Here is a 57,671-nt window from a genome sequence, read left to right as displayed (position 1 = left end):
GCTGAAAATCGCCGAAGCGTTTCCGGAAGGCCGGGGCGAGGCGCATGGACGCGCCGAGAGGGCATAGCCTGCAGGGATGCAGGCTGGTGCCCGACCCGAAAGCCTGAAGGAATAAGCTGAGGGCATCGCGAAGCGGCGATTTTCTTGCCGGGAGCCGGGATTGTTAAGGGGGCGGCGATAGCCCCCTTAACACGTTCACCGGTGACGCGTTGAACAGAGAAGCAGCGAACGCAAGGTGAACGGAATACCCATAGCCGCCGCATGTTCTCCTTACCTCTCTCCCTCAGTGAGAGGGACATAAAAAAACCCGCACAAGGCGGGTTTTTTATTAGCAGCTATCTTACTTCTTACGCGCGTACTTCAGGGAGTCCAGCGCAACGGCGAAGATAATGATCGCACCCTTGATAATGTACTGCCAGTACGGGTTGACGCCGATATAGGTCAGACCGTAGTTGATAACGGTGAAGATGATCACACCGGTGACCACACCCAGCACGGTACCCACACCACCACTAAACGACACGCCACCCACAACGCACGCGGCAATCGCATCCAGCTCATACATAAAGCCGAGGTTGTTGGTGGCAGAGCCGATACGGCCCGCTTCCAGCAAACCACCGAACGCATAGAACACGCCGGACAGGGCATAGATAACCAACAGGTTCAGCGCCACGTTAACACCAGAGACTTTCGCCGCTTCCGGGTTACCCCCGATAGCAAAGATGTTCTTACCGAAGCGGGTTTTGTTCCACAGCACCCAGACGAACGCCACGGCAATCAGCGCGTAGAAGGTGATGTAGGAGAGGCGGAAACTGCCCATCGCGATAAAGCCCTGCGTAAAGGTCGAGAATCCACTGTCGAAACCGGAAATCGGTGATGCGCCCACAAAGTCGTAGTACAGGGAGTTGATACCGTAAACGATGATCATTGTACCCAGGGTGGTGATAAACGGCGTTACGTTCAGGTACGCAATGATGATGCCGTTAATCAGACCGATGACCGCGCCAATAGCACAGACAATCAGGATCACCAGGAAAATGGGCATGGTTGCCATTTCCGGGAAGACCTTGTTGGCGTTTTCCATCGACTGCAGAAGCGTTGCCGCAACAACCGCCGCCAGACCAACCTGACGGCCAGCTGACAGGTCAGTACCCTGGGTGACAATAAGACCAGCCACGCCGAGGGCGATAATAATACGCACCGAAGACTGGGTCAGAATGTTACTTAAGTTCAGCAGACTTAAGAAAGTCGGATCCTGGAAAATAATAATGGCCAGTAAGACTAAAAGAACAACGTAAATACCGCCTTCTTTCAGATAAGTAAGAAAACTTTTCTTATTTAACGCACTCATGAGGAGCCCCTGATCTTAAAGGTGCAAAGACGCAAGACGCAAAATTTCGTTTTGCGTTGTCGTTTTGGTGTCAACAATTCCGGCAACGAGACCATTGCTCATAACCAGAATACGATCTGTGATCCCTAACAATTCCGGCATTTCGGAAGAAATAATAATAATCCCTTTATCTTTCTTAGCTAATTCAGCAATCAGCTGATAAATTTCAAATTTTGCACCAACGTCGATACCGCGGGTTGGTTCATCCAGCATCAGAATTTCTGGCTGGGTTAACAACCAGCGTCCAATAATAACCTTTTGCTGGTTACCACCGGAAAGCGAGCCAATTTGCGTGCGGTGTCCTGGGGTTTTTACGCGCATGGAGTCAATAACCCACTGGGTATCGCTCTTCATGCGGGAATTATCCAACAAACCGATTTTATTTTTATAATTATGAATATTTGAAATTAAGGAGTTAAAGTTAATATCCAGATAGGCGTAAATACCGGTCGAGCGACGCTCTTCGGTCACCAGCGCAAAACCGTGGTTAATGGCTTCGTTGGCGTTATGGTTATTAATCTTTTTACCGTGGAGAGTGATGGTGCCGCCAGATTTCTCGCGGATGCCAAACAGCGTTTCGACGATATCGGTACGCTTGGCCCCCACCAGACCGGCAATACCGAGGATCTCCCCTTTATGCAGATCGAAGGAGACATCGCGAATGGAAGGCTGACGCAGTGAAGTCAGGTTGCGCACTTCCAGAATCACTTCGCCCGGCTTGTTCTCTTTGTTCGGGAAGCGCTGGTTCAGGGAACGGCCAACCATCATGGCGATGATCTTATCCATGTCCAGCCCTTCCAGCGACTGGGTGGCGATCCACTGCCCGTCGCGAAGCACGGTGATTTCATCACACAGCTGGAAGATCTCTTCCATTTTGTGAGAGATATAAACGATGCCGCAACCGCGCTCTTTCAGTTTACGGATAATGGTGAACAGATGGTTCACCTCTTTCTCCGTTAATGAAGAGGTAGGCTCGTCCATAATCACGATTTTAGCGTTATAGGAGAAGGCCTTGGCGATTTCAATCATCTGCATTTGTGAAACAGACAACGTACCGACGCGCGCACGCGGATCGATATCAATATCCAGTTCATCAAAAATAGCTTTGGTGTCGCGATACATTTTGTCCTGATCGACAAATACGCCTTTGGTCGGATAACGACCCAGCCACATATTGTCCATAACAGAACGCTGAAGTACCAGGTTTAGTTCCTGGTGAACCATCGAAATACCGTTTTCCAGTGCCTCTTTGGCGGAATGGAAATCGATCTCTTTTCCCTGAAAAAGAATGCTGCCAGAATCTTTTTGATAGATCCCAAATAAGCATTTCAATAATGTTGATTTACCCGCACCGTTTTCACCCATTAAGGCGTGAATGGAGTGAGGCCGTACTTTTAAATTAACATTATCCAGTGCTTTAACACCGGGAAAAGACTTGTTGATACCGCTCATTTCCAACAAGTATTCACCGGACGACTGAGTCGTTGTGCTGACCATAATTATACCTTCTCGGCCTCGCGTCGCGTGATAAAAGGGCGCAGAAACTGCGCCCAGTGGAATGCTATAACTTATTTACCGGTGAACTGCGCCAGGTTTTCCTGATCTACACCAACATACGGTACACGAACAACTTTGTTGTCAATTTTCCAGTTAGTACCGTCAGCAGCGCCTTTACCTTCTGCCAGGTTTTTCGCCAGATCGAAGGTGGCTTTCGCCTGGTTGTTGGCATCGTTCAGCACGGTACCGGCCATTGCGCCAGATTTAACCAGTGCCAGCGCTTCTGGCAGGGCATCAACACCAAATACCGGGATAGAGGATTTGTTGTGTGCTTTCAGAGCTTCTACCGCACCCATTGCCATCGCGTCGTTGTTCGCGATAACCACTTCAATTTTGTTCGCGTTCGGGCCGGACAGCCATGCGTCCATCTTGTCTTTCGCCTGAGCGGTATCCCACATTGCGGTATCTAAAGCCAGCTGCTGGGTTTTCAGACCCTTGTCGTTCAGCTCTTTGATAACGTAGGTGGTACGTGCTTCAGCGTCCGGGTGGCCTGGCTCGCCTTTCAGCAGTACGAACTGTACCTGACCATCTTTGTTCAGATCCCAGTTCGGGTTAGCGGCCCAGTGTTTGGCAATCAGGTCGCCCTGAATAATGCCGGATTCTTTGGAGTCGGTACCGACGTAGAAGGCTTTGTCGTAGCTATCCAGCGCTTTGCGGGAAGGTTCTTTGTTGAAGAACACAATCGGCACGTTCTGGCCGCGTGCTTTTTCAATAACGGTGCCTGCTGCTGCCGGGTCAACCAGGTTGATTGCCAGAGCTTTTACGCCTTTCGCCAGCAGAACGTCGATCTGGTCGTTCTGTTTGGACTGGTCATTCTGGGAGTCGTTCATCAGCAGCTGTACGTCTGGTGCGCCAGTACCCTCTTTCTCGATTGCCTTACGCACAACGGACATGAAGTTGTCGTCATACTTATAGATAGTCACACCAATACGGCTATCTGCAGCGTGCGCGGCGGCACCGAAAAGCATGCTTGCCATAACAGCAGACAGAGTCAACACCTTCTTATTCATGATATCTCCGATTTTTATGCAGGGTAGTTCGTGTGAATAAGGCTCGGCGGGCACATGTTAAAGAAACGTTACTGCCGGCCGAAGTCCACTTATAAAATTTCTATCTTCCTTGGTCGGTAACGCTCCAGAATGCGTTTTTTTGGATGTTTAACGAACCTTAGCTATAGCCAAAGTGATTAATCACCGTTACATAGCGTTTCAGTTGCTAAAACGCTGACATCATAGACAGCGCATTGTTAAGTTACTGTGAATTTACTCACAAATTGAAAACGGTTACATCACGGCGAATTATTAGTTAGTGATCGGCACCACAGTTTGCCGAATGGCAACGGAGTGGCGGCGCACTAAAGTTGGCATGAAACAGTGTGTTGCATTCATATCCAGCTTCCCGGCGGCCCCCTGTAACGCCAGCTCCGTGGCCAGCCGGGCCATGGAGGCGATGGGGTAGCGGACTGTGGTCAGCTGCGGGTCCGTGTAACGGGCAATCGGGATATCATCAAAACCAATCAATGACAGATGCTGTGGCACCGCAATGCCATTGTCTTTCAGCGCCGTGAGTGCGCCCGCCGCCATACTGTCGTTGTAGGCAAAGACCGCGGTCAGCTGCAGGTTGCGCCCGAGCAGCTCCACCATGGCCGCTTCCCCACCCTGCATGTCCGGCGCACCGGTGCCGATCCAGCTGTCTGATCCGGTAATACCCTGTTCAAGCAACGCTTTCTGCCAGCCTTCCCGGCGCATATCATCGTCCTCAATGCGGTGGCTGGAGGCCAGATAGCCGATGCGCTGATGCCCGTTGTTCATCAGCATCCGCGTCGCCATCATCGCTCCGCTGACGTTATCGAGGCAGACGCAGCGGTGGGCGTAGCCGGGAACGATGCGGTTAATGAGCACCATGCCGGGGATCTGCTCCATCAGGGCAGAAAGCTCCTCGTCGCTCAGGGCTTTTGAATGCACGATCAGGGCGTTACAGCGCTGGCGAATCAACACCTCAATGGCGTTACGCTCTTTTTCCGCCTCGTGATAGCTGTTGCCGATCAGCACGTTTTTCTGGTGCTCCTGGGCCACCATATCGACGGCTTTTACCAGGGCACCGAAGAAGGCATCTGACACGTCCATCACCACCACGCCGATGGTATCGCTGACCTGGGTCGCCAGCGCCTGGGCGTTCGCATTAGGCCGGTAGCCCAGCGCCGTGACGGCTTTCATCACGCACTCCCGCGTCTCCGGACTGACCAGCGCGCTATTGTTGAGAACCCGGGAAACGGTGGCGACAGAAACGCCCGCCTGACGCGCGACGTCACGAATGGTGATCATATTCACCACCCTTATTTAGATTGCAGCGACTCACAGACACCCCCTGTGTTTAGCAAGGTGTCTATTCTGGCAGCGACAAGGCGAGGACTACGTGAAGAAGGTCACAAGGATGAAAACGGTTACATCCGTTTTGTTAATGATTGTGATCCAGATCGTTATCCGGATGTATGGCTTGATGAAACGCCTGACGCACGTATGGTCAATTGCCGCCATACCCATTCCAGCGGCCCCTGACGGAAATGGCGCATCCAGAGGACGGAGAAAAGAATATTAACCAGCCACACCGGCAGGACAATGCCCAGCAGCTGTAGCCGGTCGAACTTCATAAATAAGCCAAGCTGATAGAACAAAGTGGTACAGATTAGCGTCTGTAAAATATAGTTGCTGAGCGCCATGCGCCCCACGCAGGCCACCGCCGTCACCAGCCGGAAACGGCAGAGCTGTGGCCAGTAACCGTAGATGAGCGCGGCATAACCAATCGTCTGAAACGGCGCGCTCAGCTCGCGCGGCGCCTGCAACAGGAATGCACACCAGCGATAATCCCAGTGCAGATACCACTGGGCGATCACCGCCGGAAGATTAACCGCCAGCCCCACCAGCACCAGCCACATCCCGGTACGGCGATAGTGGCGCGGGCTGAACTCGCCCTTCAGCCAGCCGGTACGCATCAGCGCGGCGCCGATAAGCATCATCCCCGCCAGCTGCCAGCCATACTGTGCGCCGAGCGCCAGTAAACTGTTGCCAATCATATCCGCCCGGTTGCTGATGGCTTCCAGTCCGCCGCCCAATTTCCAGTACTGCTCATATTGCAGGTTCGCCGCATCCGGCACCCAGGAGCGGTTGGTGGAGCCGCCGGAGATAATCCCCAGCAGCAGCAATATAGCCACGCCGATTAGAAACAGCACCACGCCGGTATTGAAGAGATTTTTGACATCATGTGCGTCGCGGATGATGCGCCAGCAGATCAGCCCTACCAGCCCATAGGCCAGCAGAATATCGCCATCCCAGAATAGCAGCCCATGAAGAAATCCGAACAGCACCAGCAGAGAGAGCCGGGCCTGGATCCAGCGTTTACCGCGTTTCAGTAACAGCTGAAGACCTGCGCCAAACAGCAGCGCAAACAGGGTAAGAAATTTGACCTGGGCAAAGAGATCCAGCACCGCCCATGTCCAGGCGTCGCGAAGAGTGATATCGCCATACCAGGCGGGATTGAGGTAAGCGGCCTTCGGCAAACCGAAGGCGCTTATATTCAGAAGCAGAATACCCAGAATAGCGACGCCACGAACGAAATCCAGCGTGACATTTCTTTCCATGTACCCTGCCCTGACGATTAGCTAACGTGACGGACGGCGCGCAGGAACTCCTGGCGGGTATTCTGGCTCGATTTGAACAGGCCGCCCAGCGAGGTGGTGGTGGTGGCGCTGGTCGCATCACGAATGCCACGCGCTTTCACGCAGTAGTGTACCGCATCAATCGATACCGCCACGTTGTTGGTGCCAAGCAGCGTTTGCAGCGCGATGAGGATCTGCTGGGTTAAACGCTCCTGCACCTGCGGACGCTGGGCAAAGAACTGCACGATACGGTTGATTTTGGACAGGCCAATCACCGCATCTTTCGGGATATAGGCCACGGTCGCTTTACCGTCGATGGTCACAAAGTGATGTTCGCAGGTGCTGGTCAGGGTGATATCGCGCACCGTCACCATCTCATCGACCTTCATTTTGTTTTCAATGACGGTAATTTTCGGGAAATTAGCGTAATCAAGCCCGGAGAAAATCTCATCGACATACATTTTGGCGATGCGACGCGGCGTCTCCATCAGACTGTCATCACTCAAATCGAGATTGAGCAGCTGCATGATTTCGGTCATGTGCCCGGAAATAAGACTTTTACGTGTTTCGTTGTCCATCTCCTGAACCGGTGGGCGCAGCGGCGTTTCAAGGCCGTGTGCTACCAGCGCTTCATGGACGAGGGCAGCTTCTTTACTCATTGATGACATTCTTTTCTCCTGCAGGTGTGGCGCTCTTCTGCCCTCCGTGGGGCAAAATGTGCACTCATTGTGCGCGAGGCGGCGAGCATAATCCAGTATTCACCGCGATAATTATTCTAATTGTCGTTACCTTTCAACCTGACGCTGCCAGACCAGTCCGCCCGCAACAAACAATGCGATACCGGCAAGGCCCAGCGCAGGCTCAAGCTGATGGGTAAGCCAGCTCGACAGTGCCGAGGTCATCGGGCCAATTAGCTGCCCGATGGCATAGCCGGTCGTCAGTAACCCGGCCATGTAACGCGTATGATTCGGTGCCAGTTCACGCCCATAGAGCAACGAGAGCTGCATCGCACATAAAAATCCGCCGCCGACCAGCAGCGCACCGGTCACCAGACCGGCCATCCCCGGCATCAGCCAGGCGGCAATCACTCCCACCGCCTGCAACCAGAGCACGATCGCCAGCCGACGATGGGTCGACGCGACGTGGCGCAAGGCTATGCTGAGGGCAATACCCACCATCGAGGCGACACCAAAAACCGGCCAGACAAACTGGGCAAAGGCGCTGCCAGGAAAGCGCAGCGCCGCCATCTGCGACAGAAACGTCGCCGGGAGGATGTAGCCAAACCCGGCGAGGCTGTAGCTCCAGACCAGACGACGCAGATCGCGGGTTAACGTCAGCGGCTCCGGCGTCGTGCCCGGACGATGCAGCTGCCCGGCACGCGGCAGGTAGCGGGCCACCAGCGCGACGAGCACCAGCGCCAGCAGGCCGTAGATTTGCCAGGCAGCGCTGGCGGAGAGCGCCTGCGCCTGGATCCAGACCGCCAGCAGGCCGCTTAAGGCGATCCCCGCCCCCGGCCCGGCAAACACCGCGGCACTCAGGCCCGGCTTGCCAAAATGGGCCAGCCGTTCGTTGGTCCAGGCAGCAATCAGCACCATCGACCAGCCGCTCATGCAACCAATCACAAAGCGCAGCAGCCCGTGGATCACCGCATTATCCGCGACGGCGGAAAGCAGGGTGAGCGCCACTGCACCAACGATCCCCAGCCACAGACGGCCCTCGACAAACCGGTGCGCGCGCATGGCATCCCACGCTCCCGCCAGATAGCCGAGATAGTTCATCGCCGCCACCAGCCCGGCGCTGGTCAGGGTGAGCTCGCCCGCCGAAATCATCAGCGGCACCTGAGGAGTAAAGGCAAAGCGCCCTATTCCCATCGCCACCACCAGAACCACAAATCCGCTGAGCGCGATACGCAGCGCCATGACCACCCCGATTGTTAAAGTTTCGTAAATTCATGATGCAGGATATGAGGCGAATGCGGAAGTGAAAGTTGCTCACACGTTACTGAATAATCTGTATTATGGCTTTCAATCCCGATCTTACCTTCCTGAAGGAGCCCTGCATGGAACTGCTCGAAGAGCACCACTGTTTTGAAGGTCGACAGCAGCGCTGGCGTCACGACTCCACGGTGCTGAACTGCGCGATGACGTTCAGCATTTTTCTTCCTCCGGCAACCGACGGGGCGAAACCGCCGGTGCTTTACTGGCTCTCCGGCCTGACCTGCAATGATGAGAACTTCACCACCAAAGCGGGCGCCCAGCGCGTAGCGGCCGAACTGGGGATCGCCCTGGTGATGCCGGATACCAGCCCGCGCGGCGACGACGTGGCGGACGATGCCGGGTATGACCTGGGCAAAGGCGCCGGGTTCTACCTGAACGCCACCCAAGAGCCGTGGGCGCGTCATTACCGGATGTATGATTATCTGCGTGACGAGCTGCCGGCGCTGATCCAGGCGGAGTTTGCAGTATCCGATCGCTGTGCCATCAGCGGCCATTCGATGGGCGGTCACGGTGCGCTGGTGATGGCGCTGAAAAACCCCGGTAAATATGTCAGCGTCTCGGCGTTTGCGCCTATCGTCAATCCGACGCAGGTGCCGTGGGGGCAGAAAGCCTTTAGCCACTATCTGGGTGAAGATGCTGCAAACTGGCAGGCGTGGGACAGCTGCGCCCTGATGCTGAACAGCCAGCCGGAACAGGCGATCCCGACGCTTATCGATCAGGGCGATGCCGATCAGTTCCTGGCAAGCCAGCTACAACCGGCGGTGCTGGCGGAAGCCGCGCGTCAGAAGGCCTGGCCGCTGACGTTACGTATCCAGCCGGGGTACGATCACAGCTATTATTTCATTGCGTCGTTTATTGAAGATCATCTGCGCTTCCATGCGCAGCAGCTGTTGAAGTAAGTGCCAGCCTCATGCCCGGTGGCGCTTCGCTTACCGGGCCTACAAAACCCACATCAGCCCGTAGGCCGGGCAAGCGCAGCGCCGCCCGGCAAACAGACCGCACCGCTCCGGCGATCCCTCGATCAGAACTGGTAATCCACCGCCATAAAGTAACGGCGTCCTTCTTCGGTATAGGTGTAGTCGTCGCGGCTGAGATCTTTATCCAGCAGGTTCATGACGCCCGCACGCAGCTTAACGTTTTTGGTTGCCTGCCATGCACCACCGGTGTTCCACACCACATAGCCACCCGGCGTTGCCGCGCCATCGGTAATCGCGCGTTTCTCACCCGTGTAATTCCCCTGCACGTAGAAAGACCACGCCTGGGTCGCCTGCCAGTCCAGCGTACCGTTTGCGGTATGGAACGGCAGCTCGGAGAGCGGCTTGTTGCCGCCGTTGCTGATATCACGCCCGTCGTTATAGGTGTAATTCAGCGTCATTCGCCACTCTTCGGCAATCGGGAACTTAATCTCCGTCTCCAGGCCACGGATACGCGCCTTATTGACGTTGTAATAGCGGAACACCGGCTCGCCGTCGGCATTCAGCCCGACATAGTTAGGGTAGCTCTGCGCCTGGCCGACGTTGGCGGTACGGCTGATGCTGATCCGGTCATCAACGTCATTCTGGAAAGCGGTGATGCTCCCCTGAACGCCTTCTAACCAACCCTCTTCCCCGCTGTAGTACAGCCCCAGCTCAAAACTTTCACTGGTTTCTGGTTTCAGGTCCGGGCTACCGACGATTTCACATGCACCGCGGCAGGATCCGGTGGTCCAGTCCGGACTCAGCTGCAACAGTGACGGCGCCTTGAATGCCGTTGCCCAGCCGCCTTTCACCGTTAGAGTATCGGTGGCGTTATAAATCAGGTAAGCACGCGGGCTCCAGTGGTCGCCGTAGGTTTCATGGTCATCCATGCGCACGCCGGTGGTGAGCGCCAGCGGCTCAAAGATCCGCCATTCATCTTCCAGGAACAGCGCATACTGGCTGGCCGATGTATTACTGCTGTTGCCGCCGGTAAGGTTGACCGGATCTTTCAGCTTATCGTGACGCCACTCTCCGCCAAAGGTCACCAGCTGGTTAATCTCCCCCAACGGCAGGACATATTTACCGTCGATGGAGTTGCTTTCGGAGGTGATCGCGCTGCTGTTGCCCGGATTTTTGTTGTCCACCTTCTCGCCGTAGAATTTCAGCTCGCTGTTGCCCAGCCCCCAGCGGCCATTGTGGCTCAGGGAGTAGTTCTGGCGCTCCAGACGGTTTTTGTCCAGCGAGTCGGAATCCCGATCCTGACGGTCGAAACCATACCCGGCGGTGAAATCGTGGTTTTCGTTCGGGGTCCAGGCAAATTCCACGTTGGCATCGCGGCTGGTAAAGCCTTCGATACGCGGGGTTTCGCCCGTAGCGCTGGTGGAAGAGGACTGCGGATCGTCTTTATCACGCTGGGAGACGCTGCCGAAGGCTTTCAGGCCGAGGACGCCATCCACCAGCGGGCCGCTGGTATAGAACTGACCGCCGTAGGTGTCGCCGCGATCGCGATGTTCCTGAATAGTCGTGTCGGCGGTGAGGGTGCCGGTCCATTTCTGGCCGATCTTTTTGGTGATGATATTGACCACGCCGCCCAGAGCATCGGAGCCGTAGAGGGAGGACATCGGCCCGCGCACTACTTCGATGCGCTCGATGGCGTCCACCGGCACCCAGTTGAGATCGAAGTCGTTATGGCGGAACACGGCATTGCGCGAGTTGACGCGCTTGCCGTCGATGAGGATCAGCGTATAGCTGCTGTCCAGCCCGCGGATACTGACGCCCTTGCGGTTGTCCCCTTCGTTGGTTAACTGCACGCCCGGCACGTCCTGTAACACATCTTTCAGATTCTGCACCGGCTTACGCTGCAGATCCTGCTGGGTGATGACGCTGATGCTGGCGGGGGCATCTTTCAGGTTTTGCTCGTTGGCCGAGGCGGTAACGACCATCGTGTCGCCAGATTCCACCGCCGCAACCGGCAGGGCCAGGGAAAGAGCAGACGCGCACAGCCCTCCCCGAACGAAGGGATTCAACCTAAACATTCCATTTTTCCATGAGGTAAACACAGCAAAATCAAATATGTACTGCTCACATTGCATTGCATGCCGCCCGCTTCTTTGGGCGGGTCGGTCTGGTAATTCTTTGCAGGTGTGGCCGCAACCCCTCCCCTGACCAAGGCGAGAAAGTTGACTCCTTCATCCTTTTGATTACTTTGCTAATGATAAAGCAAACGATAACCATTATCAATTAAATTGTTAAAAGTTATGTCAAGAGAGCATACTGTGGAGAAATAAAAAACCCGCTCGGCTGAGCGGGTTAGAGAGAGGTGGTGCGCTTATTTTTTAAAGCTATTCGGGAATTCCATTTCGCTGTAGCGCACAAACTTCGTTCCCTTCGCCAGCTTGTAACCAAACCAGATGATCAGGAACAGCGGAATACCGATATAGGTGGCCGCTACGCCGCCCCAGTCGATGGTGTCGGCCAGGAAGGCTTCGTAGTTCTGGCCGAGGGTGATGATCAGACAGAGCACAAAGGCGAAGATCGGACCCAGCGGGAAGAAGCCGGAGCGGTATGGCAGGTTGTTAATATCGTAACCCTGCTTCACGTAGCCGCGACGGAAACGGTAATGGCTGATGGCGATGCCCAGCCAGGCGATGAAGCCCGTCATCCCGGAAGTATTCAGCAGCCACAGGTAGACGGTCTGGTTGCCGAACATCGAGGTCAGGAAGCACAGGCAGGCAATCACAGTGGTGGCGTAGAGCGCATTACGCGGCACACCGCCACGGGAGAGCTTCGCGAAGATACGCGGCGCTTTGCCATCGCAGGCCAGGGAGTAGAGCATACGGGTAGAGGCATACATCCCGGAGTTACCTGCCGACAGCACCGCCGTCAGGATCACCGCGTTCATAACCGCCGCCGCAGAGAGCAGACCGGCATGCTGGAACACCAGGGTGAACGGGCTGACGCTGATGTCTTTCACATCGTTACGCAGCAGGCTCGGATCGGTGTACGGAATGATCAGGCTGATAATCAGGATGGCGAACACATAGAACAGCAGGATACGCCAGAAGACCTGACGCACCGCGCGCGGGATGTTCTTCTCCGGGTTTTCGGATTCACCCGCCGCGATACCGATCAGTTCGGTCCCCTGGAAGGAGAAGCCGACAATCATCGCCACGCCAATCATCGCCGATAAACCACCCGCAAAAGGTGCATCGCCAACCGTCCAGTTGCTCCAGCCCGCAGGCTCGCTACCCTGGAAGATACCGACGATCATCGCCAGGCCGACGATAATAAAGATGATCACGGTCGCCACTTTGATCAGGGAGAACCAGTATTCGGCCTCACCAAAGCCGCGCACGGAGATGTAGTTGAGCAGGAAGATCACCGCCAGGAAGAGCGCACTCCAGATCCAGCCCGGCGTGTCCGGGAACCACCAGGTCATGACCAGCTGTGCCGCCACCAGGTCCACGGCGATGGTCACCGCCCAGTTGTACCAGTAGTTCCAGCCCAGCGCGAAGCCAAAGCCTTCTTCAACGTATTTCTGACCGTAGGTAGAAAAAGAACCGGATACCGGCATGTACGCCGCCAGTTCACCCAGGCTGGTCATCAGGAAGTAGACCATCAGACCGATCAGGATATAGGAAAAGAGCGCGCCGCCAGGACCCGCTGCTGAAATCGTCGCGCCAGAGGCGACAAAGAGGCCTGTACCGATAGAGCCGCCAATGGCGATCATCGTCAGGTGACGCGCCTTGAGTTCGCGACGTAGCGCGGGCGCTTCTGTGGTTTTAGTTTCGGAAACCATGTGAAAATGCTGTCCATTCAAAAAATGAGGCGCGATTGTAGCAGACGATCGCCGGCTCTTCCGGCACAAATGCCCTGTTATAAGAGAGCTTCATGACCGGTCCAGGATTATAAGTAAAGCAGAGAATAGTATTGATGCGAGTAATGACTACCGGCGGACAAAACGCCGCCGGGCAGGATTACATTTCGCAGTAACGCAGAAAACGCTGGAGGGAATTAGAGAGGTGCTTCTGGCGGTGGTGGATACGCCACAGGGTGCGCACCAGCTTATTGGGCAACGGCACGGGGATCTCCACCAGCGTTCCACTCTCCAGCTGTTCGGCAATCACCCGCCGCGACAGGCAGCTGATGCCAAGACCGTGGCGCACCGCATGTTTGATGGCCTCTGAATTGCCGAGCTCCATGCCCATATGGAACTGCGGCAGATGGGAGAGCAGCAGATAATCGACGATCTCACGCGTACCTGAGCCCTGCTCGCGTAAAATCCACGGCGCCTGCGCCAGCCGCTCCAGGGTCACCTCCTGCTGTAATAAAGAAGAGGCCGGCGAGGCGAAGACCACCAGCTCATCCTCCAGCCAGGGCTCAGCAATAATGTCGGCGTTGTGGCATGGCCCTTCGATAAGGCCGATATCCACCCGAAAATCGATCACCGCGGTGATGACATCCTGGCTGTTACCGACGCTCATCTCCAGCGGCAGGGTCGGGAAATCCCGGCGATAGCGGGCAATCACTTCAGGCAGGATATAGTTGCCAATGGTGCTGCTGGCGTAGACGCGAATAGCGCCATTATCCTCGCGAAAGAGCTGTTCGATTTCGACGGTCTGCTCCAGCAACGCCAGCGCGCGCGGGTAGAGCAAACGTCCATGCTCGTTCACCACCAGCCGCTTCCCTACCCGGTCAAAGAGCTGAACCCCCAGTTGACCTTCGAGATCGGTTAACGCGGCGCTGACGGCAGACTGAGAGAGCGCCAGCATCTGAGAGGCCTGGGTGGTCGATCCGCTTTTCAGTACTTCGGCGAAGACTTCAAGCTGGCGTAAGGTAATGTGCATAGTCGCTATCCGGTAGGGTAAGCACCCTGCTTACCACTTATAAAGATTAATTATAAATATATAATCAATTTTATTTTTAAGCCAGCGCGCCGTAACCTTTTAGCCAGAGAAAAGGAGACGGTTATGACAACACTCACCCTACAGCATCATCGTACCGTGTGGCATTACATTCCGGGCCTGGCGCTGAGCGCGCTGGTCACCGGTGTCGCATTATGGGGCGGCAGCATCCCGGCAGTTGCAGGCGCCGGATTCAGCGCCCTGACCCTGGCTATCCTGCTGGGGATGGTCGTCGGAAATACGGTTTATCCGCAGATCTACAAGCCGTGCGACGGCGGCGTTATCTTCGCCAAGCAGCATCTGCTGCGACTCGGGATCATCCTGTATGGCTTTCGTCTGACCTTTGCGCAGATTGCCGACGTCGGGGTAAGCGGTATTGCGATTGATATTTTAACGCTCTCCAGCACCTTTTTACTGGCCTGCTTTATCGGCCAGAAGGTGTTCGGGCTCGACAAACAGACCAGTTGGCTGATTGGTGCGGGCAGCAGCATCTGCGGCGCCGCGGCGGTGCTGGCCACCGAGCCGGTGGTAAAGGCCGAGTCCAGCAAGGTGACCGTGGCGGTGGCAACGGTGGTGATCTTCGGTACGCTGGCGATCTTCCTCTATCCCGCCATGTATCCGCTGGTAGCCCACTGGTTTAGCCCGGAAACCTACGGCATCTATATCGGCTCGACGATGCATGAAGTGGCCCAGGTCGTGGCGGCCGGTCACGCCATCAGCCCGGATGCGGAGAACGCCGCGGTGATCGCCAAAATGCTGCGGGTGATGATGCTGGCGCCGTTCCTGCTGGTTCTGGCCGCAAGGGTGAAACAGCTTGCGCCAGCGGGCAACGGCGAGAAGAGCAAAATCACCATCCCCTGGTTCGCCATTCTGTTTATTGTGGTCGCGGTGTTTAACTCGTTCCATCTGCTGCCCAAAGCGGTCGTGGATATGCTGGTGACGCTGGATACCATCCTGATGGCGATGGCGATGGCGGCGCTGGGCTTAACCACCCACGTCAGCGCTCTGAAAAAAGCCGGGGCGAAACCGCTGCTGATGGCGCTGCTGCTCTTTGTCTGGCTGATTGTCGGCGGGGGCGCCATTAACCTGGCGGTGCATAGCCTGATGGCATAAACCGCTGTAGCCTTATCCTGTTAACCCGCTATCATATGCGTTTGCGGGTTAACAGGAGTCCCTTTATGAAATATGTTGGAGCGCACGTCAGCGCTGCCGGCGGTCTGGCAAATGCCGCTATTCGCGCCGCCGAAATTGAGGCGACCGCTTTCGCCCTGTTCACCAAAAATCAGCGCCAGTGGCGCGCCGCGCCGTTAACCACTCAGGTGATTGATGAGTTCAAAGCGGCCTGCGAAAAATACCATTTCTCCCCCGGCCAGATCCTGCCCCACGACAGTTTCCTGATTAACCTCGGTCATCCGGTACAGGAGGCGCTGGACAAATCCCGCGCAGCCTTCCTTGATGAGGTACAGCGCTGCGAGCAGCTCGGCCTGACGCTGCTGAACTTCCATCCCGGCAGCCATCTGGCACAAATCGACGAAGATGCCTGCCTGGCGCGGATCGCCGAGTCGATCAATATCGTGCTGGCACAGACCCAGGGAGTGACGGCGGTGATTGAAAATACCGCCGGACAGGGCAGCAACCTCGGTTTTCGCTTTGAGCATCTGGCGGCCATCATCGACGCCGTAGAAGATAAATCCCGCATCGGCGTCTGCATTGATACCTGCCACGCCTTTGCCGCCGGTTACGACCTGCGCAGCGCGGAAGCGTGTGCGAAAACCTTCGCCGAGTTCGAGCGCGTCGTGGGCTTTGAGTACCTGCGCGGTATGCATCTTAACGATGCGAAAAGCACCTTCGGCAGCCGCGTTGACCGTCACCACAGCCTGGGGGAAGGCAACATCGGCCATGATGCGTTCCGCTTTATCATGCAGGATCCGCGTTTCGACAACATTCCGCTGGTGCTGGAAACCATCAACCCGGATATCTGGGCGGAGGAGATCGCCTGGCTGAAAGCGCAACAGCATGCCGAGGCCACCGCAGAATGATGAACGAAAGGGAAAAGCAGATCCTGAAGATCCTGCGGCGCAACCCCCTTATTCAGCAACATGAAATCGCCCAGATCCTCGATATCAGCCGCTCCCGCGTCGCCGCGCACATTATGGATTTGATGCGCAAGGGGGCGATCAAGGGCAAAGGCTATATCCTGACCGAACAGGATTATTGCGTGGCGCTCGGCGCCATCAATATGGATATTCGCGGGGTGGCCGATATTCGTTTTCCTGAACCCTCCTCCCATCCGGGGGCCATTCAGTGCGCGGCGGGCGGCGTGGCGCGTAACATCGCCCATAACCTCGCGCTGCTGGGGCGCGAGGTGCACCTGATCTCTGCCGTGGGCAGCGATTTTTATGGCGAAACCCTGCTGGAGCAGACCCGCCAGGCGGGCGTTAACGTGCAGAGTACCATCCGCCTGCACGGACAAAGCACCGCAACCTATCTGTCGATTGCCAGTCCGCAGGACGACACTGTGCTGGCGATCAATGACACCCATATCCTGCAGGGGCTGACGCCGCAGCTGCTGAACCAGTCGCGCGAGCTGCTGGCCCATGCGGGCGTGGTGCTGGCCGACTGTAACCTCACCGCGGAAGCGCTGGAGTGGGTCTTTACCCTCGCCGGGGATGTGCCGGTGTTTGTCGACACGGTTTCAGAATTTAAAGCCGAGAGGATCAAACCCTGGCTGTCGCGCATCCATACCCTGAAGCCGACGCTGAAGGAGCTGCAGATCCTGGCGGAGTGCGAGGATCGCAAGAGCGCCCTCGCCGTCCTGCATGAGAAAGGGGTGCAGCGGATTGTGGTCTGTCTGGAAGATGATTCGGTGCTGTGCAGTGAGCAGGGCGCGGAGCCGCTTCTGCTGAAGCCCCCCACCCACCCGGTGGTTGACCGCTTTGGTGCCGATGACGCCTTTATGGCGGGGTTGATTTATGCCTTCCTCGATGGGAGCGATTTTACGGAGAGTGCCCGATTCGCGGGTGCCTGCGCGGCGCTCTCCCGCGCCAGTGAGAGTATCAATAACCCGACGCTGTCGGTAGATAACGTCCTGTCGCTACTGGACAGCCAGCCGTAAACAGGCCGGGTAGTTGCCCTACCCGGCCTGCGTCACTAGCCTGCTAAGCCAATAAAGAAGCCCGCAATGGTGGCGCTCATCAGGTTAGAGAGCGTGGCCGCCACCAGTGCCCGCACGCCCAGCTGGGCAATCTCCGGGGCGCGCTGGGGCGATACCGCAGAAAAGGCCCCTACCACCACGCCAATCGAGCCGAAGTTGGCAAAGCCGCACAGGGCAAAAGAGATGATGGCGATGGTCTTCACATCCAGCTGCCCGGCGGTTTGCAGATACGGCGAGAAGTTGAGATAGGCAACGAATTCATTAATCGCCAGCTTCTGTCCAATCAGGCTGCCTGCGAGCGTCGCATCCTGCCATTCGACCCCCATGATCCACGCCAGTGGCGCGAGGGCATAACCAAACAGCCCCTCAAGGCTCAGGCTTTCCATGCCAAACCAGCCGCCAATGCCGCCCAGAATACCGTTCAGCAGGGCGATGATCGCCACAAAGGCCATTACCACCGTCGCAACCCCGGCAGCAATTTTTAACCCGGTCATCGCCCCGGTCGCCGCGGCTTCGATAATGCTTTTCGGCGGCGTGTCGCTGAACGACAGGTTATCGAAGGTGACCTGTGACGCCTCCGTGGCCGGGCTCAGCAGACGGGCAAACAAAATCCCGCCAGGAATGGCCATTAACGAGGCGGCGAGCAGGTAATCAATCGGCACTCCCATTCCGGCGTAGCCAATCAGCATCGAACCGGCAATGGACGCCATCCCGCTGCAAATAGCGGTAAACAGCTCGTTGCGGTTCAGCTTATCGACGAAGGGTTTCACGATCGCCGGGATCTCGTTCTGGCCGAGGAAGATAGTGGTCACCGCCACGAAGGATTCGATTTTACTGATACGCAGCGCTCTCTGGAAAATGCCACCCAGCACGCGGATCAGCAGCCCCATCACCCCGATGTAGTAGAGCAGGCTGATCAGCGCGGTGACAAAGATAATGGCGGGCAGCACCCGGAAGGCAAAGACGAACCCGGCCCCGTCAAACAGGGTGTCCATTTTCGGTCCCACCAGCGCACCAAAGATAAAGGCGCTGCCGGCATCGCTGTAGGACATGACTTTACTTACCCCGATGGCGGCCTGCTCCACCAGCCATTTGCCGGGTGGGAAATAGAGCATGATGCCGCCAATTGCCACCTGCAAAATAAAAGCGGCGCCAACGGTACGCAGGCTGATACGGCGTTTATTGACCGACAGGAGGAAGGCTATCGCCAACAGAACCGCCATACCCAGCAGACTTCTCATTACGTCCATAATGATTTCCTTACCTGAAAACCCGGCGACTGGCCGGGTATCCGTTATTCCACTGTGAAGACAGGCGACGGCAAACTGCCTGTGAAAAGATTACGCGATGCGCTGGTACGCCTTCGCGATATCGCAGGCCAGGCGGGCGTTGTTAAAGACCAGCTGAATATTGGATTTCAGGCTGTCGCCGCCGGTCAGTTCCGCCACGCGGGCCAGCAGGAACGGCGTGCTGGCTTTGCCGGTCACGCCCTGCTCTTCCGCTTCCTTCACCGCCTGGTCGATAGCGGCGTTGATGGTCTCTTCTGGCATCGCAAACTGTTCCGGGATGGGATTCGCCACCACCAGGCCGCCGTTAAGGCCAGTCTGCCATTTCACCGCCATTGCGCGCGCGATGGCTTCCGCGCTGTCGAGACGGACGCTGACCTCAAACGGACTGGTGCGACAGAAAAAGGCAGGCAGGGACTGGGTCTGATAGCCAATCAACGGTACGCCGTTGGTTTCCAGATATTCGGTGGTTAACCCGAGGTCGAGAATAGATTTTGCCCCGGCGCAAACCACGGCGACATTGGTTTTCGCCAGCTCCTGTAAATCGGCAGAAATATCAAACGTGTGTTCCGCACCGCGGTGTACGCCGCCAATTCCGCCGGTAGCAAAAACCTTAATCCCGGCCATCGCCGCAATAATCATGGTTGAGGCAACCGTCGTCGCGCCATTTATTCCGGCGGCGACCACAAAAGGTAAATCCCGGCGGCTGACTTTAGTCACGGCATGGCCTTCACGGCCTAATAATTCAATTTCTTCTTTGCTGAGCCCCACTTTCATTACGCCACGAATAATGGCGATAGTGGCGGGAATAACCCCCTGCTGGCGAATCGCATCTTCAACTTCCAGCGCCGTCTGGGCATTTTGCGGGAAAGGCATGCCGTGAGAAATAATGGTAGATTCAAGCGCTACAATCGGTTTGTTATTATTTAAAGCGTCCTGAACCTCAGGAGAAATTTGCAGGAACTCAGCAGATAATTTTAATTCAGACATGTTCTCTCTCCATTAATGCGTTAACGTTTTCAGCCGATAAATCAGGGTTATTGGTATATACGGAAGCGAGCGCCAGCGACGAGCAGCCCTGGGCAAAACGAACGGAATGGGCAAATGTGGCCCCTTCCAGCCAGCAGAAGGCGAGCCCCGCCATCATCGCATCGCCCGCGCCGGTGACATTGACAAGCTGGGTTTTAAACGGGGCAGACCAGCCGCTTTCGCCTCCTTTCTCGCTGTAATAAACGCCGTCGCCGCCCATGCTCAATACCAGCCGAAACAGGCCATGCTGGTGAAACCAGGCCGCAACTTTCGGGGCATCCGCCGCGCAGGAGAGCGGGATGCCGCTCAGGGTTTCGGCTTCAATCCGGTTGGGCTTCAGCGTGTGGATATGGCCCAGCCAGTCGCGCACTTTGTTGCATTTCCAGGCCGAGACGGGGTCAACGAACACCGGTGCCTGGCCTGCATTTTCAAATATCCAGCCCAGCGCAGATTCACTGAGATTGCAGTCGATCACCACCGCTTTTGCCGCACGCAGAAAGGCCAGGTGGTGGGCCAGATAGTCCGGATTGATGTAGTCAGAAATAGCCATATCATTAATGGCTACCAGCATTTCGCCGGTATTATCCAGCAAGGATAAATAACTGGAGGTGCCTTCGCCCGCGATCACCTGGCATTTTTCCACCTGTACGCCAGCGGCCTGGGTTTGTGATAGCAGCGACTGACCGTAAAAGTCATCGCCGACAGCAGAAAGTAGCCAGACATTTTTTCCCAGCAAGGCAAGATTTTGCGCAATATTCCGCCCAACACCGCCGGGGGTAAATTTAATTTTCCCTGGGTTAGAGTCCGCATAATTAAGCGAGGCGTTTGAATACCCCGCAACATCCATATTCGCAGAACCAATAACAGCAATATAATCCTTTTCACGCATAGAACATCCTCTGGCACGCAGGCCATCGCAATGATAATTAAGCGAGGGAGTAATTTTAATTTCTATTAGAGCACATGTTTATATGTGAACACGTGTTCATAGTATGCGTAAGAAGGGGAAAGTAAAGCGGTGGGAAAGAGGGTGTGAAAGGGTTATGAACAGAATCACAATTTTTTGTAGATAACTTTTTCTTGTCTCCAAAAAACTGCGAGCAGCAACACGATTAAAGGCAAAAAAAAGGGCAGAGTCGCCTCTGCCCTTTTCGGATGGTGAGAGATTATGCTGCTTTCGCCGCAACCGCTTCAGCTTCCGGGCGTTTCAGCACCGCGTAAGAGAGACCAGCCACCAGGGTACCGGCGATAATCGCAAACAGGTAACCCAGCACTGGCGTAATCGCACCTGGGATTAACAGAACAAACAGACCACCGTGCGGCGCCATCAGTTTCGCGCCAATCGCCATGGAGATAGCGCCGGTCACCGCGCCACCGACGATACAGCATGGCAGCACGCGCATCGGGTCACGGGCAGCGAACGGAATCGCCCCTTCGGTGATAAAGCACAGGCCCAGTACCAGCGCCGCTTTACCGCCTTCCTGCTGCGCCTTGTCGAACTTACGACGGGCAACAATAGTCGCCAGGCCCAGCGCCAGCGGTGGCACCATACCCGCCGCCATAATGGCAGCCATTGGCGCATAGGTCTGGGTACTCAGCAGGCCGACACCGAAGGCGTAAGATGCTTTGTTCACCGGACCCCCCATATCGGTACACATCATCGCACCGAGGATCGCACCCAGCAGGACCGCATTGGCGGTGCCCATGGTTTGCAGCCAGTGGGTCAGGCCTTCGAGGATACTCGCAACCGGCTTACCAATCAGGTAGATCATCGCCAGGCCAACCACCAGGCTGGAGATCAGCGGAATGATCAGGATCGGTTTCAGCGCTTCCATGCTCTGCGGCAGTTTCAGCTTCGAGCTAATCAGCTTCGCCATGTAGCCTGCGAGGAAGCCCGCGATGATCCCGCCGATAAAGCCAGAGCCGGTGCTCACGGCCAGCATACCGCCGATCAGACCCGGAGTCAGACCCGGACGGTCAGCTATAGAGAACGCAATGTAACCCGCAAGGACCGGCACCATCAGCGCGAACGCCGAGCCGCCGCCAATCTGCATCAGCGCCGCCGCCAGGGTACCCGGCTCTTTAAAGGCTTCGATACCAAAGGCGAAGGAGAGCGCGATACAGAGACCGCCCGCCACCACCATCGGCAGCATATAGGAGACGCCCGTCAGCAGGTGACGATACGCGCCAGCAGACTCTTTTTTGCCTTCAGAAGCCGCAGCCGCGGTGTTGCCCGCAGGCTGGAACGGTTTCGCTTCAGCCTGGGCTTTGTCCAGCTCTTGCGCGGTTTTCTTCAGTGCCAGACCAGTGGAAGTGCGGTACATCGGCTTACCGGCAAACTTCGCCAGATCCACTTCGATATCTGCCGCCACAATCACCAGATCCGCAGCCGCCACCTCTTCCGGGGTGATCGCATTACCTGCGCCTACGGAGCCGCGGGTTTCGACTTTTACCCACCAGCCGCGTTTTTTGGCTTCGGTTTCAATGGCTTCCGCCGCCATAAAGGTGTGCGCTACGCCGGTCGGGCAGGCGGTAACCGCCACCACGCGTTTCGGCCCCGCAGCAACAGCCGTTTCCGCCGCCGCGACAGGTGCGGTATAGAGTGCCGCATGGCCTTTCGCTTCGCTCAGGAACAGTTCCGGGTGTGCAACGGCGCGGTTGATATCGCCCAGCCACACTTTTTTACCGTTCAGCGAGCTGTCCGCCGGGATTTTGTCGCCCAGGACGATAACCAGTTCGGCATCGCCCGGGTTGTCGATGAAATCAAGGTGTGCTTTATGTCCCGCCGAACTCAGCAGGGTTTTCGCCATATAGGCGCGCGCCTGTCCGAGTGCAGAGTCAATAATCAGCAGCGTTTTCATTATGCCTCTCCTGCTGTCAGTTAAAGGGTTTTAAGTCAACGCGCGCCATCATCGCGGCCAACTGGGTACGATCGGTAATACCGACATTGCTCTGGCTGACGGCCAGGGCTGCAACGGCGGTGGCAAGACGTAAAGTATGTTCACTGGATTCGCGCATCAGCAGGCCATAAATCAGCCCGCCCACCATCGAGTCGCCGGCACCGACGGTGCTGACCACTTCCATCGACGGTGGTTTGGCGATCCATTCGCCGGAGGCGTTAACCCACAGCGCACCCTCTGCCCCCAGAGAGATGACCACATGAGCGATACCCTGCTCACGCAGCGCATGGGCGGCTTCAATCACATCCTTTAATTCTGGCAGCTTACGGCCTGCCCAGATCTCAAGTTCGCGACGATTAGGTTTCACCAGCCACGGTGCGGCTTTCAGACCCGCCACCAGCGCATCGCGGCTGCTGTCAAAGATGATGCATGGGCACTGGCTGCGCAGACGCGTCATCCAGTCGGTAAAGGCTTCCGGGCTGACGCCGGACGGCAGACTGCCGCTGACGCAGACCATGTCGAACTGACCCAGCCAGGTCAGGGAGTCATTCACAAAACGCTCCCAGTCGGCCTGGGTCACTTCAAAACCTGAGAAGTTCAGGTCTGTAACTTCGCCATCTTTCTCGGTCAGCTTCACGTTGATGCGGGTACGCCCCTGCACCACCTGGAAACGGTTGGCGATCCCCAGCTCGCTGAACAGCTGCTGGAAACCATCCTGGTTGTCTTTGCCGAGGAAACCGCCGACGGTGACGTCGATGCCCAGATCCTTCAGCACTTTGGCAACGTTAATCCCTTTACCTGCCGCGTGCAGGCCAGTGGTACGCACGAGGTTGACTTCGCCGCGTTCAATTTCCGGGCAAAAGCCCACGAGGTCGTAAGCCGGGTTCAGCGTAATAGTGGCAACACGTCTGCTCATTATGCGCCCTCCCCCAGACCCGCCGCGATGGCTTCGCCAATCGCTTTCAGCGCCTGTTCAGCATCCGCACCCTGCGCGGTGAAGCGCAGGCGATGGCCTTTCTTCACGCCCAGCGCCACGACTTTCATCAGGCTGCGGCCGTTGGCCGGTTTACCGCTGCCGTCGAGGTTGGTCACGGTCACGTCGCTGTTGAACTGTTTAATGGTATTAACCAGCATGGTGCCAGGACGGGCATGCAAGCCATGTTCGTTGCGCACCACAAACTCGGCGCTCAGCAGTTCATCGGTGTTCACATCATCGCTGGTCAGCAGCGCCAGCAGGGTTGCGGCATCCGCTTTCAGCAGTTGTTCAGCTTTTTTGTTCAGCAGCAGATCGCCAAGGCGCTTCAGCACCTCAACCGGCTGTTCATCGGCCATGGCGACGGTCACCAGCATCGCCGTGGTTTCACCGGCGGTATCGAATGCGGTTGCCGCACGGCTGACGGCGATAGCGCTGCGCAGGTTGCCTTCAGCACAGTCGTTCAGCCAGACGCCCTGACCGAGATTCAGCGGTTTGTCGTTAATGGCGTGGGCCACGAAGGCGGTATCCACTGCACCAGCCTCTTTCAGGCGACCGGCGTTCAGCGCCTGTAAGGTCACCAGATCGGAGGCGGCTACGTCGAGCGTCAGCGTCTCGTTATCCAGCTTCAGGGCTTCGCTCTGCTTTTCACCCATCAGCAGGGCGCGAAGCTCTTCGGCGGTGGTGGCAGATTTCAGCTGATCAGCCACGGCGTCGTCGCTCAGGACGTGCGTCAGCTGACGCAGCAGACCGAGGTGCTCATCGCTGCTGGCGGCAATGCCGATGGCAACATAGGCCACCTGGCCTTCACCCCAGAGCACGCCCTGCGGGAACTGATAGACCTGAACGCCGGTTTTCAGCACCTGATCGCGGGTATCGGTGGTGCCATGCGGAATGGCGATGCCATTGCCAAGGAAAGTTGAGGTCTGCTGCTCACGCGCCAGCATGCCGTCAACGTAGCCGTTGGCGACGTTGCCCGCCTGCACCAGCGCTGCGGCGATCTGCCGGATAGCCTCTTCTTTAGTACCGGCCTGTTCGCCGGGATGAATGTCCTGCACGGATAACTGGAACATGGTTCTCCACTCCTGCTGAAATTGAATCGTTTCAGCTTAAATGTGAAAAAAGGCGCCAATCCGTTTGGGTTAGGTAAACCAATTAGCGCTGAAACGTTTCAAGAAGTCTTGCGCTTTACAGGCTTCCTTGCAAGTAAAGCCGCATTTCAGCATGCAGAATTTAGAGTTACAGCACATTTTTGCTGCAGGCCGCTGCCTTCCGGGGGCGTACAACCGCTCGGCTTCAGCAACTTCAGCAAGCGCAGCGGCGGAATAAAAACCCGTTTTGATTTTTTGTGGGGTAATTGGCGAGGGTATCTGTTTATTTTATGACAAGCGGCGTAAACTCCGCGTCTCTTCATATCACTGATACAGAAACATGCACACCACGCCCGCAGCCGCCTCACCGAAGTCATTTGATTTGACCTCATCGGCGTTTTTAATTGTTGCTTTCCTTACCGGCATTGCCGGCGCGTTACAGACCCCGACGCTGAGCCTGTTCCTTACCAACGAGGTGCATGCCCGCCCGGCCATGGTCGGCTTCTTCTTTACCGGTAGCGCCATTATCGGCATCCTGGTCAGCCAGTTCCTGGCCGGTCGTTCAGACAAGCGGGGCGATCGCAAATCCTTAATCGTCTTCTGCTGTCTGCTGGGTGTTCTGGCCTGTCTGCTGTTCGCCTGGAACCGTAACTACTTTGTGTTGCTGTTTGTCGGCGTATTCCTTAGCAGCTTTGGCTCTACCGCCAACCCGCAGCTGTTTGCCCTCGCCCGCGAACATGCCGACCATACCGGTCGCGAGGCGGTGATGTTCAGCTCGATCCTGCGTGCCCAGGTGTCGCTGGCCTGGGTCGTGGGGCCGCCGGTGGCCTATGCGCTGGCGATGGGCTTTGGCTTCCCGGTGATGTATATCAGCGCCGCCGTGGCGTTTGTGGTCTGTGGCGCGATGGTCTGGGTTTTCCTGCCGACGATGCGCAAGGAGCCGAAGCTGGCAACCGGCGTACTGGAGTCACCGCGCCGCAACCGTCGCGACGCCCTGCTGCTGTTTACCATCTGCACCTTAATGTGGGGCACTAACAGCCTCTATATCATCAATATGCCGCTGTTTATCATTAATGAGCTGCATCTCTCCGAGAAGCTGGCGGGGGTAATGATGGGAACCGCAGCCGGGCTGGAGATCCCGACGATGCTGATTGCGGGCTACTACGCAAAACGCTTCGGTAAGCGCTTCCTGATGCGCGTTGCCGCCGTTGCCGGTTTGCTGTTTTACGTCGGGATGCTCACCGCGCACACGCCGGTAGTGTTGCTGGGGTTACAGCTGCTGAACGCCATTTATATTGGCATTCTCGCCGGGATCGGCATGCTCTATTTCCAGGATCTGATGCCGGGTCAGGCGGGCGCGGCCACCACGCTTTATACCAACACCACCCGCGTCGGCTGGATCATCGCAGGCTCCGTGGCGGGCGTCGTGGCCGAGATCTGGAGTTATCACGCGGTATTCTGGATTGCGCTGGGGATGTGCATCGCTACGACGATCTGTCTGACGCGTATAAAGGACATTTAAGGCGCGGTAAGCGCCTCGAGTTCGAGCAGCCAGGTCATGGCCTGGCCGCGCGTATCGCAGCACATCTCCCGCGACGGCTGCAGGCCAGCACAGACTTTGGGCCGCGAGCTCAAGCCGAAGATTTTGCAGCGCTGTTGCGCGTCCAACTGCACGCAGGGGGTATTGGCAGGCTTGCCGTTGGGCATCCCGGGAATGGGGCTGGAGATGGAGGGGGCGGTGCAACATGCTCCGCAGTCCGGACGGCAATCCATATTCGTACTTTACCTGAAAGAAAGCCGCTCCCGCGGGCGTGACGGGCACAGTAACACCTTTTGCGTATTGATAGCAAAAGCCGCGAAATCCGCTTGCCTGAAATGCCGCGCGCGAGTACTTTGACGCGATATTTTTGACCTTCCCGTTAACAGGATTACTGCAATGCCAAGAGCGAACGAAATTAAGAAAGGTATGGTGCTGAATTACAACGGCAAACTGCTGATTGTAAAAGACATCGATATTCAGGCACCCAGCGCCCGTGGCGCAGCAACGCTGTACAAAATGCGTTTCGCTGATGTGCGTACCGGTCTGAAAGTTGAAGAGCGTTTCAAAGGCGACGATATCGTGGATACCGTTACCCTGACCCGTCGCTATGTCGATTTCTCGTATGTTGACGGCAACGAATATGTCTTTATGGATAAAGAAGACTACACGCCATACATCTTCACCAAAGATCAGATTGAAGAAGAGCTGCTGTTTATCCCGGAAGGCGGGATGCCGGATATGCAGGTCCTGACCTGGGATGGCGTTCTGCTGGCGCTGGAGCTGCCGCAGACCGTTGATCTGGAGATCGTGGATACGGCACCGGGCATTAAAGGCGCATCCGCGTCTGCACGTAACAAACCTGCAACCCTGACCACCGGTCTGGTCGTGCAGGTGCCGGAATACCTCTCCGCAGGCGAGAAAATCCGCATCCATATCGAAGAAAAACGCTATATGGGCCGTGCTGACTAAGTGCGGGCTGTTTTGCCGGGTGGCGGCTTCGCCTTACCCGGCCTACAAAAGCACGCATAAAAAAACCGGCTCATTGGCCGGTTTTTTTGCAGGCCCGGTAAGCGCAGCGCCACCGGGCATCAAGGCTTAAAGAAGCTCAGGATATTTGGTCATCTTCAGCGCCAGCTCCACGCCGCGCAATTCCGCCATCCCTTTCAGACGGCCAATGGCCGAATAACCCGGGTTAGTTTTCTTACGCAGATCGTCCAGCATCTGGTGCCCGTGATCCGGACGGAACGGAATAGGACGCAGATCCCCCGCCTGCTTACGGCGTTTCTCTTCACGCAGAATGGCATCCACGACCGCCACCATATTCACGTCGCCGCCGAGGTGCGCCGCTTCGTGGAAGGTCTTCGGATTCTCTTCCCGGCAGGTTGCCCGCAGGTGGGTAAAGTGAATGCGGTCGCCGAAGGTTTCAATCATCTGCACCAGGTCGTTGTCGGCCCGCACGCCGTAGGAGCCGGTACACATGGTGAAGCCGTTGCTGATGCTGTCGACCGTCTCTTTCAGCCACTGCATATCCTCAATGGTGGAGACGATACGCGGCAGGCCCAGGATAGGACGCGGTGGATCGTCCGGGTGGACCGCCAGACGCACGCCCACCTCTTCCGCCACCGGCACGATAGCGCGCAGGAAGACGGCCATATTTTCCCGCAGCTGGTTTTTATCGATGTTGCCATACTCCGCCAGGCGCGCACGGAACTGGTCGAGGGTGTAGCCCTCTTCCGCACCCGGCAGGCCGGCGATGATATTCCGGGTCAGCTTTTCGATATCCGCTTCGCTTGCCGCATCGAACCACGCCTGCGCCTGCTGCTGCTCTTCTACAGTGTAGTCAGCCGCTGCGCCTTCACGCTTCAGGATGTGCAGCTCGAACGCGGCAAAGGCGATCTGGTCAAAACGCAGTGCCTTTGAACCATCCGGCAGCTGATATTCGAGGTCGGTACGCGTCCAGTCGAGGATCGGCATAAAGTTGTAGCACACGGTGTCAATGCCGCAGGCCGCGAGGTTGCGAATGCTCTGCTGGTAGTTGGCGATCCAGGTCTGATAGTCGCCGGAGTGGGTTTTGATCTCCTCGTGAACCGGAATGCTCTCCACCACCGACCAGGTGAGTCCTTTTTCGGCCAGCAGCGCCTGACGCGCTTTGATCTCTTCTACCGGCCACACCTGACCGTTAGGAATATGGTGTAGCGCGGTGACAACGCCCGTTGCGCCAGCCTGACGCACGTCATCAAGAGAAACAGGATCTTTGGGTCCGTACCAACGCCAGGTTTGTTCCATCGATTCACCCTCAAAAGTTGTTATACCAATATTTCGTCATGTGATGACGACTACCATACATGCATGCGGAAACAGGTCAACTCGCCTCGCAATATTGATTGATCCATCTCACAGTTCCCGGATATTTACGGCTTACCAATTCAATTTGTTGTCATATAACTTTACACTCACCTTGTTAATTAATGGTTAATCAGGTGTTTATTTCATGAAGACAATTGCCTCCACCGCGCTACCCGCTCACGTGTTGCAGCCGCAGTACGATCGCCAGGCGTTACGCTCCCGTATCGTCCATTTCGGCTTTGGCGCCTTTCATCGCGCCCATCAGGCACTCCTGACCGACCGGGTGCTGAACGCCAAAGGCGGCGACTGGGGGATCTGTGAGATTAGCCTGTTTAGCGGCGATACGCTGATGAGCCAGCTGCGCGCGCAGGATCATCTCTTTACGGTGCTGGAAAAAGGCGCCGACGGAAATCAGCCGATTATCGTCGGGGCGGTACATGAATGCCTGAACGCTAAACTCGATTCGCTGGCGGCCATTATTGAGAAGTTTTGCGAGCCGCAGGTGGCGATCGTCTCCCTGACCATCACGGAAAAGGGCTACTGCATCGATCCGGCCACCGGCAAGCTGGATACCCGCAACGAACGTATTATTCACGATCTGGAGTACCCGGATGCGCCGCACTCGGCGCCGGGTATCCTGGTCGAAGCGCTGCATCGCCGCCGCGAGCGCGGCCTGGCACCGTTCAGCGTGCTCTCCTGCGATAACATTCCGGACAACGGCCACGTGGTGAAAAATGCGGTACTGGGGATGGCCCACAAGCGCTCGCCAGAGCTGGCGGAGTGGATCGCCGCCAACGTCAGCTTCCCGGGCACGATGGTGGACAGGATCGTACCCGCCGCCACCGACGATTCCCTTGCGGAAATCGCCCGCGAAGTGGGGGTTGAGGATCCGTGCGCCATTAGCTGCGAGCCGTTTATTCAGTGGGTGATCGAGGATAACTTTGTTGCCGGTCGCCCGGAGTGGGAAGTGGCCGGGGTACAGATGGTGCAGGATGTCCTCCCCTGGGAGCAGATGAAGCTGCGCATGCTCAACGGCAGCCACTCTTTCCTCGCCTATCTCGGCTATCTGGCCGGTTTCGCCCATATTAACGACTGCATGGCCGACAGCGCGCTGCGTGACGCCGCCCGTCGTCTGATGCTTAACGAACAGGCGACGACGCTGCGCATCACCGGGGTGGATCTGATCGCCTACGCCGACAGCTTGATTGAGCGCTTCGCCAACCCGGCACTGCAACACCGCACCTGGCAGATTGCGATGGATGGCAGCCAGAAACTGCCGCAGCGAATGCTGGAGAGTATCCGCCTCCACCTGCAGCGCGACACCGCCTGGCCACTGCTGGCGCTGGGAGCCGCCGGGTGGATGCGCTACGTCAGCGGCGTGGATGAAGCGGGCAATGCCATTGACGTGCGCGATCCGCTGAGCGATAAAATTCGCGCCATCATTGAGACCAGCAGCGAGGAGGAGCGCGTGACCGCCCTGCTGACGCTGAATGAAATTTTTGGCCACGACCTGCCTCAGGATCCTCAGTTCGTGGAGGCCATCACCCAGGCTTACCAGCGTATCAGCCAGTCGGGCGCGCGCCAGGCGATTATCGACACGCTGTCGCTTTAACCTTTATTGCGCTTAAGGCGAGCGGGGAGTCTCCCGTTCGCCCTTCCCCTTTCCAATGCTGTTCTTTTCCGCCAGGATTATTGATAATTGTTATAGCATTACATTTATCACCCTGGAGCACCTGTGACTAAAACCAACCTCATTACCGGTTTTCTCGGCAGCGGGAAAACCACGTCGATACTGCACCTGCTGGCCAATAAAGATCCTGACGAAAAATGGGCCGTGCTGGTCAATGAATTTGGCGAGATCGGCATTGATGGCGCGTTGATGGCCGATAACGGGGCGCTGATAAAGGAGATCCCAGGGGGATGCATGTGCTGTGTCAACGGCCTGCCGATGCAGGTGGGGCTGAATACCCTGCTGCGACAGGGCAAGCCCGACCGACTCTTGATTGAACCTACCGGGCTCGGTCATCCGAAGCAAATCCTCGACCTGCTGACCGCTCCGGTCTATGAGCCGTGGATCGATTTACGCGCCACCCTGTGCCTGCTCGATCCCCGTCAGCTGCTGAACGAAAAATTTGTCCAGAACGAGAATTTCCGCGATCAGCTGGCGGCCGCCGACATCATCATTGCCAATAAAGAGGACCGCGCCACCCCGGAAAGCCGCGCCGCGCTGGAACTCTGGTGGCAGCACTTCGGCGGCGAGCGTCAGCTTGCGCACACCACCCAAGGGAATGTGGATAATGCCCTGCTCGACCTGCCGCGGCGTAATCTTGCTGAACTGCCCGCCAGCGCAGCCCATTCCCACAGCCACGGCGAAAAACAGGGTCTGGCGGCACTGAGTCTGCCTGCGCACCAGCGCTGGCGTCGCAGCCTGAACAGCGGCCAGGGGCATCAGGCCTGTGGTTGGGTCTTCGACGCCGACACCTGCTTCGATACCATCGGTTTACTGGAGTGGGCACGGCTTGCGCCGGTTGAACGGGTGAAAGGGGTAATGCGTACCCCCGATGGGCTGGTACGGATTAATCGTCAGGGAGAAGATTTCTTCATCGAAACGCAGGGTGTGGCGCCGCCGGACAGCCGAATAGAGTTAATTAGTGCGGTTAACACCGACTGGAATGCCTTACAGTCGAGCTTGTTGAAGCTTCGTTTAAGTTCGGGGAACTAACGTTGCCCTGATTGAACTACTTACGGCGTAATGATGAAAACCCGACTTTTCCCCATTTTATTGCTTAATGTCGCCGGTGTGGCGCTCTTCTTATCCTGGTATCTGCCGGTCAACCACGGTTTCTGGTTCCCGCTGGATAGCGGGATATTCCACTTCTTTAACCGGCAGCTGGGAGAGAACCGCGCCTTCCTGTGGCTGGTAGCAATTACCAATAACCGTGCCTTTGACGGCTGCTCGCTGCTGGCGATGGGTTATCTGATGCTGACGTTCTGGCGAAAAGAGAGTCCCGCCGGGCGCCGACGTATTCTGATGATTGGCCTGGTGATGCTACTGACCGCGGTGGTGCTGAACCAGCTGGCGCAGGCCCTAATACCGGTGAAACGCTCAAGTCCGACGCTATTTTTCCCGGATATTTACCGCGTCAGTGAATTGCTGCATATTTCGACAAAAGATGCCTCTAAAGACAGTTTCCCAGGCGATCACGGAATGATGCTGCTTATTTTCAGCGCTTTTATGTGGCGTTATTTCGGCCATAAGACTTTCGTATTAGCCCTGATTATTTTTGTGGTTTTCGCATTCCCTCGAGTAATGATCGGTGCGCATTGGTTCACTGATATTGCCGTTGGATCCCTTTCTGTGGCGTTGATTGGGCTTCCGTGGTGCCTGATGACGCCATTGAGTGAGCGTTTAATCGCCTTCTTTAATCGTTACCTGCCCGGCAATACAACAAAATCAAAACAAGTTACTAACCGAAATTAACAATAACCATCAGGGATCATAACCGATCCCTGATAGATTTTTCCCTCGACTTCAGCGTCTTTGTCATCTTCTTGTCATATTAATAACGTTAGAAATTAACGCGTTGTACATTACTTAACCTAAATCACCCTGTCTGACCACGTTCCCGTCAAGTTACTTTTACTATCATATTTCCTTATAAAAAAATTGAGTATTTTTACTCGCAATACCTGTCTCAATCAGGTAATCTCAGACTCGTTTTACCTCAGCGCCACAATTATTATCGTTGTAAATAAATTTGTGCGATTCGCCACAGATTTGACCATAAAGAATTGTCTGTTAGTGCGCAGGTATTTAGTCTCGTCTCGCTTGGCATTTTTTATAACGATATTTGTCGTTAAGGACTTCAAGGGAAAATAAACAACATGGTCAAATCTCAACCGATCTTGAGATACTTCTCACGGGTAATCCCGGCGATTGCAGTCGCGGTTCTGCTTTCAGCTTGTAGCGCATCGAACACCGCAAAGAATATGCATCCTGAGACGCGTGTTGTGGGGTCAGAAGACGCCTCTTCACTGCAAGCTTCTCAGGATGAATTTGAAAAAATGGTCAGCAATCTGGATATCAAATCCCGATTAATGGACCAGTATGCCAGCTGGAAGGGCGTGCGCTATCGCCTGGGCGGCGAAACACGTAAAGGCATTGATTGTTCCGGTTTCGTACAGCGTACCTTCCGCGAACAGTTTGGTTTAGAACTTCCGCGTTCAACCTATGAACAACAGGAGATGGGCAAATCGATTTCGCGTAATAGCTTACGTACCGGCGATTTAGTTCTGTTCCGTGCGGGTTCAACCGGCCGTCATGTCGGCATCTATATTGGTAACGACCAGTTTGTTCACGCGTCCACCAGCAGTGGTGTGACGATCTCCAGTATGAACGAGCCATACTGGAAAAAGCGCTACAATGAAGCGCGTCGTGTACTGACTCGCAGTTAACCGCCTGTGCTGTCCGTTTCCCTTGACTGACAGCATGGAAAAAAGCACTGCTATGGCAGTGCTTTTTTTTTTATCGCAGGACGCGATAAGTCTGGACGGCTCGTTCCAGGCTATAGTTTTGTTGTTGCGTGAGTTTAGCCGTCATGATAATGCGGGCGGCAAATCAGGATCCCATAACATTTATGTTTACCCGCCATTTATCTTCCCGCCGAAAGGTGCTGATGCTCAGCGTACTTTCAGCTCTTATCGTCGCCCTGCTCTGCGGCGGTATGCAGTTTTTTTTCAGTTACCATAAACGCGAAGTAAAATACGATAACCTGATTAAAGATCTCCATGACTACATGGAAAGTTATTTTAAAGAGCTGCGCGTTTCTGTTGATGAATTACAGCCGCTGACGCTCAGCGAGTGCTCGGATGTACGCTCTGAACTCACCTCCCGCGCGTCATTCAGCCTGAACGTCCGCGCCTTTCTGCTGGTGAAAGATAAAATGGCCTTCTGCTCATCAGCAACCGGGCCGATGCATGTCGCGCTCAGCGAACTGGTGCCGGAAATTGACGCAACTAAAGCGGTAGATATGGCCCTGCTGCCGGGCACGCCAATGATGCCGAAAAAACCGGCCATTGTGTTGTGGCATCGTAATCTGCTGATGAAAGATGGCGGGATATTTACCTCTATTAACCTCAATCTGACCCCTTATTTGCTTTATACCGCTCGCTAGGATGAGTTTGCCGGTATTTCCTTGATCATTGGCAATACGGTTTTTTCCACCTATTCAAACCGCATCACCCACGTTTCGGAGCTGAAAGAGCGCCCTGCGCGCTCAAGTAAAATTGAAGGACTGCCGCTCACCGTTAATCTCTACGCCGAAAGCTGGACGATGGAAGATCTGGTCTTCGCGCTGCTGTTTGGTCTGTTGTGCGGCTCCAGCGTCGGGGTGCTCTGCTTCTACTGGCTAATGATGCGCGCCAACCCGCGTAAAGAGATCCTGACCGGCATTAAGCAGAACCAGTTTCATGTGGTCTACCAGCCGGTGGTGGGTGCCAGCGATTTGCAGATGCGGGGCGTGGAGGTGCTGATGCGCTGGCAGCATCCCGGCGCGGGGGCGATCCCGCCGGATGCCTTTATTAATTTTGCAGAGGCCCAGCAACTGATTGTGCCGCTGACGCTGCACCTTTTCGACCTGATCCTGCGCGATGCACCAGCATTAGCGAAACGGCTGCCGCCAGGCTCCAAGCTGGGCATTAATATTTCGCCAGGCCATCTGCACGCCGAGAGCTTTAAAGATGACATGCGCAAGTTTGCCGCCTCGCTGCCGCCGGATCATTTCCAGATTGTGCTCGAAATTACCGAGCGCGACATGCTCAATCAACGCGAAGCGACAAAGCTGTTTGAGTGGCTGCATCTGGAAGGTTTTGAAATCGCGGTGGATGATTTTGGTACCGGACACAGCGCCCTGATCTATCTTGAGCGTTTTACCATGGACTACCTCAAAATCGACCGGGGATTCGTGAATGCTATCGGGATGGAAACTGTCACCTCCCCGGTACTGGATGCGGTGCTGACCCTGGCCCGGCGGCTGAATATGGTGACCGTCGCCGAAGGTGTTGAAACCCCCGAGCAGGCGAAATGGCTGCGCGATCACGACGTCAATCTGCTGCAGGGCTACTGGATAAGCCGGCCCCTGCCCCTGGAGCAGTTCCTGAACTGGCAACCTGATATTCACCTTGATAGCGAATAATTGCCCAACCACCGCTACGTCACTTATTATTCTGGTATCTTGCCCGGGCAGAACAGATAAGGACAACGTAGCGTAATGATAGTGCGCATTGTGGTGCTAATGGTGGCGTTGATAAGCGGGTTCAGTCAGGCGCAAACCATTAAAGAGAGCGACGCCTTCGCGGTTATTGGCGAGCCAAAATATGCCATCAATTTCGATCACTACGATTACGTCAATCCCACCGCGCCAAAAGGGGGCGCTGTGACCCTGGCGGCAAATGGCACCTTCGATAATTTCAACCGCTATGCCCTGCGCGGCGTGGCGGCAGAAAGAACCGACGCCCTCTACGATACCCTCTTTACCACGTCAGACGACGAGCCCGGCAGCTATTATCCGCTGGTGGCTGAGACCGCCCGCTATGCCGATGATTTCTCCTGGATGGAATTGACCATCAACCCGCTGGCGCGGTTTCACGACGGTACGCCGGTCAAAGCTAGCGATGTCGCCTTCACCTTCCATAAATTTATGACCGAGGGCGTCCCACAATTCCGGCTGGTCTACAAAGGGGCGACGGTGACGGCCATCGCGCCGCTGACGGTGCGCATTACCCTTGCCAGTCCTAATAAAGAGGACATGCTGAGCCTGCTCACCCTGCCGGTAATGCCGGAAAAGTTCTGGAAAGATCATAAGCTCAGCGACCCGCTCTCCACCCCACCGCTGGCTGGCGGGCCGTATCGCATCACCAGCTGGCGGATGGGGCAATATGTGATTTATTCCCGGGTAAAAGATTACTGGGCGGCAAACCTGCCGGTAAACCGGGGCCGCTGGAATTTCGACACCCTGCGCTACGACTACTATCTGGATGACAACGTGGCCTTCGAAGCCTTTAAAGCGGGTGCCTTTGATATGCGGGTCGAGAGCAGCGCCAAAAACTGGGCCACACGCTACAGCGGAAAAAACTTTGATCGCGGCTTTATCGTGAAAGAGGCGCTGAAAAATGATTCCGCGCAGGACACGCGCTGGCTGGCATTTAATATTCAGCGCCCGGTATTTACCGATCGCCGCGTGCGCCAGGCCATTACCCTCGCCTTCGATTTTGAGTGGATGAACAAGGCGCTCTTTTATGGTGCCTACAGCCGTGCCAACAGCTATTTCCAGAATACCGAGTATGCCGCCCAGGGCTACCCGGATGCCGCGGAGCTGACGCTCCTCGGCCCGTTAAAAAATGCAGTTCCCCCGGAAGTGTTTACGACTCGCTTTCAGCCCCCCGTCTCGAAAGGCGACGGCTTTGATCGTAACAATCTCCTGAAAGCCAGCCAGCTGCTGGACGAGGCGGGTTGGGTCATCCGAAATAAGCAGCGGGTCAATAAGCAAACCGGCAAACCGCTCAGTTTTGAACTGCTGTTGGCCTCCGGCGGCAACAATCAGTGGGTACTGCCGTTCCAGCACAACCTGGCGCGGCTGGGCATTACCCTGAATATCCGTCAGGTGGATAATTCACAGCTCACCAACCGGATGCGCAACCGCGATTACGATATGATGCCTCGCCTGTGGCGGGCCATGCCGTGGCCGAGCAGCGATCTGCAAATCTCCTGGGCCTCTCAGTACATTGATTCCACCTACAATTCACCGGGGGTGAAAAATCCGGCGGTGGACAACCTGATTGCGCAAATCGTCGCCGCGCAGGGGGATAAAGCCAGACTGGTACCGCTTGGCCGGGCGCTGGATCGGGTACTGACCTGGAACTATTACATGCTGCCAATGTGGTTTATGGGGGAAGACAGGGTCGCCCGCTGGGATAAGTTCGCCCTTCCCGCCCAGCGCCCGGTTTATTCTCTCGGGTTTGATACCTGGTGGTATGACGTTAACAAAGCGGCGAAATTACCCGTCGAACGGCGTTAAGGGATCGCAATGGGCGCATATTTACTTCGTCGTTTACTGCTGGTGATCCCCACCCTGTGGGCGATCATTACCATCAACTTTTTTATCGTGCAGATTGCTCCGGGCGGCCCGGTGGATCAGGCCATTGCCGCCATCGAGTTCGGTAACAGCGGGACGATGCCCGGCGGAGGCGATGCGGGCATGCGCGCCAGCCACGCCCGCACCGGGGTCGGCAATATCAATGAGAGCCACTATCGCGGCGGGCGCGGCCTGGATCCGGAGGTGATCGCCGAGATCACCCAGCGGTACGGCTTCGACAAACCGATCCATGAGCGTTACTTCAAAATGCTGGGCGACTATCTGCGCTTCGATTTTGGCGATAGCCTGTTCCGCAGCGCGTCGGTGCTGCATCTGATTAAAGAGAGCCTGCCGGTCTCCATTACTCTGGGGCTATGGGGGACGCTGATCATCTATCTGGTCTCCATTCCGTTAGGTATTCGTAAGGCGATGGATAACGGCAGCCGGTTCGATATCTGGAGCAGCACCTTCATTATTATTGGCTATGCCATCCCGGCGTTCCTGTTTGCCGTCCTGCTGATTGTCTTTTTCGCCGGTGGAAGCTACTTCGATCTCTTCCCGCTGCGCGGGCTGGTCTCGACCGATTTCAGCAGCCTGCCGTGGTACAAAAAGATAACCGACTACCTGTGGCACATTACCCTGCCGGTGCTGGCGACGGTGATCGGCGGCTTTGCGGCCCTGACCATGCTGACCAAAAACGCCTTTCTTGACGAGATCCGCAAGCAGTATGTGGTCACCGCCCGCGCCAAGGGGGTGAGCGAGCGGCGCATCCTGTGGAAACATATTTTTCGCAATGCCATGCTGCTGGTCATCGCCGGTTTTCCGGCCACCTTTATCAGCATGTTCTTTACCGGCTCCCTGTTAATTGAGGTGATGTTCTCCCTCAACGGCCTGGGTCTGCTCGGCTACGAGGCCACCGTTTCGCGGGATTATCCCGTGATGTTTGGCACGCTCTATATTTTCACCCTGATTGGCCTGCTGCTGAATATCCTGAGTGATATCTGCTATACGCTGGTCGATCCGCGTATTGATTTTGAGGGTCGCTGATGCTGCGCTTAAGCCCCGTCAACCACGCCCGCTGGGCTCGCTTTCGTCACAACCGCCGCGGCTACTGGTCGCTGTGGATCTTCGCCCTCTTTTTTGCGCTGAGCCTCTGTTCGGAGATCATCGCCAACGACAAACCGCTGCTGGTGCACTTTAACGATCGCTGGTACGTGCCGGTTTTCAAGGATTACAGCGAGAGCGACTTTGGCGGCCCCTTTGCTACCGCGGCGGATTATCAGGACCCGTGGCTACAGGCGCAATTGAATGAGCACGGCTGGGTGCTCTGGACGCCAGTCCGCTTTGGCGCCAACAGCATTAACTTTGCCACTACCACCCCGTTCCCGTCGCCACCCTCGGCACAAAACTGGCTGGGTACCGATGCCAACGGCGGCGATGTGCTGGCACGTATTCTGTACGGTACCCGCATTTCTATACTGTTTGGCCTGCTGCTGACCCTGTTTTCCAGCGTCATGGGAGTGCTGGCCGGGGCGATCCAGGGCTATTACGGCGGCAAGATTGATCTCTGGGGACAGCGGTTTATCGAAGTGTGGTCCGGCATGCCAACGCTGTTTTTAATTATTTTGCTCTCAAGCGTGGTGCAGCCTAACTTCTGGTGGCTGCTGGCTATCACGGTGCTGTTTGGCTGGATGGCCCTGGTAGGTGTGGTGCGGGCGGAGTTCCTGCGCACCCGCAATTTCGACTACATTCGCGCCGCCCAGGCGCTGGGGGTGAGCGATCGCGGGATCATTTTCCGCCACATGTTACCTAATGCGATGGTCGCCACCCTCACCTTCCTGCCGTTTATTCTGTGCAGCTCCATCACCACCCTCACCTCGCTCGATTTTCTCGGCTTCGGCCTGCCGCTGGGCTCGCCTTCCTTGGGGGAGTTGCTGTTGCAGGGCAAAAATAACCTGCAGGCGCCATGGCTTGGGATCACCGCTTTCCTCTCCGTTGCTGTACTGCTCTCCTTGCTGATTTTTATTGGCGAAGCGGTACGCGATGCCTTCGACCCGAATAAGGCGGTTTAAGATGACGCAGCCTTTACTTCACATCGACGCGCTCTCCGTTGCTTTTCGCCAGCAGGACGAGCTGCGCACCGTGGTGAATGATATCTCCCTGAAAATTGACGCCGGCGAGACGCTGGCGCTGGTTGGCGAGTCGGGTTCCGGGAAGAGCGTCACTGCCCTGTCGATCCTGCGTCTGCTCCCCGCCCCGCCGGTGGTCTATCCCCAGGGCGATATCCTGTTTCACGGCGAGTCTCTGCTGCATGCTGACGAGCGCACGCTGCGCGGGGTGCGCGGCAATAAGATCGCCATGATCTTCCAGGAGCCGATGGTGTCGCTGAATCCGCTGCACACCCTTGAAAAACAGCTTTACGAGGTGCTCTCCCTGCACCGCGGGATGCGTAAAGAGGCCGCCCGGGGAGAGATGCTGGATTGCCTCGAACGCACCGGGATCCGCAACGCTGCAAAACGGCTTGCCGATTTCCCGCACCAGCTTTCCGGCGGTGAGCGCCAGCGAGTGATGATTGCCATGGCGCTGCTGACCCGTCCGGAGCTGCTCATCGCCGATGAGCCCACCACCGCGCTGGATGTTACGGTGCAGGCGCAGATCCTGCAGCTGTTACGCGAGCTGCGCGACGAGCTGAACATGAGCCTGCTGTTTATTACCCACAATCTCAGCATTGTGAGAAAGCTGGCCGACCAGGTGGCGGTGATGCAGAACGGTCGCTGCGTGGAGCAGAACCGCGCCGCGCCGCTGCTTGCCGCACCGCAGCACTCCTACACCCAACGCCTGCTCAACAGCGAGCCCGCAGGGGATCCCATCCCACTGCCGCAAGATGTTCAGCCGCTGCTGCGGGTGAAGGATCTCTCGGTGGCGTTTCCGCTACGTAAAGGCATCCTGCGCCGGGTGGTGGATAACAAGCAGGTGCTGAACAACGTCAGCTTTACCCTGCGCCCGGGTGAGACCCTGGGGCTGGTGGGTGAGTCCGGCTCCGGCAAGAGCACCACCGGGCTGGCGCTGTTACGCCTGATCGCCTCAAAGGGGGAGATCCTGTTTGACGACAAGCCCCTGCATGAGTGGGATCGCCGCCAGATGTTGCCCGTCCGCCACCGGATGCAGGTGGTTTTTCAGGATCCTAACTCTTCTCTTAACCCGCGCCTCAACGTGCAGCAGATCATTGAGGAGGGGCTGCGGGTGCATCAGCCCGATCTTAGCCTGCAGGCGCGTGAAGAGGAGGTGATTCGGGTAATGGGTGAAGTGGGGCTCGACCCGCAGACCCGGCATCGTTACCCCGCCGCCTTTTCCGGCGGCCAGCGCCAGCGGATCGCCATTGCCCGCGCGCTGATTTTGCGCCCGGAGCTGATAATTCTGGATGAGCCGACCTCATCCCTCGATAAAACCGTTCAGGCGCAGATCCTGGCGCTGTTGAAAGATTTACAGCGAAAACACCGTCTGGCCTATATTTTCATCAGCCACGATTTGCAGGTGGTACGTGCGCTATGTCACCAGGTGATTGTGTTACGTCAGGGAGAGGTGGTCGAGCAGGGAGACTGTCAGCGCGTCTTTGCCGCGCCGACGCAGGAGTATACGCGTCAGCTGTTAGCGTTACGCTGACGCTCAGAAAGGATTCTGGCCAGAGAAAGGCTCAGCGATAGCCACGCCGACGTTTTTCAGGCGGCAGGTTGCCGCAAACTCATCCTGGCTTTTCACGAACAGACACGGCTCGCCTTCGCACTCCAGTACCGAGCTGTAAAGCTCAATGTCCGTCAGCGCCTGGCTCAGCTTTTCCATCAGCGGCCATGCGTTGCCCTCTTCCGGGCTCAGCAGTTTGAGCGCCACCAGACAATTATCAGGGGTTGTTCCGCTTTGCGGAATCGGTTCAACTTTCGAGCCTGCAAAACCCGCCGACCAGCGATAGCTCTGCGGCAAGCGATGCACAATTGAGAGCTGTAATGTATTCACGTTTATTCCCCGGAAGCAAATTTACTTCACAATCTATTTACATTTATAGTAACACAACATTAACCGCCTGCTCTGTTTTTAGTAAGAAAACGCTTACATCCAGGATTTATGGGTTCAGACGACTTATTTTTCAGGGCTTTCTGGCGGTGTTTCAGGGTTGTAGCGGCGCTATATGTACCCGTTTCTGTGATCTAACACAACCTTTTTAACTACAAAGCTGTGACTATTTACACAAATAGATTTTACATAAAAGAAACAAACATGAGGTGAGTGAACCGCATCCTGGTTGACCTGTATCAAAAAAGGGCTCCGACAGAGCCCTTTTTTGTGCATCAGTTCACCGATTTTCTTGGCCGACTCGCGTAAAGGCAGAAAAGAATTGAGCCAGTGGCGCACAGCGCAATTGACCAGAGCATCGGCCAGGCGCTGTTAAACGTCGCCAGTGAAAGCAGCGCGCCGACAATAGCGCCAATACCAAAGCGGAAAGTCCCCGCCAGTGAAGAGGCGGTACCAGCCATATGTGGGAATTCGTCGAGGATGACCGCCATTGCGTTGGACGAGACCATCGATATACAGCCAACAAACGCCGCAATACCGATCACCAGCGCCCAGAATCCGACATCAAAGTAAGCGGTCACCACCATCCACACCGCCATCACGAACTGGATCCACAGCCCGATGCGGAACATATTCAGTGCCCCTACCCGGCGCACGAAGCGGCTGTTGATCATCGTCAACACGAAGATGAATACCACGTTCAGCGCGAAATAATAGCCAAATTGCTGCGGTGAGACATGGTTAAGCTCAATGTAGACAAACGGCCCGGCGCTGAGGAATGAGAACATCCCGGCAAAGCTGAAACCGCTGGCCAGCATGTAGCTCAGCACGCGCTTATGGCGAAACAGCGAGGCAAAGTTGCCAAGCGTGGTGCGAATATGAAACTTCTGCCGGTGCTGTGCAGGCAGGGTCTCTTTAATAAAGAAGAAGATCATTGCCGAGGCCAGCAGGGCCGCCAGCGCCAGGATCCAGAAAATGGCGTGCCAGCTAAACCAGACCAGCACCGCCCCCCCGACCATTGGCGCCACCAGCGGCGCGACGGTGGTCACCAGCATGACGAATGACATCATGCGGGAGAACTCCTCCTTCGGGTAGATATCGCGCATCAGGGCATTGATGACCACGCTTGCCGCCGCAGCCGCCAGGCCGTGGAAGAAACGCATCACAATGAGGTGATCGACGGACTGCGCCATCGCGCAGGCCATCGCCGCGCCAGCGAACACCAGCGTGCCGCCCAGCACCACCGGTTTGCGCCCCAGGCTGTCGGCCATTGGCCCGTAAAGCAGCTGACCGAGGGCAAAACCGAGAATATAGCTGCTGAGGGTCATTTGTACGCTGCCTGCCGGCACGCCAAACTGCTCGGCGATCACCGGCAGTGCGGGCAGATACATGTCGATAGACAGCGGCATCAGCATGGCCAGCAGGCCAAGAATAAAAACAATGCTGAACGACGAGTGTGGCCTGGTGGTCACAATTAACTCCTGAAATTAGCGTGAAGAGAGGCCAACGCTGGCAATTTCTTCTTCCGTTAACGGGCGGTATTCGCCTGGCTCAAGGTCCGGGTCGAGAGCGATAGCCCCGATCCGTTCGCGATGCAGACCGACAACGTGATTTCCCACGGCAGCGAACATGCGCTTCACCTGATGATAGCGCCCTTCGCTGATGGTCAGACGCACCTCGGTTGGGGTAATGACTTCCAGCACGGCAGGTTTGGTCAGATCTTTTTCATTATGCAGCTGAACGCCGTGGGCGAACTGCTCTGCCGTACTGTCGCTCACCGGATTTTCCAGCGTCACCAGATAGGTCTTTTCACAATGGTGGCGCGGCGAGGTGATCCGGTGTGACCACTGACCGTCGTCGGTCATCAGCACCAGGCCGGTGGTATCGATATCCAGACGCCCGGCGGCATGCAGTTTGTGGGCGACCGGCTCATCGAGAAAATAGAGCACGGTGGGATGGTCGGGATCGTCGGTCGAGCAGACATAGCCTTGCGGTTTATTGAGCATGAAGTAGCGCGGGCCATTCTGCTGCGTCAGCGAATTGCCTTCGTACTCAACCTGATGGTCAGGCTGGAGTTTGAACGCGCTGTCTCGCACAATATCGCCCTCCACGGTAACGTGGTTGGCGCGGATCAGACGCCCGGCAATAGCGCGGCTTACGCCGAGTTGCTGAGCGATAAACTTATCAAGTCGCATGAAATATTTTAAGCCTTAAAGGTGCCAGGAGCCGGACAACGCGTCCGGAAAAGAAGCAGTCAGGAACAGCCAAGTATAACGGGCTCTGTGCGCCACTCAAGGGAAAAAGTTTCGTGGCATAATATGAGCGAGATAACCAAACCGAGACCCCATGACCTTTACACTTCGCCCTTACCAGCAAGAAGCCGTGGACGCTACCCTCGCCCACTTTCGTCAGCATAAAGAACCGGCGGCCATTGTCCTGCCCACCGGCGCGGGCAAAAGCCTGGTGATCGCCGAACTGGCGCGCCTGGCCCGGGGCCGCGTGTTGGTGCTGGCGCACGTCAAAGAGCTGGTGGCGCAGAACCATGCCAAATATCTGGCGCTGGGTCTGGAGGCTGATATTTTTGCCGCCGGTCTACAGCGTAAAGAGAGCCACGGCAAAGTGGTCTTCGGCAGCGTGCAGTCGGTGGCGCGCAACCTGGACAAATTCCAGAGCGAGTTCTCCCTGTTGATTGTCGATGAGTGCCACCGCATCAGCGATGATGATGATAGCCAGTATCAGCAGATCCTGACCCATCTGAAAAACGTCAATCCGCAGATCCGCCTGCTGGGGCTTACCGCCACCCCGTTCCGCCTCGGTAAAGGCTGGATTTATCGCTTCCATTACCATGGCATGGTGCGCGGCAATGAAAATGCGCTGTTCCGCGACTGCATTTACGAGCTGCCGCTGCGCTACATGATCAAACATGGCTACCTGACCCCACCGGAGCGGCTGGATATGCCGGTAGTGCAGTATGACTTCAGCCGGTTGCAGGTGCAGAGTAACGGCCTCTTCAGCGAGGTGGATCTTAACCGCGAGCTGAAAAAGCAGGACCGTATTACTCCCCATATTATCAGCCAGATCATGGAGTTTGCCGCCACGCGTAAAGGGGTGATGATTTTTGCCGCCACCGTGGAGCACGCCCGGGAGATCACCGGCCTGCTGCCTGCCAGCGAGGCCAGGCTTATCACCGGCGAAACGCCGGGCAGCGAGCGCGACCGGCTGATTGAGGATTTCAAGGCGCAGCAGTTCCGCTATCTGGTTAATGTGTCAGTGCTTACTACCGGCTTTGATGCCCCGCACGTCGATCTGATTGCCATTCTGCGTCCGACCGAATCCGTCAGCCTTTATCAACAGATCGTGGGCCGCGGCCTGCGCCTGGCCCCCGGTAAAACCGACTGCCTGATCCTGGATTATGCCGGGAATCCCCATGACCTGTATGCCCCGGAAGTGGGTGCGCCAAAAGGCAAAAGTGACAACGTGCCGGTACAGGTGTTTTGCCCCGCCTGCGGCTTTGCCAATACCTTCTGGGGTAAAACCACCGCCGACGGCACGCTAATTGAACACTTTGGCCGTCGCTGCCAGGGCTGGTTTGAAGATGACGAGGGCCATCGCGAACAGTGTGACTATCGCTTCCGCTTTAAAAACTGCCCCCAGTGCAACGCCGAGAACGATATCGCCGCCCGCCGCTGCCGCACGTGCGATGCGGTGCTGGTCGATCCCGACGATATGCTGAAAGCGGCCCTGAAGCTGAAGGACGCCCTGGTGCTCCGCTGCAGTGGAATGGCGCTGGCACACGGTGCCGATGATAAAGGTGAATGGCTGAAAATCACCTATTACGATGAAGATGGCGCCGATGTAAGTGAGCGCTTCCGTCTGCACACGCCTGCCCAGCGCACCGCCTTTGAACAACTGTTTATCCGCCCGCATACCCGTACGCCCGGTGTACCGCTGCGCTGGATCACCGCGGCGGATATCGTTCATCAACAGCCGCTACTGCGTCACCCGGATTTTGTGGTGGCGCGGAAAAAAGGGCAGTTCTGGCAGGTGCGAGAAAAAGTGTTTGATTATGAGGGCCGCTTCCGCCGTGCCAATGAATTGCGGGGATAGCGGGACTTTTCATTGATGTGAAAGCCATTTGAGTATAAAATGCCGCCCGCTTCACATCCGTGAGGCAGAACACTCACCTGTTGCTGGGTCGCCTGTAACAGGATTTTTTATACAGAGAGAAATCAATGTTCACTATCAATGCAGAAGTACGTAAAGAGCAGGGTAAGGGTGCGAGCCGCCGCCTGCGCGCAGCTAACAAATTCCCGGCCATCATCTATGGCGGCGAAGCTGCTCCTGTCGCAATCGAACTGGACCACGACAAACTGTGGAACCTGCAGGACAAAGCTGAGTTCTACAGCGAAGTTCTGACCATCGTTGTTGACGGTAAAGAAGAGAAAGTTAAAGCTCAGGCAGTACAGCGTCACGCTTTCAAGCCAAAACTGACTCACATCGACTTCGTTCGCGCGTAATCGCAAACTTGTCGAAAAAAAACCCCGCAATGCGGGGTTTTTTTATGGCCGTTATTTGCCGCCAGAGGTGCGACGCTGCAGCTGATCCCGCAGATTTGGCGGAGTGCCTTTAATGGTCAGCGTGTCGGTCGCCGAATCCCAGAAAATGCGCTCGCCGAGCAACATGGCATCAAAGTTGATGGTTAATCCACCGCCGCTACCGGCAAATTTGGTGAGCTGACGCAGGGTACTGCGATCCGCCGGGAAGCTCTCTTCCAGCTCGTAGCCTTTCTCTGCCGTAAAGTCCTGGAAGCTCACTTCGCTGACGCCCGCCAGCTCTTTGGAGAGCGATTCCAGTTCAATCTCTTCGCCCGCCTGCAGCTGTTCGTTGCAGTAGGCATAAACCTGCTGGCGCACGTTCTGGCGTTCCGCTTTGTCCAGCCCGGCTTCTGCGGTGAAGTCATCCACCGCCTGCAGCAGGCCTTTATTCTGCGCTTTGGCATTCAGCCCTTCGCTGGCGCCGAGGAAATCCATAAAGAAGTCGGCCACCTTGCGCCCTACCCGGCCTTTCAGGAAGGTCAGATAGCGGGTGGATTCAGGATTGGTTTCCCATTCGGTCAAATCGATACGCGCCACAATATCCGCGTGGTTAATGTCCAGATAGTGGGTCGAGCTGATATCCAGCTGCTCGTTGACGCGCATGCTGCTTAAGTTGTTCAGCACCGCCACCAGCAGGTACTCGACCGCCAGGTAACGGTAGTGGCAGAACAGGACGATGCCACCATCGGCAAAGGGGTATTTTGCCAGCTCATCGCGCAGGCGGCCGGTGGCGGCCCGGCTGAACGCGAGAAAATCGTCTTCACCCTGACGCTGCTGGCGCAGCGCCTGCGCCAGTTCGCTCTCTTCGCTGAACAGGCCGTAGGCTTTGTTTTTGGCACTGTATACCCGATGCAGCTCCGCCATCATGTCAACAACGGTAGGCGTCGGTTCCAGTAACGAATCGCGCAGCACCAGCTCAAGGGTTTGCTCATCACGCTTGATAAGCTGGTGCAGAGCAATCTGGTTGATATCCAGACTCATGTTAAACTCTCCTTTTAGACCGGGCCGTATTCAACCACCCCCCAGTCATGTATGCAACCGAAGATAAAAAAGGGGAAAAAAAGCTGTTGCTACGGTAATATGTTGCCCTTTCCTCCACAAACAGATTTAGATTTATGCCACAACTCTCCCGCTACAGTGATGAACACGTTGAACAAATGCTCAGTGAGCTGCTCAACGTACTGGAAAAACATAAGGCACCGACCGACCTTTCCCTGATGGTTCTGGGAAATATGGTGACTAACCTTATCAATACCAGCGTTGCGCCGGCCCAGCGCCAGGCGATCGCGAAATCTTTCGCTCAGGCCTTACAGTCCTCGGTTAACGACGACCAGGCGCACTAAGGGAAACGAACGACAGTTTATGGTGACGAATCGTCAGCGCTACCGTGAAAAAGTCTCCCAGATGGTTAGCTGGGGGCACTGGTTTGCCCTGTTTAACATTCTGCTGGCGATGGTGCTTGGCAGTCGTTATCTGTTTGTCGCCGACTGGCCGACGACGCTTGCCGGACGGGTCTTCTCCTGGATAAGCGTCATTGGCCATTTCAGCTTTCTGGTCTTCTCCACCTATTTACTGATCCTCTTCCCGCTGACGTTCATCGTCATGTCGCAGCGGCTGATGCGGTTTATCTCCGCTATCCTCGCCACCGCAGGCATGACGCTGCTGCTTATCGACAGCGAAGTCTTCACCCGTTTTCACCTGCATCTTAATCCCGTCGTCTGGGAACTGGTGATCAATCCCGACCAGAACGAAACGGCGCGCGACTGGCAGCTGATGTTCATCAGCGTGCCGATTATCCTGCTGATTGAGATGCTGTTTGCCACCTGGAGCTGGCAAAAACTGCGCAGCCTGACGCGGCGCCGTCGCTACGCCAAACCGGTGGCCGCCCTCTTTTTTGTCGCCTTTATCGGCTCGCACTTTATGTATATCTGGGCGGACGCCAACTTCTACCGCCCCATCACCATGCAGCGCGCGAACCTGCCGCTCTCCTATCCGATGACCGCCCGTCGCTTCCTGGAGAAACACGGTCTGCTGGATGCGCAGGAGTATCAGCGCCGCCTGATTGAACAAGGGGATCCTGAAGCGGTATCGGTGCAGTATCCGCTCAGCGATCTACGCTACCGTGACATGGGTCAGGGACAGAACGTTCTGCTGATCACTGTCGACGGCCTGAACTACTCGCGCTTTGAGAAACAGATGCCGGCGCTGGCAGAGTTCGCCGAGAAGAACATCAGCTTTACCCAGCATATGAGCTCCGGTAACTCGACCGATGCCGGGATCTTTGGCCTGTTCTACGGTATTTCACCAGGTTATATGGACGGCGTGCTGTCATCGCGTATCCCTGCCGCGCTCATTACCGGGCTCAACCAGCAGGGCTATCAGCTGGGGCTGTTCTCTTCAGATGGTTTCAGCAGTCCGCTCTATCGCCAGGCGCTGCTGTCCGACTTCTCACTGCCGACCACGCAGAGCCAGTCCGACGAACAGACCGCCGGGCAGTGGATCAGCTGGCTGCACCGTTATGCGCAGGACGACAACCGCTGGTTCTCCTGGGTTGCCCTGAACGGCACGACGCTGGATGACAGTAACCAGAAAACCTTCAACCGCCGCTACGCGCAGGCCGCAGGCAATGTCGATACCCAGATTGCCCGGGTGCTGGACGCGCTGCGTGAATCCGGCAAGCTGGAGAATACCGTGGTGGTGATCACCGCTGGCCATGGCGTACCGCTGGGCAGCGAGCGCAACGATGTCGACTGGGCGCGCCCTCGCCTGCATGTTCCGCTGGTGATCCACTGGCCTGGTACGCCGTCGCAGCGCATTAACATGCTGACCGATCATAAAGATGTGATGACCACCCTGATGCAGCGTCTGCTCCACGTCAGCACGCCAGCTAATGAGTATTCCCAGGGTCAGGATCTGTTCAGCGCAACGCGTCGTCATAACTGGGTGACGGCTGCCAGCAACAACACGCTGGCCGTCACAACGCCAACCCTGACGCTGGTGCTTAACAGCAACGGTAATTACAAAACCTATAATCCGCAGGGTGAGAAACTCAACGACCAGACGCCGCAGTTAAGCCTGCTGCTACAGGTGCTGACGGATGAGAAACGGTTTATTGCTAATTGATTTAATATTAATCAGTTAGCCTGCACCACCCTTGCAATAAATGCGGAAATAGGTAGTATGAATTTCACGTGTCGGCACGTAGCGCAGCCTGGTAGCGCACTGTCATGGGGTGTCAGGGGTCGGAGGTTCAAATCCTCTCGTGCCGACCAAAAATTCCTCAAAAAACCAACCTTCGCGGTTGGTTTTTTTTTGTGTCGTCCACCCGGGAGCATCATGCCAGGCAGGTGCGCCATACCTGACTTGCCTGTTTTTTAGCCATCTTCGGTTGGATTTGAGAGCGAAAAGCGTCTAATCATCAAAAAAATGCAGGCGAGTGGCAGTAAATCTACTTAAATCACTAAAAACAATTATAACCCGAGCCGATTAAAGCACGCCTTTTAAGCCAGAAAAAATAAACAGTTAAGAAAATCTGTAATAAAAGTCCGTAATCAACACCCTTTTTACTTAAACACTTACGATATACCTTTCCGTGAAAGATAAGAATATAATATGTATCGGATAAATTCATTCATCAAATTTATTAGACGAACCTATAATACATTCTCTGCGCTAATGGTTTAATAAACACTGACATGGCAGTCATTTTAATTAAAAATTGAATTCAATTAATCGCCTGTACAAACAAATACCTACTCATTAAACTAGCCTCACATTCGAAACATGAGACGTTTGAATGTAATTCACTAAACGGAAACTCCCGGCAATATAATATTCCCAGTTCACTGCGAATATTCACTTAATATATAAGATTGCTGACGACTTATTACGCCAGGTGAATAAGACTGCTCCACCATAACGGATTAATACACTAAAGGAATAAAAGATGAAAAAATTAATGTTAGCTGGTTGCATCGCTGCCGCTTTTGTTTGCTCTAACGCTATGGCAGATGTGACTGCTTCCGCTACCGCTACCTGGGATGCAAGCGCAACTAAAGATACTACCAGCGCACTGGTTGTGACCCCACTTAAATCTCTCTCTTTCCAGTATGCAGAAGGCATTCAGGCGTTTAACACCCAGAATGGCGCTTTCGACATCACTATTAAAGGCCAGTCTGGTGCTACCGACTTCCTGCTGACCTCTCAGATCGTGACCAACACCCTGAGCCGCGCTACTGATACCTCTACGCTGGACGTAGGTATTAAATGGAATGGCCAGGCTCTGAGCAAAACCGAAGCTTTAAAACTGATCGATACTGCTAATAACGTCTCTGCAGGTCTGGACGCACTGGCTGTAAGCACTGCTTACGCAGGTAAAGATCGTACTTCTACTCAGGGTAACTTCACCTTTGGTATCGACTCTGCAACCAGCGACGGCACCAGCAAAGTTGAGTTCGCCGATCTGAACGACGGCTACTGGAGCGGCGACGTTAAGGTACAGTTCAACGCAGTGTGGACTACCGCTTAATTATTACCCCCGCAGTACCCCTCTAATGGAAAGAGACAAGGAGACTATTAGTCTCCTTTTAATGTAAGGATACCCCATGAAATTAAGTTATCTTTGCGCGGCTGCGTTATCTCTGGCAATTGTGTTTCCTGCCCAGGCAATTAACGTTGGGGATGTCACCTCAATAATTACCTCAAAAAATAATAGCCTGGCAAAAGAAATTGAGAATAACACCGAGGCTGCGCGATTCGTTACCGTTAAAGTTGAAAGACTATCCTCCCCGATGGCTGATGGCAAAATCATTCCAATGGCAGACCGGTCCGAATTACTTTCAACACCAGCAAGTTTAATATTACCCGGCTATGCCAAAGAAAACTTCCGTTTCATTTATAACGGACCAGCCGATGATAAAGAGCGCTATTATCGCCTGTCATGGACTGATGAACCCATCTCAGAATTTGACGGCACCAAAGAAAGCAAGCTCGGTCAGGCGACCACCTCAGCAGTCATTGGTACCATTCTGGTTGTTGCACCACGTAAAGAGCACTTCGACTATAAGCGCCAGGGTGGCGAGATAACTAACACAGGCAACGTTTCTTTCCGTGTTATTTCCTATGGCCCTTGTAAAGATAAAAAGAAGGATGACGGAAAGGGCTGCCGTGAAAGATATAATTTAATGCCTGGGCTCAGCGTAAAAATAAAACATACCGATCTCAACAATAAAATGACCCGTATTGGCATCTGGCATGGTGAGCAGTTAATTCACGCAAAATAGAGACTATTATGGATAAGTCGGATTTAAATAAGGGATCTGTATTCTGCGGGCTCATGTTGACCGCTGTTGTTGCTTTACCAGCAAATTCTGCCGTACCTCTTCAGGTTAATAATCAAGTCATCCCTGCTGCTTTCGCCTATGCTCTTCAGCAGGGCATGACGATCCCCGTTTTTATACGATATGATGGTGAAAAGGCAGTAGCCCCCAGTCGTCAAAAAATCGCTGATGCAATCATCTCAGTTAGCGATGGTGTTTTTGTTATCAATCAGATCACGCTTTCTGACCTGCCAAACAGAACGGAGCTGGCTTCTCAGCTTAAAACCGTTATCAGCGAGTTGAAGGACGCCAAATTTAACGATGGGAATAAAATCCAGCTCAATAATGACGCCTCTATCATTCTGGATACCCGTTCGTTTTATCTTGAACTGCTGGTCAGTAGAGAGGCGATGGACGCGGCAATAATACCGCGCACCAATATACTGGGCGAATCATCTTCAGATCAGCTTTCTAACATTCTTAACTACAGTGTTGGGAGTTATTACAGCCAGTACGACGAGGATAACAACGGCAGCAGTTATATCACTCTGGATAACTCTACGTCGCTGCGCGAGCACCATGTAAACCTTAATGGTTCTGTTTATGGCATCGGTACTAAAGACAATAAAAGCGAGCTGTATCGCGCAATGTATGAGCGCGACTATCAGGGGATGCGTGTTGCCGCAGGGATGGTGGATACGTGGAACCTGCAGTCGATAGCCAGCATGAGCGCGCTGAATTCCAGCCGCATTTACGGGGTTAGCCTTGGCAATAAAAGCAGCACCCGAATTGAAGATAATACCTTAACGCTGGTACCTATTACCGTGTTTTTACCTGCCGCAGGCGAGGTACATATTACGCGTAATGGTAAGCTGCTCAGCATTCAACAATTTTCAATGGGCAGCTATGAGGTTGACACCTCTAAGCTACCGTTTGGTGTCTACAATGTTGACGTATCTGTGATAGTGAACGGCAAAGAGGTTAGCTACCGAACCACGCAAATCAACAAGACGTTTGCGCGCGAATCAAGCGTTACGGGTCTTATCGACTGGCAGCTGTTTTCTGGCATGCTTAAATACAATAAGATGGATTATCGTGACCATGACAACATCGATTATGGTGAAAAAGATACCTGGGTCGCCGGCGCAGCGTTGGGAACTCGGCTACCTATATTATCCGGCGTAAATATTAAATCCACCCTTTATGGTTTTGACAACAATGGCGTCAATGAGTCGGAAATTAACGTCGAGTTTAACGATCTCTTCAGCGCAAACCAGCAACTACTGCTGGCAACAGACAGCAGCTGGCAGAGCATCAGTACGCTGAACTTTGCTCTTCCGGGCGGTTACGGCAATATCTGGGCATCGCGCCAGTTCAGCCATATAGGCGATAAACTGCCGATGTACAAAAGTGACTATACGACTATTGGCGCCAGCACCAATCTGAACACGTTTATTCCGGGGTTAGGGAGTCTCTCCGTTAGCTACTCAAAGGATAAATACAACAACAATGATTACACTAACGTAGATTATAGCCAGTCGCTTTATAATAATCGTTGGGCCACGCTCACGATGCGCACCGGTATCCAGCGCTATTCTTATCGTGATAACGGTAACGTCAGCGATAAATATATTAACCTGGATTTAAGCTTACCGCTTTCAACCTGGTTAAGTACTGGCATGTCCAGTGAAAATGGCGCTACGCTGGCGAACGCAACGCTCCGTAAAAGTTTTGACAACAGCCCAATTACTCAGGTTGGGGCATCAGTGTCGAAGCGTATTAGCGGCGGTGACGAGAGTGATAGCAATAGCTACCAGTCTGACGATTTCGCCATCAACGGTTATGCCTCTTATGATACGAAATACAATACCGGAACCGTTTCGGCAACACGCTCTTCAGATAATAACACCAACCTGACCCTCAACTCTCAGGGTAGCGTTGCGTGGACGAAAGAGGGTGTTAACCTCGGTAAAGGTACGGATAATTCCGGTATTATTATCAACACTAACTTCGCGGAAGAAGGTCAGATGACGGCGCAAATTAATGGCCACAATTACCCTCTCACCGGTAAAAGTAATTACATCAGCCTCCCCGCTTACGCTGAATATAAAGTTGAGCTAATGAACGACAAAAACTCTATGGATAGCGTAGAGATTGTTCGCGGTCGTCGCAGTAATGTCGTGCTGTATCCAGGTAACGTCAGCGTAATTACACCTGAAGTCAAGCAGCTGGTCACCGTATTTGGCCGTATGAAAAACCTTAACGGCAAAGCTTTTTCCAACGTCAATATTCGTAACCACATTGGCAAAACGACAACCAACGATCAGGGCGAGTTTGCCATGGATGTAGACAAGCGCTACCCGGTCATCACGTTAATTGACCAGCAGGGCGGCGTTTGCGAAGCCGACCTGGAACTGACCAAAGCGCGTGGCGCCGTATGGATGGGTGATATTCCGTGCCATCCACAGGTTCAGTCAGCATCTAATAAAGGAGCGCAGCCTAATGTTTAACAGACAGACGTTAGCACTTATTATTTTCAGCCTTGCTATTACCTTTTTAAATTCCAGGGCAGCATACGCAGTACATATGTATAATGAGGCAGCTGTCTCTAACTCCTATTTGTTTATTGAAAACAACGTCGATAATGAATATTTTCTGACTTCATCGTCCCTCGATCCCCGCTTTACGGGCGCAAATACCTGGACCCGGTATAAAACCAACCAGGATAGTATGGGATACATGGGCGTCGTTGGCTGGCATAAAACAAATACCTGGGTGGATATGTGGATTGATAATTCCCCCATTAATGGTCCCTTAATGGGGCTCCGCTGCCGTCTCCAGAACGGAGGGACATGTCCCTCTACAGGCTATCTCGAGGCGGGCGCCAGGGACAACAGCGGCTTTTATCACGCTCGTGCCGGTAATAGCTTATATAACGGCTCGTATGGTTTTGCCTCATTTAGCCCAGCAGCGTATAATTACTTTAAGGATCAGCCGGTTGGAACGCAGGATAGCTTTGACCTGAACTACTGCTACAGTGACACGGACTACGACTACGCTGCCGGTGAACGTTGTAATACCCTCAGCACCGGCTACTGGCACAAGCGTATATTTAACGTCACAAAGCTGGGCCATCTCAGGCTCCAGAGCACGGGCGCCCTGGCGGAAGTCTGGATCGCCAGCGACGGCACACCGAGCGTAAACATTGGTTCTGAATATTGCCAGGTGGGGGTGGTCAGCAACGTCAGAGGGCTGATTTGTAAGATGGCCGCTTACTCCCTGCAAGAAACTCAAAAGATCAATTCACTTAACTTTAAGATGATCATTGATAACTCGAAGCTCGGTTTTAGCCCATACGCGTCAGACGTAAAATACAGTGGCGACGCCAGCAAATGGTATAACTTCAACACCACTACCGCTTACAGCAACGTTTTCACCACCGGTGGTGATTACGTCTATGCCTTTATCTCGGATAGCTTTTTCCAAAAAATGGTTAAGGCGGGGACAAGTATTAGTGCCAATGACAATATTTTTACTCTGAATTTTAATAACACCAACACACCCGAGTCGGGTTACTATCAATTCACGACCTCAACGACGCTGAATATCGTTCCCAAAGAGTATGGTATTAGCATTGTTTCAGCAGATGAAAAGGCGAATCCTAAACAGTCTGGCAAAATTGACAGTGATAAACCCATTGAGTTTGAGTACCGTATTACCACATCGGCCCCGCGTCAGGCCGACAGCATTACCGTCCAGGTCGTCGGCGAGAGCGCGACCATTCAACGCATCCCGTACTGCGTGTTTACCTCTGCCGATGAAACGTTGAAGGTGCCGGTTCCGGCCTATATCTCGTTCACCAGTAATACGGGAGCCACCATTACGAAGCGAAACAGCTGCTCGGACGCGCCGATCAATATTACTCGTGCCAATTGGGTACAAACGGCGTGGAACGCCAATCTCGATGATTCATTTTATTACAGAGCAAATATTAAGCTGATCTTCCCTATGAACGACTCTCGCTCGCAATTTACGCTCTCTGGCCAGGACTGGATGGGCACCGTGAGCGCCAGCGGGGAGATCAAGGCGACGGCAACCTGGGTGGGCGTCGATCGTTCATCTTAAGCCTGGTGCGCAAAGGTCTATGTTTATGAGAAAAGCGGGTTTCACAATCCCGGCGCTATTGGCAGCGCTGCTATCCATTAACACGGCACATGCCGTCTGGTTTAGCGCGCTTATCTACGATATGCCGGCAGACAAAGATTTCGTCTCCCGGCCAATCTATAACGATACCGACCGAACAAATCTGTATAACATCAGCGCCTGGAAAATTGACAGGCCTGGCAATGGCGGTGAAAACAAAATAAGCGACCAGGACCTGGAGATCCTCTGGGCACCGCTGAAGTTTTCGCTCGCGCCCCTGCAAACAGACTATTTTAAACTCTATTATCGCGGCCCAAAGGATGATAAAGAACGTTATTTCCGGGTCGTGTTTAAGGAGATCCCGCTTCGTCTCTACCCGCTGCAGAAAACCGGCAGTAATTTAAACGTGCTGCCGGTGACCTCGATGAGTACCATACTCGTCGTTCGTCCGCGTAAAATTAAACTGGCTTATAAAGTCGATGAGCAAAAAGGCATTATCGAAAACACCGGCAATACCTTTTTCAGGGTGATTATCCAGAAAGGTTGCGAGGGCGATGATGAAAGTTCAACGCAATTTTATATGTTGCCGGGGGAAAAGTATCAGGATAAAAGCGTAAGCGTGACGAATAGAAAATTTATCGTGGCGCAGGAGAAATACATTAAATTAGGTAATGGATGCTTCCATAATTAGCGATTGGTAAACCATAAGTCCCTCTGAACATAAGCCGGTTAACTAACCGGCTTCTGTCTGTTATAAATCCACTCTACCTTATGTCTCCGGGGTGTGTTTATACCCCGTCAGCATCAGTATCAGGCTCTCTTTAGAAGAGGCGGGGCTGAACTGGTAGTGGTTGCCCTGACGGTCGCCACCAATGTACCAGGAGATTTCCGTTTTGCCCGCCGCCAGCGCTTTGCGCACCGCCTTATCAACATCGACCATGCGATATTCACGCTTGTTGTTGAGATACAGCAGCGCATCTGACGAGTAATTGCAGGCCGGACGATTTTTCCAGGTGACAGTGGCGGGATCCCAGTCGTTGCTTGCCGGATAGAAGAAGATCTGATCCGCGCCGTTGGCCTCGACTTTTCCACCATAGATCCGCACCCTGTATTTGAACAGAGACGGATCCTGGCCCTCAGGCAGCGCAGGGATCTTAAACTTAACCAGACTCATCGTTTCGCTGTTACGGGTGCGACCGCCGTTTTTCCAGTTATCCTGAACCAGCAAAGTCTGCGCCCCAGGTACCGGGGTGGTTGGGGTCTCGCTACTCCCCCAGACGTTTGCCAGCGCCTTTGAATAGCCGTAGGGGACGTTAGTGCCGCAGTCCATGCCCTGATTCATGCACATCTCGGTCATAAAGCGCGCGCCGTCTTCAGTCCAGCCATTCATAAAGTCGGCGTGGGCGGTATAGAGGCTGCCCCAGTGCTCTTCACGCACATCGCCATTCATGGTGGGATCGAGCGACAGCTGGGCTTTCGCGGTATCCAGGGAAGTGATCCCGTGCAGCACATAGGCCACGTTCATATTTACCGTCGGGATTTTCACCGGATAGCCGGACGGGCACTGCCCTTTCACATCGTAGGTCGCATTCGCCATGCCATGGTGCGGTTGCAGATGGATACCATCCCAGCAGTTAGGGAACTGGATCCCGATATTAAACTGCACCGCATCTTTGGCTTTTCTCAGCCCACACACTTCCCCGACTTTATTGCTGTAGCCTTTGCCGTTAGCGCATAAGAAGGTAATGCGGGAGTTAGGCTTGGTGCCGTGGTGATCGCCCGCCAGCAGCGCCAGCCCGGCCGGGAACGGACTGAGCGGGAACTGTTCGACGTTAGACGCCTGGTAATAGGTCTTTTGGTAGGCGGGTTGAACCACCGTCCCGTCCGGCAGGCGCAGCGACGGCGCCCAGTAAGCTGAGCTGTCGGCTTTGTTATCGCAGGTGGTTTCTGACTGCTTACGCAGTGATTGATAGGTCGAATAGGCGTCCGTACGGGTGTTGCCGAAAAAGTCGTGCCACATCGCCTGGTTGGTTTTGCCAAACATCATTATGGCGTCATCGCCCAGGGTATGGTTATAAGCGCAGACGACGTGCGCCTGCGGGCCTGCATGGGCATAAAGTGACGGCAGCAGCAGAGCTGACGCCATCGCGGTATAAAGTGCGGTCCTTTTCATAAGTATCTCCTGATAGAAAGGACCACATTGGTAACAAAACGGTACTCACGCTTCGAATGATTTGCGCAATATTTTTCTACTATTACGCGCTTTACAACGCCGCCGGGCGTTTGTGCAGATACCCCAGCGTCAGCAGGCAGATCATCGCCCCGGCATAAAAGGTATATTCCGCCCCCCACATTTCCCAGATGATGCCCGCCCCCAGGCTGGCAATCAGCAGCGCTACGCCGCTTATCATACTGAACAGGCCAAACGCTGTACCCCGCATGTCGGGGGGTGCCGTCTTCGCCATCATCGCGGTCAGCAGCCCCTGAGTCATCCCCATATGGATGCCCCACAGCGCCACGCCGACAATAATCCCCATCCAGTGGGTGCTCAGCGCCAGCACGATATCGGCGGCGATCAACACCGCCAGCCCCCCCTGCAGCAGACGGGTATGGCTCATGGCATCGGAGAGTTTGCCA

The 57,671-nt window shown here is 55.1% G+C and carries 48 protein-coding genes, 1 tRNA gene and 1 pseudogene (1 of these 50 only partly in view); 26 read left to right on the top strand and 24 right to left on the bottom strand.

Annotated elements, in window-relative coordinates:
* Nucleotides 1-340 precede the first annotated feature (340 nt).
* The 7 genes from mglC to DVA43_RS02195 form a co-directional block, all read right to left on the bottom strand.
* Nucleotides 341-1,351, bottom strand: a complete 1,011-nt coding sequence (gene mglC, locus DVA43_RS02225) for a galactose/methyl galactoside ABC transporter permease MglC (RefSeq protein ID WP_103180322.1) — start codon at nucleotides 1,349-1,351, stop codon at nucleotides 341-343.
* A 15-nt stretch (nucleotides 1,352-1,366) separates the two neighbouring features.
* Entirely contained in the window at nucleotides 1,367-2,887 is a 1,521-nt protein-coding gene (mglA, locus tag DVA43_RS02220) for a galactose/methyl galactoside ABC transporter ATP-binding protein MglA (RefSeq protein ID WP_103825020.1), read from the bottom strand.
* 71 nt (nucleotides 2,888-2,958) lie between these two features.
* Nucleotides 2,959-3,957, bottom strand: a complete 999-nt coding sequence (mglB, locus tag DVA43_RS02215) for a galactose/glucose ABC transporter substrate-binding protein MglB (protein ID WP_103825019.1) — start codon at nucleotides 3,955-3,957, stop codon at nucleotides 2,959-2,961.
* Nucleotides 3,958-4,248: 291 nt separating this feature from the next.
* Nucleotides 4,249-5,271, bottom strand: coding sequence for an HTH-type transcriptional regulator GalS (galS, locus tag DVA43_RS02210; RefSeq protein WP_114314436.1), 1,023 nt, complete (start codon nucleotides 5,269-5,271; stop codon nucleotides 4,249-4,251).
* A gap of 155 nt (nucleotides 5,272-5,426) precedes the next feature.
* The gene (yeiB, locus tag DVA43_RS02205) at nucleotides 5,427-6,584 is read right to left on the bottom strand and encodes a DUF418 domain-containing protein YeiB (protein WP_114314435.1); all 1,158 of its coding nucleotides are present in this window, start codon (nucleotides 6,582-6,584) and stop codon (nucleotides 5,427-5,429) included.
* Nucleotides 6,585-6,601: 17 nt separating this feature from the next.
* Nucleotides 6,602-7,270: a GTP cyclohydrolase I FolE gene (gene folE, locus DVA43_RS02200; RefSeq protein ID WP_103180331.1), complete on the bottom strand. Its 669-nt coding sequence runs from the start codon at nucleotides 7,268-7,270 to the stop codon at nucleotides 6,602-6,604.
* A gap of 117 nt (nucleotides 7,271-7,387) precedes the next feature.
* Nucleotides 7,388-8,521: a YbfB/YjiJ family MFS transporter gene (locus DVA43_RS02195; RefSeq protein ID WP_114314434.1), complete on the bottom strand. Its 1,134-nt coding sequence runs from the start codon at nucleotides 8,519-8,521 to the stop codon at nucleotides 7,388-7,390.
* Between the two features lie 140 nt (nucleotides 8,522-8,661).
* Between DVA43_RS02195 and fghA the strand changes: the two genes are divergently transcribed.
* A complete protein-coding gene (gene fghA, locus DVA43_RS02190; protein ID WP_114314433.1) occupies nucleotides 8,662-9,498 on the top strand; it encodes an S-formylglutathione hydrolase in 837 nt (278 codons plus the stop codon).
* Between the two features lie 122 nt (nucleotides 9,499-9,620).
* On the opposite strand, the gene cirA is transcribed toward fghA, so the two are convergent.
* From cirA to yieE, 3 genes are all read right to left on the bottom strand, one after another.
* Nucleotides 9,621-11,591, bottom strand: a complete 1,971-nt coding sequence (cirA, locus tag DVA43_RS02185) for a catecholate siderophore receptor CirA (RefSeq protein ID WP_114314432.1) — start codon at nucleotides 11,589-11,591, stop codon at nucleotides 9,621-9,623.
* Between the two features lie 293 nt (nucleotides 11,592-11,884).
* Nucleotides 11,885-13,354, bottom strand: a complete 1,470-nt coding sequence (locus DVA43_RS02175) for an amino acid permease (protein WP_103180338.1) — start codon at nucleotides 13,352-13,354, stop codon at nucleotides 11,885-11,887.
* Nucleotides 13,355-13,532: 178 nt separating this feature from the next.
* Nucleotides 13,533-14,402, bottom strand: a complete 870-nt coding sequence (gene yieE / locus DVA43_RS02170; RefSeq protein ID WP_103180339.1) for a DNA-binding transcriptional regulator YeiE — start codon at nucleotides 14,400-14,402, stop codon at nucleotides 13,533-13,535.
* 123 nt (nucleotides 14,403-14,525) lie between these two features.
* Here yieE and DVA43_RS02165 point away from each other — a divergent pair, with 123 nt between their 5' ends.
* The 3 genes from DVA43_RS02165 to DVA43_RS02155 all read left to right on the top strand — a co-directional run bounded on the left by DVA43_RS02165 (nucleotide 14,526) and on the right by DVA43_RS02155 (nucleotide 17,574).
* Nucleotides 14,526-15,572: a YeiH family protein gene (locus DVA43_RS02165; protein WP_114314431.1), complete on the top strand. Its 1,047-nt coding sequence runs from the start codon at nucleotides 14,526-14,528 to the stop codon at nucleotides 15,570-15,572.
* A 65-nt stretch (nucleotides 15,573-15,637) separates the two neighbouring features.
* On the top strand, nucleotides 15,638-16,498 hold the full coding sequence (gene nfo / locus DVA43_RS02160) for a deoxyribonuclease IV (RefSeq protein WP_103180343.1): 861 nt from the start codon (nucleotides 15,638-15,640) through the stop codon (nucleotides 16,496-16,498).
* Nucleotides 16,498-17,574, top strand: coding sequence for a sugar kinase (locus DVA43_RS02155; protein WP_114317055.1), 1,077 nt, complete (start codon nucleotides 16,498-16,500; stop codon nucleotides 17,572-17,574). Before nfo ends, DVA43_RS02155 begins: the two co-directional genes overlap by 1 nt.
* Before the next feature lie 35 nt (nucleotides 17,575-17,609).
* Here DVA43_RS02155 and DVA43_RS02150 read toward each other — a convergent pair whose 3' ends face one another.
* From DVA43_RS02150 to fruB, 6 genes are all read right to left on the bottom strand, one after another.
* Nucleotides 17,610-18,863: a NupC/NupG family nucleoside CNT transporter gene (locus DVA43_RS02150; protein ID WP_114314430.1), complete on the bottom strand. Its 1,254-nt coding sequence runs from the start codon at nucleotides 18,861-18,863 to the stop codon at nucleotides 17,610-17,612.
* A gap of 90 nt (nucleotides 18,864-18,953) precedes the next feature.
* A complete protein-coding gene (locus DVA43_RS02145) occupies nucleotides 18,954-19,889 on the bottom strand; it encodes a pseudouridine-5'-phosphate glycosidase (RefSeq protein ID WP_114314429.1) in 936 nt (311 codons plus the stop codon).
* Nucleotides 19,882-20,817, bottom strand: coding sequence for a pseudouridine kinase (locus DVA43_RS02140; protein WP_103825008.1), 936 nt, complete (start codon nucleotides 20,815-20,817; stop codon nucleotides 19,882-19,884). Before DVA43_RS02140 ends, DVA43_RS02145 begins: the two co-directional genes overlap by 8 nt.
* Before the next feature lie 277 nt (nucleotides 20,818-21,094).
* A complete protein-coding gene (gene fruA / locus DVA43_RS02135; RefSeq protein ID WP_114314428.1) occupies nucleotides 21,095-22,789 on the bottom strand; it encodes a PTS fructose transporter subunit IIBC in 1,695 nt (564 codons plus the stop codon).
* 16 nt (nucleotides 22,790-22,805) lie between these two features.
* On the bottom strand, nucleotides 22,806-23,744 hold the full coding sequence (gene fruK, locus DVA43_RS02130; protein ID WP_114314427.1) for a 1-phosphofructokinase: 939 nt from the start codon (nucleotides 23,742-23,744) through the stop codon (nucleotides 22,806-22,808).
* Nucleotides 23,744-24,874: a fused PTS fructose transporter subunit IIA/HPr protein gene (fruB, locus tag DVA43_RS02125; protein WP_114314426.1), complete on the bottom strand. Its 1,131-nt coding sequence runs from the start codon at nucleotides 24,872-24,874 to the stop codon at nucleotides 23,744-23,746. Before fruB ends, fruK begins: the two co-directional genes overlap by 1 nt.
* A 21-nt stretch (nucleotides 24,875-24,895) precedes the next feature.
* Here fruB and DVA43_RS24445 point away from each other — a divergent pair, with 21 nt between their 5' ends.
* Both DVA43_RS24445 and setB read left to right on the top strand, forming a co-directional pair.
* Nucleotides 24,896-25,186, top strand: a complete 291-nt coding sequence (locus DVA43_RS24445) for a hypothetical protein (protein WP_147271007.1) — start codon at nucleotides 24,896-24,898, stop codon at nucleotides 25,184-25,186.
* Nucleotides 25,187-25,232: 46 nt separating this feature from the next.
* Nucleotides 25,233-26,414 carry a sugar efflux transporter SetB gene (setB, locus tag DVA43_RS02120; protein WP_114314425.1) on the top strand — a complete coding sequence of 394 codons (1,182 nt, stop codon included), beginning with the start codon at nucleotides 25,233-25,235 and terminating at the stop codon, nucleotides 26,412-26,414.
* Here the strand turns inward: setB and DVA43_RS02115 are convergent.
* Complete coding sequence (locus DVA43_RS02115; protein WP_114314424.1) at nucleotides 26,411-26,665, bottom strand: YkgJ family cysteine cluster protein; 255 nt, start codon at nucleotides 26,663-26,665, stop codon at nucleotides 26,411-26,413. The two genes, setB and DVA43_RS02115, sit on opposite strands and share 4 nt — an antisense overlap.
* Before the next feature lie 163 nt (nucleotides 26,666-26,828).
* Between DVA43_RS02115 and yeiP the strand changes: the two genes are divergently transcribed.
* Nucleotides 26,829-27,401, top strand: a complete 573-nt coding sequence (gene yeiP / locus DVA43_RS02110) for an elongation factor P-like protein YeiP (protein WP_103825003.1) — start codon at nucleotides 26,829-26,831, stop codon at nucleotides 27,399-27,401.
* Between the two features lie 126 nt (nucleotides 27,402-27,527).
* Here the strand turns inward: yeiP and uxuA are convergent, their stop codons facing one another.
* The gene (gene uxuA, locus DVA43_RS02105; protein WP_114314423.1) at nucleotides 27,528-28,718 is read right to left on the bottom strand and encodes a mannonate dehydratase; all 1,191 of its coding nucleotides are present in this window, start codon (nucleotides 28,716-28,718) and stop codon (nucleotides 27,528-27,530) included.
* 205 nt (nucleotides 28,719-28,923) lie between these two features.
* Here uxuA and DVA43_RS02100 point away from each other — a divergent pair, with 205 nt between their 5' ends.
* The 9 genes and pseudogenes from DVA43_RS02100 (at nucleotide 28,924) to yejF (ending at nucleotide 40,573) form a co-directional block, all read left to right on the top strand.
* Nucleotides 28,924-30,390 carry a mannitol dehydrogenase family protein gene (locus DVA43_RS02100; protein WP_114314422.1) on the top strand — a complete coding sequence of 489 codons (1,467 nt, stop codon included), beginning with the start codon at nucleotides 28,924-28,926 and terminating at the stop codon, nucleotides 30,388-30,390.
* A 123-nt stretch (nucleotides 30,391-30,513) separates the two neighbouring features.
* Nucleotides 30,514-31,500, top strand: a complete 987-nt coding sequence (locus tag DVA43_RS02095) for a GTP-binding protein (protein WP_114314421.1) — start codon at nucleotides 30,514-30,516, stop codon at nucleotides 31,498-31,500.
* 33 nt (nucleotides 31,501-31,533) lie between these two features.
* Complete coding sequence (locus tag DVA43_RS02090; protein WP_114314420.1) at nucleotides 31,534-32,259, top strand: phosphatase PAP2 family protein; 726 nt, start codon at nucleotides 31,534-31,536, stop codon at nucleotides 32,257-32,259.
* 404 nt (nucleotides 32,260-32,663) lie between these two features.
* Nucleotides 32,664-33,233: a bifunctional murein DD-endopeptidase/murein LD-carboxypeptidase gene (gene mepS / locus DVA43_RS02085; protein WP_103180364.1), complete on the top strand. Its 570-nt coding sequence runs from the start codon at nucleotides 32,664-32,666 to the stop codon at nucleotides 33,231-33,233.
* 182 nt (nucleotides 33,234-33,415) lie between these two features.
* A pseudogene (locus DVA43_RS02080) lies at nucleotides 33,416-34,972 on the top strand (cyclic di-GMP phosphodiesterase).
* 75 nt (nucleotides 34,973-35,047) lie between these two features.
* Nucleotides 35,048-36,853 (top strand): extracellular solute-binding protein, encoded by a 1,806-nt coding sequence (locus DVA43_RS02075; RefSeq protein ID WP_114314419.1) that lies wholly within the window; start codon nucleotides 35,048-35,050, stop codon nucleotides 36,851-36,853.
* A gap of 9 nt (nucleotides 36,854-36,862) precedes the next feature.
* Complete coding sequence (locus DVA43_RS02070; protein ID WP_114314418.1) at nucleotides 36,863-37,957, top strand: microcin C ABC transporter permease YejB; 1,095 nt, start codon at nucleotides 36,863-36,865, stop codon at nucleotides 37,955-37,957.
* A complete protein-coding gene (locus tag DVA43_RS02065) occupies nucleotides 37,957-38,982 on the top strand; it encodes an ABC transporter permease (protein ID WP_114314417.1) in 1,026 nt (341 codons plus the stop codon). Before DVA43_RS02070 ends, DVA43_RS02065 begins: the two co-directional genes overlap by 1 nt.
* Before the next feature lies 1 nt (nucleotide 38,983).
* Nucleotides 38,984-40,573, top strand: coding sequence for a microcin C ABC transporter ATP-binding protein YejF (yejF, locus tag DVA43_RS02060; protein WP_114314416.1), 1,590 nt, complete (start codon nucleotides 38,984-38,986; stop codon nucleotides 40,571-40,573).
* A gap of 3 nt (nucleotides 40,574-40,576) precedes the next feature.
* On the opposite strand, the gene DVA43_RS02055 is transcribed toward yejF, so the two are convergent.
* From DVA43_RS02055 to rsuA, 3 genes are all read right to left on the bottom strand, one after another.
* On the bottom strand, nucleotides 40,577-40,921 hold the full coding sequence (locus DVA43_RS02055) for a YejG family protein (protein ID WP_103180374.1): 345 nt from the start codon (nucleotides 40,919-40,921) through the stop codon (nucleotides 40,577-40,579).
* A 332-nt stretch (nucleotides 40,922-41,253) separates the two neighbouring features.
* The gene (locus DVA43_RS02045) at nucleotides 41,254-42,450 is read right to left on the bottom strand and encodes a Bcr/CflA family multidrug efflux MFS transporter (RefSeq protein ID WP_103824994.1); all 1,197 of its coding nucleotides are present in this window, start codon (nucleotides 42,448-42,450) and stop codon (nucleotides 41,254-41,256) included.
* Between the two features lie 15 nt (nucleotides 42,451-42,465).
* Nucleotides 42,466-43,173: a 16S rRNA pseudouridine(516) synthase RsuA gene (gene rsuA, locus DVA43_RS02040; protein ID WP_103824993.1), complete on the bottom strand. Its 708-nt coding sequence runs from the start codon at nucleotides 43,171-43,173 to the stop codon at nucleotides 42,466-42,468.
* Nucleotides 43,174-43,324: 151 nt separating this feature from the next.
* Between rsuA and DVA43_RS02035 the strand changes: the two genes are divergently transcribed.
* Both DVA43_RS02035 and rplY read left to right on the top strand, forming a co-directional pair.
* Nucleotides 43,325-45,085: a DEAD/DEAH box helicase gene (locus DVA43_RS02035; protein WP_114314415.1), complete on the top strand. Its 1,761-nt coding sequence runs from the start codon at nucleotides 43,325-43,327 to the stop codon at nucleotides 45,083-45,085.
* Between the two features lie 125 nt (nucleotides 45,086-45,210).
* Nucleotides 45,211-45,495, top strand: a complete 285-nt coding sequence (gene rplY / locus DVA43_RS02030; RefSeq protein WP_103824991.1) for a 50S ribosomal protein L25 — start codon at nucleotides 45,211-45,213, stop codon at nucleotides 45,493-45,495.
* Nucleotides 45,496-45,546: 51 nt separating this feature from the next.
* On the opposite strand, the gene yejK is transcribed toward rplY, so the two are convergent.
* Entirely contained in the window at nucleotides 45,547-46,554 is a 1,008-nt protein-coding gene (yejK, locus tag DVA43_RS02025; RefSeq protein ID WP_114314414.1) for a nucleoid-associated protein YejK, read from the bottom strand.
* 134 nt (nucleotides 46,555-46,688) lie between these two features.
* Between yejK and DVA43_RS02020 the strand changes: the two genes are divergently transcribed.
* The 8 genes from DVA43_RS02020 (at nucleotide 46,689) to DVA43_RS01985 (ending at nucleotide 55,725) form a co-directional block, all read left to right on the top strand.
* Complete coding sequence (locus DVA43_RS02020) at nucleotides 46,689-46,916, top strand: YejL family protein (RefSeq protein WP_032612681.1); 228 nt, start codon at nucleotides 46,689-46,691, stop codon at nucleotides 46,914-46,916.
* Nucleotides 46,917-46,935: 19 nt separating this feature from the next.
* Nucleotides 46,936-48,696 (top strand): LPS biosynthesis-modulating metalloenzyme YejM, encoded by a 1,761-nt coding sequence (gene yejM, locus DVA43_RS02015; RefSeq protein WP_114314413.1) that lies wholly within the window; start codon nucleotides 46,936-46,938, stop codon nucleotides 48,694-48,696.
* Nucleotides 48,697-48,768: 72 nt separating this feature from the next.
* Nucleotides 48,769-48,845, top strand: a tRNA-Pro gene (locus DVA43_RS02010).
* Between the two features lie 674 nt (nucleotides 48,846-49,519).
* Nucleotides 49,520-50,101, top strand: a complete 582-nt coding sequence (locus DVA43_RS02005) for a common pilus major fimbrillin subunit EcpA (protein WP_114314412.1) — start codon at nucleotides 49,520-49,522, stop codon at nucleotides 50,099-50,101.
* A 76-nt stretch (nucleotides 50,102-50,177) separates the two neighbouring features.
* Nucleotides 50,178-50,855 carry a hypothetical protein gene (locus tag DVA43_RS02000; protein WP_103824987.1) on the top strand — a complete coding sequence of 226 codons (678 nt, stop codon included), beginning with the start codon at nucleotides 50,178-50,180 and terminating at the stop codon, nucleotides 50,853-50,855.
* An 8-nt stretch (nucleotides 50,856-50,863) separates the two neighbouring features.
* Complete coding sequence (locus DVA43_RS01995) at nucleotides 50,864-53,401, top strand: CS1-pili formation C-terminal domain-containing protein (protein ID WP_114314411.1); 2,538 nt, start codon at nucleotides 50,864-50,866, stop codon at nucleotides 53,399-53,401.
* Nucleotides 53,394-55,016 (top strand): fimbrial protein, encoded by a 1,623-nt coding sequence (locus DVA43_RS01990; RefSeq protein ID WP_168194635.1) that lies wholly within the window; start codon nucleotides 53,394-53,396, stop codon nucleotides 55,014-55,016. The genes DVA43_RS01995 and DVA43_RS01990 overlap by 8 nt, the downstream gene beginning before the upstream one ends.
* A gap of 25 nt (nucleotides 55,017-55,041) precedes the next feature.
* Nucleotides 55,042-55,725 carry a fimbria/pilus periplasmic chaperone gene (locus DVA43_RS01985; protein ID WP_114317053.1) on the top strand — a complete coding sequence of 228 codons (684 nt, stop codon included), beginning with the start codon at nucleotides 55,042-55,044 and terminating at the stop codon, nucleotides 55,723-55,725.
* A 78-nt stretch (nucleotides 55,726-55,803) separates the two neighbouring features.
* Here DVA43_RS01985 and DVA43_RS01980 read toward each other — a convergent pair whose 3' ends face one another.
* Both DVA43_RS01980 and DVA43_RS01975 read right to left on the bottom strand, forming a co-directional pair.
* Nucleotides 55,804-57,207 (bottom strand): DUF1996 domain-containing protein, encoded by a 1,404-nt coding sequence (locus tag DVA43_RS01980; RefSeq protein ID WP_114314410.1) that lies wholly within the window; start codon nucleotides 57,205-57,207, stop codon nucleotides 55,804-55,806.
* Between the two features lie 91 nt (nucleotides 57,208-57,298).
* Nucleotides 57,299-57,671 carry the end of an MFS transporter gene (locus DVA43_RS01975; protein WP_114314409.1) on the bottom strand. 812 nt of this gene lie beyond the right edge of the window, so the window shows 373 of its 1,185 coding nt (coding positions 813-1,185); its start codon lies off the right edge, out of view; it ends in the stop codon at nucleotides 57,299-57,301.

Source organism: Leclercia sp. W6 (assembly GCF_003336345.1).
GTDB lineage: Bacteria > Pseudomonadota > Gammaproteobacteria > Enterobacterales > Enterobacteriaceae > Enterobacter.
This window is presented reverse-complemented; position numbering and strand designations above follow the sequence as displayed.

Bases quoted from the DNA above. Each gene is read 5' to 3' on its own strand.
- DVA43_RS02020 (WP_032612681.1), top strand. From the start codon at position 46,689: ATGCCACAACTCTCCCGCTACAGTGATGAACACGTTGAACAAATGCTC.
- DVA43_RS02165 (WP_114314431.1), top strand. From the start codon at position 14,526: ATGACAACACTCACCCTACAGCATCATCGTACCGTGTGGCATTACATT.
- yejF (WP_114314416.1), top strand. From the start codon at position 38,984: ATGACGCAGCCTTTACTTCACATCGACGCGCTCTCCGTTGCTTTTCGC.
- fghA (WP_114314433.1), top strand. From the start codon at position 8,662: ATGGAACTGCTCGAAGAGCACCACTGTTTTGAAGGTCGACAGCAGCGC.
- fruA (WP_114314428.1), bottom strand. From the start codon at position 22,789: ATGAAAACGCTGCTGATTATTGACTCTGCACTCGGACAGGCGCGCGCC.
- DVA43_RS01995 (WP_114314411.1), top strand. From the start codon at position 50,864: ATGGATAAGTCGGATTTAAATAAGGGATCTGTATTCTGCGGGCTCATG.
- DVA43_RS02175 (WP_103180338.1), bottom strand. From the start codon at position 13,354: ATGGTTTCCGAAACTAAAACCACAGAAGCGCCCGCGCTACGTCGCGAA.
- cirA (WP_114314432.1), bottom strand. From the start codon at position 11,591: ATGTTTAGGTTGAATCCCTTCGTTCGGGGAGGGCTGTGCGCGTCTGCT.
- rsuA (WP_103824993.1), bottom strand. From the start codon at position 43,173: ATGCGACTTGATAAGTTTATCGCTCAGCAACTCGGCGTAAGCCGCGCT.
- yejM (WP_114314413.1), top strand. From the start codon at position 46,936: ATGGTGACGAATCGTCAGCGCTACCGTGAAAAAGTCTCCCAGATGGTT.
- nfo (WP_103180343.1), top strand. From the start codon at position 15,638: ATGAAATATGTTGGAGCGCACGTCAGCGCTGCCGGCGGTCTGGCAAAT.
- yeiB (WP_114314435.1), bottom strand. From the start codon at position 6,584: ATGGAAAGAAATGTCACGCTGGATTTCGTTCGTGGCGTCGCTATTCTG.
- mglA (WP_103825020.1), bottom strand. From the start codon at position 2,887: ATGGTCAGCACAACGACTCAGTCGTCCGGTGAATACTTGTTGGAAATG.
- yeiP (WP_103825003.1), top strand. From the start codon at position 26,829: ATGCCAAGAGCGAACGAAATTAAGAAAGGTATGGTGCTGAATTACAAC.
- DVA43_RS01990 (WP_168194635.1), top strand. From the start codon at position 53,394: ATGTTTAACAGACAGACGTTAGCACTTATTATTTTCAGCCTTGCTATT.
- fruK (WP_114314427.1), bottom strand. From the start codon at position 23,744: ATGAGCAGACGTGTTGCCACTATTACGCTGAACCCGGCTTACGACCTC.
- DVA43_RS02000 (WP_103824987.1), top strand. From the start codon at position 50,178: ATGAAATTAAGTTATCTTTGCGCGGCTGCGTTATCTCTGGCAATTGTG.
- DVA43_RS02115 (WP_114314424.1), bottom strand. From the start codon at position 26,665: ATGGATTGCCGTCCGGACTGCGGAGCATGTTGCACCGCCCCCTCCATC.
- setB (WP_114314425.1), top strand. From the start codon at position 25,233: ATGCACACCACGCCCGCAGCCGCCTCACCGAAGTCATTTGATTTGACC.
- yieE (WP_103180339.1), bottom strand. From the start codon at position 14,402: ATGCACATTACCTTACGCCAGCTTGAAGTCTTCGCCGAAGTACTGAAA.
- DVA43_RS02070 (WP_114314418.1), top strand. From the start codon at position 36,863: ATGGGCGCATATTTACTTCGTCGTTTACTGCTGGTGATCCCCACCCTG.
- DVA43_RS02145 (WP_114314429.1), bottom strand. From the start codon at position 19,889: ATGTCTGAATTAAAATTATCTGCTGAGTTCCTGCAAATTTCTCCTGAG.
- yejK (WP_114314414.1), bottom strand. From the start codon at position 46,554: ATGAGTCTGGATATCAACCAGATTGCTCTGCACCAGCTTATCAAGCGT.
- DVA43_RS02005 (WP_114314412.1), top strand. From the start codon at position 49,520: ATGAAAAAATTAATGTTAGCTGGTTGCATCGCTGCCGCTTTTGTTTGC.
- DVA43_RS02155 (WP_114317055.1), top strand. From the start codon at position 16,498: ATGAACGAAAGGGAAAAGCAGATCCTGAAGATCCTGCGGCGCAACCCC.
- mglB (WP_103825019.1), bottom strand. From the start codon at position 3,957: ATGAATAAGAAGGTGTTGACTCTGTCTGCTGTTATGGCAAGCATGCTT.
- DVA43_RS02195 (WP_114314434.1), bottom strand. From the start codon at position 8,521: ATGGCGCTGCGTATCGCGCTCAGCGGATTTGTGGTTCTGGTGGTGGCG.
- fruB (WP_114314426.1), bottom strand. From the start codon at position 24,874: ATGTTCCAGTTATCCGTGCAGGACATTCATCCCGGCGAACAGGCCGGT.
- DVA43_RS02075 (WP_114314419.1), top strand. From the start codon at position 35,048: ATGATAGTGCGCATTGTGGTGCTAATGGTGGCGTTGATAAGCGGGTTC.
- DVA43_RS01980 (WP_114314410.1), bottom strand. From the start codon at position 57,207: ATGAAAAGGACCGCACTTTATACCGCGATGGCGTCAGCTCTGCTGCTG.
- mglC (WP_103180322.1), bottom strand. From the start codon at position 1,351: ATGAGTGCGTTAAATAAGAAAAGTTTTCTTACTTATCTGAAAGAAGGC.
- mepS (WP_103180364.1), top strand. From the start codon at position 32,664: ATGGTCAAATCTCAACCGATCTTGAGATACTTCTCACGGGTAATCCCG.
- DVA43_RS02035 (WP_114314415.1), top strand. From the start codon at position 43,325: ATGACCTTTACACTTCGCCCTTACCAGCAAGAAGCCGTGGACGCTACC.
- DVA43_RS02100 (WP_114314422.1), top strand. From the start codon at position 28,924: ATGAAGACAATTGCCTCCACCGCGCTACCCGCTCACGTGTTGCAGCCG.
- DVA43_RS01985 (WP_114317053.1), top strand. From the start codon at position 55,042: ATGAGAAAAGCGGGTTTCACAATCCCGGCGCTATTGGCAGCGCTGCTA.
- DVA43_RS02090 (WP_114314420.1), top strand. From the start codon at position 31,534: ATGAAAACCCGACTTTTCCCCATTTTATTGCTTAATGTCGCCGGTGTG.
- DVA43_RS02065 (WP_114314417.1), top strand. From the start codon at position 37,957: ATGCTGCGCTTAAGCCCCGTCAACCACGCCCGCTGGGCTCGCTTTCGT.
- DVA43_RS02140 (WP_103825008.1), bottom strand. From the start codon at position 20,817: ATGCGTGAAAAGGATTATATTGCTGTTATTGGTTCTGCGAATATGGAT.
- DVA43_RS02150 (WP_114314430.1), bottom strand. From the start codon at position 18,863: ATGGACGTAATGAGAAGTCTGCTGGGTATGGCGGTTCTGTTGGCGATA.
- uxuA (WP_114314423.1), bottom strand. From the start codon at position 28,718: ATGGAACAAACCTGGCGTTGGTACGGACCCAAAGATCCTGTTTCTCTT.
- folE (WP_103180331.1), bottom strand. From the start codon at position 7,270: ATGTCATCAATGAGTAAAGAAGCTGCCCTCGTCCATGAAGCGCTGGTA.
- galS (WP_114314436.1), bottom strand. From the start codon at position 5,271: ATGATCACCATTCGTGACGTCGCGCGTCAGGCGGGCGTTTCTGTCGCC.
- rplY (WP_103824991.1), top strand. From the start codon at position 45,211: ATGTTCACTATCAATGCAGAAGTACGTAAAGAGCAGGGTAAGGGTGCG.